Genomic DNA, 55,600 nt, shown 5'->3' with positions numbered 1-55,600 from the left:
GCTCGGCGCCGGCTGGTACGCCCGGATGATGCGCTCCTCCATGATCGAGGTGCTGCGCCAGGATTTCATCCGTACCGCCGAGGCCAAGGGCATCAAGCGCCACCAGGTGCTGCTGCGCCACGCCGTCCCGAACGCCATCCTGCCGATCCTCGCCATGATCGGCATCGATATCGGTATCTTCATGTCCGGCATCGTCGTGGTGGAAAGCGTCTTTAGCTGGCCCGGCATCGGCCAGCTCGCCTGGCAGGCGATCCAGCGCGTCGACATCCCCATCATCATGGGGGTGACGCTGGTTTCCGCCTGCGCCATCGTCATCGGCAATCTGCTCGCCGACCTCGCCGCCCCCTTCATCGATCCCCGCATCAAGCTGCGCTGAGCGAGGATCCAAATGTCCGTTCAAACAAACGCCGTTCAAGGGAGAAACCACAAGATGCGCAAATCACTGCTGGCGGGGGTCGCCTTCGCCGTCCTTCTCGCCGCCTCACCCACAATGGCGCAGGACGCCAAGCAGGGTGGCGCCATGATCGTCACCTATCAAAACGACGTGGCGACGCTCGATCCCGCCATCGGCTATGACTGGCAGAACTGGTCCATGATCAAGTCGCTCTTTGATGGCCTAATGGATTACGAGCCGGGCACTTCGACCCTGAGCCAGGGCCTCGCGGAAAGCTATGAGCTTTCCCCCGACCAGCTGACCTATACCTTCAAGCTGCGCCCCGGCGTCAAATTCCACAACGGCCGCGAGATGACCGCCGATGACGTGAAATACTCCTTCGAGCGCGTCACCGCTCCCGCCACCCAGAGCCCCGGAGCCGGCTTCTTTGCCTCCATCGAGGGCTTTGATGCGATGGCTGCGGGCGAAGCGACCGAGCTTTTGGGCGTTATGGTGGTTGATCCGCTCACGGTCTCGGTCAAGCTCACCCGCCCCGACGCGACCTTTCTCCATGTCATGGCACTCAACTTCGCGTCCATTGTCCCCAAGGAAGCGGTAGAGGAATGGGGCGCCGATTTCGCCACCCACCCCGTCGGCACCGGCGCCTTCAAGCTGGCGGAATGGACGCTGGGCCAGCGCCTTGTCTTCGAGCGCAACGCCGATTACTGGGAGCCGGGTCTGCCCAAACTCGACCAGATTACCTTCGAGGTCGGCGTCGAGCCCAGCGTGGCGCTTCTGCGCTTCCAGAACGGCGAGATCGACATGCCCGGCGACGGCATTCCGCCCGCCCAGTTCGTCCAGGTCAGCCAGAACCCGGATTATGAGGGCCTCATCGTTGAAGGCGGCCAGCTCCACACCGGCTACATCACCCTCAACGTCACCCAGCCGCCCTTTGACGACCTCAAGGTGCGCCAGGCCGTCAACATGGCGATCAACAAGGATCGCATTGTTCGTGTGATCAATGGCCGGGCCGTTCCCGCCAACCAGCCCCTGCCCCCGACCATGCCCGGCTATGCGCCGGACTATGAGGGCTATGCTTATGATCCGGAAGCGGCCAAGGCGCTGCTGGCCGAGGCCGGCCATCCCGATGGCTTTGCCACCGAGCTCTTTGTCTACAACACCGATCCCAATCCGCGCATCGCCCAGGCCATCCAGCAGGACCTAGCCGCCATCGGCATCACGGCCGAAATCAGCTCCCTCGCCCAGGCCAATGTTATCGAAGCCGGCGGCAATGGCTCGGCCCCGATGATCTGGTCGGGCGGCATGGCCTGGATTGCCGACTTCCCCGATCCCTCCAACTTCTATGGCCCGATCCTTGGCTGCGCCGGCGCGGTTGAAGGCGGCTGGAACTGGTCCAAATACTGCAACGAGGACCTCGACGTCCAGGCCGTTGCCGCCGACTCCGTGACCGACCCAGCCCGGCAGGCCGAGCGCGAGCAGATGTGGCGCGACGTATTCCTCGGCGTGATGGAGGACGCCCCCTGGGTGCCCGTCTTCAACGAGCAGCGCTTCACCCTTCGCTCCGAACGCCTCGGCGGCCCCGACGCCATCTTCGTCGACCCCGTCCACATCCCCGTCCACTACGATCACGTGTTTGCCAAAGATGTGCAGTAACTGCGACTACACCATTCACCGCGCGCATCATCATTTCGGGTGGGATCGTTCGATCCCGCCCGTGCAAACGGTGGCGCCCGGTTCAACTGTTCTGTTCGAGTGTCACGACAGCGGCTCGGGTCATTTTACCCCCGACAGCACCGTGGCCGATGTCCCCACGCTTGACTTCTCGAAGGTCAATCCCGTCACCGGCCCCATCCTGGTCGATGGCGCCCAGCCCGGCGATGCGCTCAAGATCACCATTGATGGCTTCCAGCCCTCGGGCTTTGGCTGGACGGCCAACATCCCCGGCTTCGGGCTCCTTGCCGATCAGTTCACCGATCCGGCGCTCCTGCTCTGGAAATATGATGCCGCCTCCATGAGCCCCACCTTGTATTCCGACAAGGGCAAGGTGCCGCTCAAGGCCTTCCCGGGCACGATCGGGGTGGCGCCCGCCGAGGCGGGCACTCATTCCGTGGTCCCGCCTCGCCGGATGGGTGGCAATCTGGACATCCGCGATCTCAGCACTGGCACCGTTCTCTACCTGCCGGTCGAGGTGGAAGGCGCGCTGTTCTCGGTGGGCGACACCCATGCCGCCCAAGGCGATGGCGAAGTCTGCGGCACCGCGATCGAGAGCCAGATGAACATCGCGCTCAAGTTCGAGCTGATCAAGGGCGCCAATCTTGCCTTCCCGCGCTTCACAACCCCGGGCCCGGTCACCAGCCATCTCGACACCGAGGGCTTTGAGGTCACCACCGGCATCGGACCCGACCTGATGACCGGGGCCCGCGCCGCCGTCGGCGACATGGTGGAGCTGCTGGGCAAGCTGCACGGCATCAGTGCCGAGGATGCTTACATGCTCTGCTCGGTTTGTGGCGATCTGCGCATTTCCGAGATCGTCGACATGCCCAACTGGGTCGTTTCCTTCTACTTCCCCAGGATCGTCTTTGAGTGACCCCCTGCCCAGCCATCGTGGCGACCAAGGCTTGCGCTCTCCCCTTCCGGGGGAGAGCCTAGCCATGGCGGCGCCGCTGCTTGCCCTGTCCAATCTGGTGATTGAAACCGCGGGGCCCCACCCGACGCGGCTGGTGGATGGGCTCTCGTTCACCCGCGAGCGCGGCAAGACCCTCTGCATTGCCGGGGAAAGCGGCTCGGGCAAATCGCTGACGGCATTGTCGCTGATGCGCCTGCTCGGCCCCGGCCTGCGGGTCAGCAGCGGCACCGCTCTCCTCGACGGCCAGGATCTGCTTAAACTAACACCTGAACAGATCCGCCAGGTCCGGGGCCGGCGCCTCGGCATGATCTTTCAGGAACCCATGACCTCTCTCAACCCGATCCAGACCGTCGGGCAGCAGCTGGGCGAGGCCATCAATGCCCATCAGCGCCTGAGCGCCGCCGACACCGCCCACCGGGCGCGCGAACTGCTCGACCAAGTGCAGATTCCCGAACCCGCCCGCCGGCTCAAGCAGCATCCGTTCGAGCTCTCCGGCGGCATGCGCCAGCGCGTGATGATCGCCATGGCGCTGGCCCAAAGCCCCGACCTCATCATCGCCGACGAGCCCACCACCGCCCTCGACGTCACTGTCCAGGCGCAAATCCTTGCCCTCTTGCGCAAGCTGCAGGCCGAGACCGGGACGGCTATCATCCTCATCACCCACGATATGGGCGTCGTCGCCGAAATGGCCGACGACGTGCTGGTGATGCGCAAGGGCGTGATGGTAGAAAGCGGCCCGGTGGGCCAGATCTTCTCGTCGCCCCAGGCGGACTATACCCGCGCCCTGCTTGCCGCCGTGCCGCGCCTTGGCGAGATGACCGGCACCACAACCCCCAAGCGCGCCTCGGCTCCGGCGCCAGCTGAGAAACTGATTCAACCCGCTGGCAGAGTCGTTGAGGTAAAGGACCTAACCGTCCGCTTTGACATTCATTCTGGCCTCTTTGGCCGCGCGGGGCAACGCGTCCACGCCGTCGAAGGCATCTCCTTCGGGCTCGATGCGGGGGAAACGCTGTCCCTTGTCGGCGAAAGCGGTTGCGGCAAGTCCACCACCGGCAAGGCCTTGGCCAATCTCGTGCCCTTCCGCGGCGACGTCGTCGTCAATGGCTCCAATCTCAAAGGGCTGTCTGCTCGCGAGATGAAGCCGGTGCGCCGCGACATCCAGATGATCTTCCAGGATCCCTATGCCTCGCTTGATCCGCGCATGCGGGTCGGTGACCTCGTAATTGAGCCGCTCCATATCCATGGGCTGGCGCAAGGCAGCGAACTCCAGGACCGCGCCGCCGAGCTTTTTGACCAGGTCGGCCTGCCGCGCGACGCCCTGCGCCGCTATCCGCATGAATTTTCGGGTGGCCAGCGCCAGCGCATCTGCATTGCCCGCGCCCTGTCGCTGCAGCCCAAGGTGATCATTGCCGACGAAAGCGTTTCAGCGCTTGATGTTTCGGTCCAGGCGCAGGTGCTCGATCTGCTGCAGGATCTGCAAAGCCGGTTCGGCATCGCCTATCTTTTCATCTCGCACGACATGGCCGTCGTCGAGCAGATCAGCCACCGCGTCGCCGTGATGTATCTGGGCCGCTTCGTCGAGATCGGCACGCGGGCGCAGATCTTCGAGAACCCCCAGCACGCCTATACCAGGCGCCTGCTGTCGGCGGTGCCGATCCCCGACCCGGCCCGCGAGCGGCGGCTGTATCTGCCCTTTGGCGATCTGCCCAGTCCTGTCCGCCCCCTTGGCTACGAGCCGCCGCCGGTCAACTGGCGCGATGTGGGGCACGGCCATCTCGTTGCCGAGGAAGCGGCGTGATCTGCCGGACTAGGCCAGCGCCTTGGACTTGATGCGGCTGAACTCGTCTTCCGATATAACGCCCGCTTCCCGCAGGGCATGCGCATCGGCGATTTCGGTGGCGGGAGAACGCCCGGCAACCGAGCGGATATAGTTCTCCGTTTCTTCGCTCATGCGCTGCAAGTCCTGATTGCGGCGGATCGTCATGCCGCTGCCGCGCACCACCAGGTAAACCAGCGCCGTTAGTACTGGAAAGATCAGCAGCGCGATGATCCAGACGGCCTTGGCAAAGCCGCTGAGGTCGCGGTCCCGAAAGATGTCGGCGATGATCTGGAACAGCACCATCAGGTACGAGATCAGGAAAAAGCTCCAGAGGATCAGCCACAGGAACTCCCAAAAGTCGGAAGACATTTGCTACCTCGCGAACACTCTCTTGGTGCTCTCACCATTCCATTGCCGGGCTCTTGCGTCTTGCTCCAAAGCTGATCGTGCCTATTGGCCGGTTAGTGGAAATAAGCAAAGAAGCCTCGATTTCTTCGGTGCTATTGCGCCGCCTGTTCCGGCTGCTCCTCTTGCTTTGGCAGGCAGAACGCTGCGAGGGAACGCTGCATGACGTTGCGATCCAGCCCCTCCCCGATCACGACAATCCGGGTCCGCCTGACACCATCGGGCCAGGCGGGTAGATGCAGCGGCTTGTGGATGAGGTGCTGCACGCCATGGACGACCACCGGCGTTTCCGCCCCCTCAATGTCGATCAGCCCCTTGAGCCGCAAGATCTTGCGCCCATGGCTATGGATCAACATGGAGAGCCATAGGGCAAAGCGTGGCCAGGCAATCGCCTGATCGGCCTCCAGCACAAAGGTGCCGATACTGCCGTGCTGACCCGCCTCGTGTCCGTGATCCTGACCTCCATCAACGCCGAGCCAGGGCGCTACAGTTGCCACCCGGCTGGCGGGGTCGTTGAGCGTATCGAGCAGCAAAGCTTGAGCTGGCTCCCCCATTTCGTCGAGCACCACGACATTGGCGGCCCCGTTGTTACGGGCGAGTTGCTGCCGCAGGTCCGTCAATGCCGCCGCGTCCGCCAGGTCACCCTTGCTGATGATGATATGGTCGGCGACCGCCACCTGGCGCCGGGACTCCGCAAAGCCCGCAAGATTCCCCATCCCATTGGGCACATCCACCACGGTTATGACATTGCCCAGCCGCAGATGATATTTCAGCATCAGGTCGGCGCTGAGTGTCGCGATGATCGGCGCGGGATCGGCCAGTCCCGTGGTCTCGATCACGAGCCGGCTGAACGGGCTGATCTCGCCCCGCCGCACCCGCTCGAACAGCGACAGGATGGTGTTCTTGAGGTCGACCCGGATAGTGCAACAGATGCAGCCGCTTTTGAGCAGCACCACACCATCATCAACCGGCTGCACCAGCAGATGATCGATCCCCACCGCGCCGAACTCGTTAATGATGACGGCGGTGTCGGCCAGCGCCGGTTGCGCCAGCAGCCGGTTGAGCAGCGACGTCTTCCCCGCCCCCAGAAAGCCGGTGATGAGATGGGCGACCACCGGCTCCCGAACGCCGCTCATCGCCCCTTCGCCTCCAGTTGTGCCAGCACCGCCGGGTCGAGCGGATCGCAGGGCCGCCCGATCAACTTCTCGGCCTCAACCCACACGGCGCCCAGATTGTCGACCACCGCCATCTTGCCGGTTCGGCTGCGCAGCGTATAGCGCCCCGCCCAGCTCTCGAGCTTGAGGCCGAACAGTGCCAGCACGTCGTTGGCCGCCACGGCCCGCAGGTGCCGATCCGCTGCGGGCCGGGTTGCACCCGAGGCTTCACCGGGCCCGCTGGTCCAGTGGTCGGCATGATTGAGCACGCCGCATAATCCGCACATGCCGCCTCTCCTTTTCCCCGCCGATCAGGATTGCGGCCGCGCCGTGCCGCTCTTGGGGTAGCGCTGGGCGAAATCGGCCGCAATCTCCTCCATGGGCACGAACTTTACGCCCTCAAAGCCCTTCATGTAGTTGAACAACCGCTCATGCATCTTGAGCACATGCGGCTTGCCCGACACATCGGGATGGATGGTCAGCGGAAACACCGCATAATCATAGTTCTCGTAGACCCAGTCGAACTGGTCGCGCCACATCTCCTCGATATCGCGCGGGTTCACAAAGCCATGGCTGTTGGGCGAAGCCTTGATGAACATCATCGGCGGCAGATCGTCGAGGTACCAGGAGGCCGGAATCTCGATGAGATCGGTCTCTTCGCCTTGCGTATAGGGCTTCATCCAGGTCGAGGGGTGCTGAGAATAGTCGATCTTGGTCCACTGGTCCCCCACCGTCACATAATAGGGGTGGTGGTCGTTGTGCATCAGGGAGTGGTCGTAAAGGATGCCCTTCTGTTTGAGCAGCTCGTTGGTTTTGGAGCCGAACTCCCACCACGGCGCCACATAGCCGCGGGGCGGCTTGCCCGTCAGTTCGGTGATGAGAGCCACGCATTTGTCGAAGATCGCTTCCTCCTGCTCGGGGGTCATGGCGATCGGGTTTTCGTGGCTATAGCCATGCATGCCCACTTCATGGCCCGCATCGGCCACGGCCTTCATTTCCGCCCGGAAGGACTCGATGGAGTGGCCCGGAATAAACCAGGTGGTCTTGATGCCCCATTTCTCGAACATGCGCAGCAGGCGGGGTGCCCCGACATGGCCGGCAAAGGCGCCGCGCGAAATATCGCAAGGGCTGTCTTCGCCGCCATACGAGCCGAGCCAACCTGCAACGGCATCCACGTCGATCCCATAGGAAACGAAGATTTCCTTAGCCATGTCCTATCCTTCCCAGATGCAGTTCCAAGTGCTTCAACGGTCCAGTTGGGATGGAGTATACAGGCCAGTCTTTCCGGGGAAACAGCAAGATCGCTATGAAATCCGGGCAAAGCGCGACAAAGTTTAGGCTTTGGCAGGCGGCAAACATTAATGCCCGGCCAGTGACATCGGTGTATATGTTGGCTCGGCTATTTGGTGCGGAGAAGTGTTTGCCCGATGAGTGCGGTTTGCTTGATCACCACGGGCGGCACGATTGCGTCGCGCCGGAACGCGGCAACAGGTGATGTGACAGCAAGCATCAATGCAGCCGATTTGCGCGCCACCCTGCGTGATCCGCTCGACGGCATAGATCTGCAGGTCGACGATTTTTGCAATGTCGGCAGCTACGCCTTTGATCTTCCGCTCGCCTTTGCGCTCGCCCAGCGCATCAATGAGCGCTTGGCCGACCCGGCCTGCGATGGCGTTGTCGTGACCCACGGCACCGACACGATGGAAGAAAGCGCTTACATGGCCGACCTGCTGCTCGCCTCGGACAAGCCGGTGGTGTTCACCGGCGCGCAGCGCGCGGCCGACCAGCCCGATACCGATGGTCCACGCAACATCGCCGACGCCGTCCGGCTTGCCGCCGCGCCCGCCGCCAGTGGTCTGGGCGCCACCATCTGCTTTGAGGGGGAATTCCACGCCGCGCGAGACGTCACCAAGACCCACACCTCACGCGTTGACACTTTCATGTCGGGCGAACATGGCAAGCTGGGCGAAGTCGATGGTCAGCACGTCGTGGTCCAGCGGCGGCCAACGCTGCGCCGCTCCTATGCGCCCACTTCGGTCGAGCCTGATATTGAGCTGATCAAGCTCACCATGGGCGCGACGGATCGATATATCCGCTATGTCGCCGATAATGGCTGCAAGGCCATCATCCTCGAAGGCTTTGGTGTCGGCAATGCGACCCCCGCCATCGCCCAGGCCGCCGCGCAGATCGTTGCAGGAGGAACACCGGTGATCCTTACCTCGCGCTGTCCCCGCGGACGGGTGAAGCCGGTTTACGGCAATGGCGGGGGCAAGGATTTGTTTGATGCCGGCGTGATCTTTGCAGGCGACCTCAACGGCGTCAAAGCCCGCATCCTCGCCTCGGTCCTGCTCGGCGCCGGAGCAGACGTCGATCTGCGCACCGAGATGGAGTTCCTCGGCGGCTAGCTGGGACGCACGGGTGCCGGACCGGTGTGATCCCGGGCGCTCGTGATCCGCTCCGCTTGACGCATCGCATCACCGGTACGAGCGCCGGCAGACTCGCCCGCCAATGCAACTAACTGATGGCGGGCACCGTAGCTCTGCAAGCCTCGTGTGATCTCAGGTCGGGGCTTTCCGTCCAGGTTGCGCCTGCCTAATTCGCCGCCGCAGAACGATGTGGTAACGCATTGGACTTCCAATATCAGTTGAGACCATAAATGGCTGCCCCGACCCCAGCAGACAAGCCTGATCGCAAGCGCCGCTGGTCCTGGTGGCAGGTGCTCCTCGTCGTCGCGGTGCTCGCAGTTGGCCTCTATGCGGCTCTCGCGCGTCCCTGGGAGCCAAAGCCCGCCCCAGTCGCGGTAGAAAACCTCGCCATGGGGCCGTTCTCCCAGGTGCTCGCCGTCAATGGGCGTGTCGTCGCGCGCGAAACGGTCACCGTGCGCTCGGCAGTGTCTGCCTTGGCGGTTGAGGTTCTGGCCAGTGAAGGCGATCTGGTGGCGGCCGGCGATGTCTTGGTGCAACTCGAGACCAGCCAGCCCCAAACCCTCGTGGGCCAGGCGCAGGCGGCGCTTGATGCGGGGATGGTCAGCCAGGCCCAAGCCAAAGCCAATGCAGATCGGGCGATTGCCTTGGGCGAAAATGCCACCCGCTCGGCCCGGGAGGACGCCGAACTGGCGCTTTCGGCCGCGACCAATGAGGTCGCCCGCCTGCAGGCCGCGCTGGAACAGGCGCAAAGTCAGCTCAAGCAATACACGATCGTGGCGCCGCTAACGGGCACGGTGCTGGATCGCAATGTGGATCGGGGCCAATTGGTTGATCCGCAAACCGAGCTGTTCATCATCGCCGATATCGCCGACTTGCAGGTCGAAACCGATATCGACGAGCTCTACTCCTCTCGGATCAGAAGCGGGCTCAAGGCACTGCTCAAACCCGTCGGCGATACCGTGCCCCAGCATGGCAGTGTCGTTTTTGCCTCCCCAACCGTTGACCCGGCGACCGGCGGCCGTCCAATCAAGCTCGCATTCGACCAACCGGTGGAGCTGCCGGTGGGCCTGACCATCAACGCCAATATCATCGTGTCGGAAACCGATGCCGCCCTGACCGTTCCCCGCGGCGCCATTGTGACCGAAGGCACCGACAGCCATGTGCTGGTGTTGGAAGATGGCGTCGCAATGGTGCGCCCGATCGAGTTTTCCGATTGGCCTGCCCAACGGGTCATCGTCACCGCCGGTCTCGATGAAGGGGATCAGGTGATCCTCGACCCCACTGCGGTGCAACCCGGTCAAAGCGTAGTCGCGGAGTAGTGCCATGCTTTATGGCCTCAAGATCGCCCTGCGCTACCTGACGGCCAGCAAGGCGCAAACCAGCCTCTTGATTGCCGGCGTTGCGGTGGGGGTCTTTGTCTTCATTTTCATGAGCGCCCTGATTGGCGGGCTCGCTGTCTTTCTGGTGCAGCGCACTGTCGGTGACATCGCCCATGTCACCATCGAAGCGCCCGACAGGAACCCGGCCGTGCTGGTTCCCGAGGTCGCCGGGCCATTGGTGGTGGAGCAGCGTGCCACCAGCCAGCGCGCGCAATTGCGCACCGCCGACGCGTTCCTGCCCACCATCGAGGCTATGACCGGCATCACCGCGACGTCCCAACAGATCGTAGGCAACGGCTTCCTTGTGCGCGGCCTCATCACCGCTCCTGTCAGCGTGGTCGGGGTCGAAGCCAACAAGGTTTCGGCAATTGCCGATATCGGGGGCGCGCTGATCGAGGGCAGCACCGATCTGACCAATACTGGCATCATCATCGGCAGCATGCTGGCCGATGATCTCGGCATCGGCATCGGCCAGGTGGTGCGGCTTGAATCCGAGCGCGGCGTCGAGCGGCCGCTGGTGATCAGCGGCATTTTCGAGCTGGGCGTTGAAAGCCTCGACCGCCGAACAGCAATTATTGGCCTTTCCACCGCCCGGACCCTCTTTGAGCTGCCGCAGGGGATATCGCGCATCGAAATCAAGCTCGACGATCTCAACCAGGCCAATGCCTATGCTGCCCGGATCGCCGCCGAGACGGGCCTAAAGGCGACCCCTTGGACGCAAGGCAATGCTCAATTGCTCGACGGGCTTCGGGCGCAAGCCAGTTCGGGCAATCTCATCAAGGCTTTCGCCTTGATCACCATCGTTATTGGCGTGGCCAGCGCACTGCTGCTCTCGACTTATCGGCGCCGGCCCGAGATCGGCATTATGCGGGCGATGGGTGCCAGCCGAGGTTTCGTCATCTTCGTCTTCGTCACCCAGGGCGCGCTGATCGGCATTCTAGGCGGGCTGATCGGCGCCGGCCTTGGCTATGCCGTGCTGTCGCCCTTCCCCGTGCCTGAACTCGCGCCTCCCGGCGGTTTGCCGGTGGATGTGCGCCAGGGTGCCTATGGCCTTGCGATTGCCCTCACCGCCATTGGCGCCATCGTCGCTTCGATCCTGCCAGCCCGCGCCGCCGCCCGGGTCGATCCCGTCTCGGTGATCGGCCAATGAGTGCGCTCCTGGAAGTTCGGGACCTGGTCAAGACCTATGGCGAAGGCGAGGCCGCAACCCGGGTGCTCAAGGGTGTCAATCTGCAACTGGAAACCGGCGAGTTGTCGGCGCTGCTCGGCCCATCCGGCTCCGGCAAGAGCACGCTCCTCACCATCCTTGGCACCCTGATGCAGCCCACTTCCGGGCAACACGAAATGCTCGGTGAGGATCTCACCAGCGCCAGCGATCGGGACCTCACCGAGTTCCGCAACCGCCATATCGGTTTTGTCTTCCAGTTCCACCACCTGCTGCCCGACTTCACCGCCCTCGAGAACGTCATCTTCCCCGCCGCGGTGCAGGCTGGACGAGAGACGGTCGCTGCCCGCCAGCGCGGCCGGGACCTGCTGGTTCGAGTGGGGCTCGAGAGCCGCATGGATTTCCTCGCGACCAAGCTCTCGGGCGGGCAAAAGCAGCGCGTCGCCATCGCCCGCGCCCTCATGAACCAGCCCGAACTGGTTCTGGCCGATGAACCCACCGGCAATCTCGACCGGGAGTCCGCCATGCAGGTCATGGAGTTGATCCGCGAAATCAACGAAAAGGAGCAGACCACCTTCCTGATTTCTACCCATGACGAAAACATCGCCGATCTCTGCAAGCGGCGCATCCGCGTATTGGACGGACGAGTGGAATAGCCGCCGGTTGGCTCAAACTTGAATCCAGTTTTTCGCCAATCACGCCGCCGATTACCCGCACGCCATAAGTGTCTATTGAGCCCACTGGGGTAGACTCCGTTCGATCTCGGCTGCCTGCTTGCCAACAAATAGACCCGGAGCATAATTAGCCCCACGACTGGCAGAACCGGATAACTGCTCGTGACCGGCGGCGCGTGCGAACCGGTATGGTGCCAACACCCCGGTTCACCATCGATCAACGGGTGGCTCCTTACCTGGATCGGCACCAATGCCATGGACCCGCTTGCCAAGCTGAAATTATATCTCGTTTCGTCGGATCCCGGGCATGTGGGACTTCGCATGGGCGTGCGCGTCATGCTGACCGTCGCTGCAGTCTGCCTCGCCCTTTTCGTTTTGGGTCGCTGGGTCCCCATGAACGCGCCATCCTATGTGCTTGGCATGATCACGGCGATCCAGGGGGCCGCCCAAATCAATGATCCCACGATCGGGGAACGTGCCGTAACCCGGGTCTATGCTGCGCTGGGCGGTTTCATCGCCATTGCCGGCATATCGCTGGTCGAGAGCTCCTTGGTTCTGGTCGACCTCTGGCTCCTGATCGTCATCTTCGTTGCCACCTATTCGCGCCGCTTTGGTCCCCGCTGGCAGGCGGTTGGCGTGTTCACCTTCATGTGCGGGGTGGTCGGCGCTTTCCTCAGGGCTCCGGAACGCGATCTGGTGGAAATCGCTCTCGCCCTGCTTGTTTCCGGCGTGGTTGCTCATCTCGTGCGCAACTATGTCGTGCCGGAAAGGCCATCGCGTGACTTCCGCCGCGTCGTTGCTGGTACCCTTTCACTATCCCAGCAGCTGCGGCAGCTAATCGGGGCGGTCAGCGCTACACAGAAGGACATGCGCTGGAACGATGCCCTGCTGATCGCGGGTTGGCTGCGCAGCGACATTCGCATGTGCCAGAACTACTTGCCCTTGAAGGTGGAAGGGCCCCACTCCGAGCGGAACTCGGACATCGTGCTGCGGCTGTTGGATTTGCAGCTGGCGACCGAGACGGCGCTGGACGCGTCCTCGGCCAGCGCCTTGCGCCGACCGGAGGCGGATCCGGGGAGTGTCAAGCGCGAGCTGGACGAGATGCAGGAGGCCGAGCAGCGGTTGCAGGACGCCGTTGCCCAGTTGCCGGCCTCCTTCCCCGAGGGCGCGAGTTCGGTTCCGCGCATGCCCCCGGCCAAACCGCTGCCGGCGCGGGGCGAATGGCTCAACGACCCGCAGTTTCGCCTCGCCATCCAGGTGACGCTAGCCTGTGCGATTGCCATGGTCGGCGGACGACTAATCTCCTCGGACCGCTGGTTCTGGGCAGTCATGGCCGCATTCCTGATCTTCATGAACACCCAATCGGCGGGCGCCGTGGCAGTCCGGGGCATCAGCCGCGCCATGGGCACTCTCGCCGGCATAGTTCTGGGTATCGGCCTCGCTACGCTCGTCCGTGGCGATCTCTACCTGACCATTCCCCTGGTCGGCATCTCCATATTCGGTGCGTTCTATCTGGCGCGGATCTCCTATGTGGGGATGAATATCTGCATCAACGTGGCGATTTCGCTCATCTATGGCCTGGTGGGCATCTTCAAGCCCGAACTCCTCGTTCTTCGTTTGGAAGAAACCGCGATCGGCGCGGCTGCGGGGATTTTTGCGGCGCTGGCTGTGCTGCCGGTCCGAACGGCCAGTACGGCGGATCGAGCGATGAACCGCCTTTATCTGTCCCTCAAGCAGCTCACGGCGGCGATCATCAACATAGGGGCGGACCAGCAAAATCAGTCCATGACCGCCGCCGCCGGCGCCGTCGACAAGGCCTTCGCCGATGTGGTGAAAGCCTATGATCCCATGCGCAGTTTCTGGGCCATGGGCACGGCTGAAGCCAAGACCCGCAATCCTCTGAGGCGCGCCTATCTTCTCGCGCATGCGGCGCATCTGCTCGAGCACAGCTTCCGCCAAACCCGACCCACTGACTCAGAACTCCAGGAGCTTGCGGCGATACAGGACCGCTTGGCGATCATTGCGGGCGAAGGCACCGCCGCCGATCTGCCCGCCTCGGCCGCTGACGACAGCCTCAAGGAGCACGAGACCGAACTCGCCATTGCTGACGAGCCAGTTAGGTATGCCCTTGAGATCATGTCCGAGATCCTGCGCCAGGTCGAAGCTGGCGAGTGATAAGGTCCGTCAAACAATCAACAGCCAAGCCGCGGCCATGGCCATGGTCAGCACGGTGACGATCGCACCCGCCTTGGAAAACTCGGCAAAGGAAATCGTGAAGCCATAATCCTTGGCGCGCTCCACCATGATGATGCCGGCGAGGCTCCCGAACACCACGAGATTGCTCGAGAAGTGCGTGCCCAACGACAGCGCGGCCCCGTATTGTGCGTTCCCCTCTGAATGCAGGTAAGGCACCAGCATCATGACGGCTGGGTTGTTTCCCACAATGTTGCTGACGATGCTGCTGACCCAGAACAGGGTGAAAGGCTGGTCAAGATCGATGCCGCCATGAGCCAGCTGCGCGAGCAATCTTTGGGGGAGCCCGGTGGCCGACACCGCGGCATTGACGACAAACAAGCCCATGATCAGCAAAAGCAGGTCGCCATCGACCTCCTTGAGCATGTCCCGGGAGGAAACGCGCCGGCTCAGCAGGAGCAAACCGGCAGCGGTTAGCGCGATAAGTTCGCGCGGCCAGGAACTGAAGATGAAGGCGATCACCACGGCCAGCGCTATCAACACAGCCTTCGCCGTTTCTCCCACCGAGAACGGCGTGCTGGCAAGCTCGTCCACCGGCCGCTTCTTGTCGGCGGACTGAGTGAGTTGCCAACGGCCGCGATAAAGCCAACTCACGACGATCCAGATGATCGGCAATGACAAGAGCGCAGGGACCGCAGTGATCTCAGACACGCCGGCGAATGACAGGTCCAGCTTTTGGGCGGCAATCATGTTCTGGGGGCTGCCAATGATCGTGCCGGACGCGCCGGCATTGGCCGCAAAACAGAAGCCCAGCAGAAAGGGTATCGGATTAAGCTTGCGGTTGAGGGTGATGGACATTAGCAGCGGTGTCATGGCGACGGCCACCACGTCATTGGTCAGGAATGCCGCCAACAGCCCACCTACCACGATGAGGATCGCCAGCAAGGCCCCCGGCGACACAGACGCGGCGGCAACTTTCCGGGCGGTCCAGCCGTAAAAGCCGGAGACCACGAAGGCGGCGGAAACCACCATGAGGCCAAAGAGCATGCCGATGCTGGAATAATCGATGGAGTCCCAAGCCGCCTTCGGGTCAATACTGCCCGCGGTCATCATGGCGAGCGCGCCGATGATAGCCGCGCCAGTGCGATCCACCTTGAGGCCCGGCAGGCCCCCTAGTGCCATGGCCAGGTAGACCAGAAGGAAGATCAGGATAGTGAGGTCCATGGCGGTCTGGGTCCATCTAACCGGAGTTGAGCTTGCTGCCGGAGCGACTGCCCGGCAGCGCTTGGCGCCGCCTAGTTGCCCGTGCCCGATTTGATGTTCCATAGGCTGTAAGCCTGCTCGCCGTAGAGCTGTTCATCCAGCCCTTGCCGTTGCACCTCTTCTGGCACACGCAGCTTGCCGAAGCGGTCGATCAGGCGGAGGATGATGCTGGTGACCACGGCCGCATAGATCACGACGATCAGGATGCCCAAGGCCTGAACCAGCAGTTGGCGCGGTCCGGCCGAAACGGCATTGATGTGAGGGCTCGCGAGCAGCCCGATCAGAAGCGAGCCGGTGATGCCGCCCACGCCATGCGCCTGGAAAACTTCCAGTGTGTCGTCGACCTTGAGCCAGGACTGGATATATTTGGCGTAGTAGCAGGCGGTGGCGCCTACGGCGCCGATCAGCAGGGCGGCCATGGGCTCCACATAGCCCGAGGCAGGCGTGATCGTTGCCAGACCGGTGACGGCACCAACGAGGAGGCCCGAGAAGGTCGGGTGCCCGGTTTCGCGCCATTCCCAGAACATCCACACCAGCATGGCGACTGAGCCGGCCAGCATGGTGTTGGTGAAAGCGTAGGCCGCCAGCGCATCGGCTGCGTAGGCGCCACCGGCATTGAAGCCGAACCAGCCGAACCACAGCAGACCTGCGCCTAGGGCAACCAGCGGCAGGCTGGCCGGGGCCGAGGCGCCTTCCGCCACGGCGCGCTTGCCGAGGTAGCGTGCGGTCACCAGCGCCGAAACGCCGGCCGAGGCATGGATCACGATGCCGCCGGCAAAGTCCACTACCCCGAGACGCGACAGGAACCCGCCGCCCCAGATCCAGTGCGCCACGGGCAGATAGACGATGATGGTCCAGAGGGCGACGAACCACAGATAGGCTGCGAACCGGATGCGTCCCACAAACGCCCCCGTCATCAGCGCCGGGGTGATGATGGCGAACATCATCTGGTAGCCGAACACGAGGATGAAGGGCACGTCGCCGGCATAGTTCGCATTGGGTTCAACGCCCACATGATACATGCCGAAGTATGTGCCGATATTGCCGATCATCCCGCCCAGCGATGGGCCGAACGCCAGGCTGAACCCGCCGAACACCCAGATGATGCCGACTACGCCGATGCAGACAAAATTCTGGATCATGATCGAAAGCACGTCTCGATCTCTCACCAGCCCCCCATAGAACAGCGCCAACGCAGGCGTCATCATCATGACGAGGGCCGTGCAGACCAGCACGAAGGCAGTATCACCGGCGTTGATGGCAGTCATCTTGTTGCGCCCTCTCCTGAATGTGTTTGATCTAGCATCCCCCTGCAGCTCATCACTTGTCATCCATCAAGAAGTTCGCGCCTACCGGGCTGTGCGGATGCGGCGTGGCACGGCTCTTGGGAGCGATGAACAGGTACAAGGTGAGCACATAGGGTGCCGTATAGGTGGGCAGTCCGGTCGGCGCCATGATCACATCGAGGGCGGATTGCATGAAGACCGTCGCGACAGTGGCGAAGGCGGCATAGATGAAGACATAGCCCGACGGCTTGAGAAACACCGTGCCCAAGGCAATAGCGGTCAAGACGGGGCTGAAGCCATAAAGGCCCTGCGACACTACCGAGGGATCGGCTCGCATGATGAGGACCGTCAGCAGGGCAATGATCGATCCACCGACAGCGGCCATGCCCGCGATGGGCGAGGCAATGAAGATCCCGACGAGAATGATAACCCCGCTGACCCAGTCGCCCAGCAGATACACCTGACCGATGTTGCGGAAAAGGATCTGCAGCAGTTCGAGTGGGTTGGGGATCGGCACGGTGCCGAGCGCATAGTCGGTCGCCAGCTTGGGTGCTTCACCCACGACATGCAGCGAGCCGAAACCATAGGCCCCCGCCAGAAGCAGCCAGGCCGTGAGCACAAACGGACCCGTCGAGCCGGGAATGCTCCAGCTATTGGTCAGCGTCGCGCTGAAGGCGCTGGTCACGATGGTGCTGATGGCCGCGCCCACGAAGATATAGATCCAGAGCTCGGGCGAGTTGGCGATGAAGGTGGGTAGTGCGATGCCGACCAGGATGCCGTTGAAGCCGAACAGCCCGGAAGTGTAGGACTGGGGATCGGCCTTGAGCGTCCTGGCGGTTCCCGTGCCAACGATCACGCCGAGCACCGCCCCGATCGCGGTGGCCCAGTTGCCGCTGGTAAAGGACGAATAAGCGATCGCTAGGAAGAACAGCGCCCCGGTCAGGGCATTTTCCATGAAGAAGACCTGACTTGCCCCCTTGAGGCAGACCAAGCCGAAGTTATTCCTGTCAATGCTCATGGTCCCAGACCTCCGGCGCTACCGCCATAGAAATTGCTCGGGTAAGGTGCGGCCGCGTGCTTCCTCGCGAACGACGCGCCAGAAGCGCCGGACCTCGGCGCGCACGTCATAGCTTTCCACCCCAACCGCCCGCAGCATGAGCCCGGCGCCATTGGGCAGCATGGAAACACCGGACATGGCCCTGGGCGCGTCAGGCGTGGCGTTCACCTCCACGCGTTCCCGGATCCGGGCTGCTGTTTCGGGGGGAGTAAGGCACACCACATTGGCAAGGGCGTCATAACCGCGGCTCACCGCCGGCAGATCGAAGGTGTCGTTGTCCTTGTCGATCAGCACCTTCTCGGTGAAGATCGCCTTGCCACCTGGCCGTCTGGCACTGACCTGCATGGACAGCAGATCAAGCCCGAAGCGCTCGGAGGCATGGTGATGCTTGCGCCCGCTCATCAGCATTTCGCCATAGAGCAGCGTCGCGCTCTCATCGATGACGATGTCGGTCCGGTTGATGTAGCGGGAATCCCGGTAGGGAATGGTGAAGTCGGGCAGGTATTCGAGATAGCTGCCCGCAGCGAGCGTGAGATGCTGGTGTTGCGAGGCATAGTTGGCGTCCATCCGGTGGATCCGGTTCGCCCCCTGGGAGGTGACATGGGCACAGGCGCCCTCCCCCACAGCGATGCTGATCCGGTAGCGATCGCCCTGCAGCACGCCACCGCCGATCGAAATGATCGAGCAGATCGGCAGCTCTGGCATGGCTTCATCCCAGTAAAGGGCCTGCTGCACGAGGAGCGGCGTCACGCGATAAAGGTCGTGCAGGATCGAGCGCCCGTTCCGGAGCGAAAAGCCCAGCCGCAACTCCCCGATCTTGCCGGGCCCCGCAGCGCGCATCTGCGCCGGCTCGGTGTGGAACCCGTTGAGCTCGCGCGCCGCATCCAGCCGCAACAATGACTCGTGCAGGCCCATAGCCCTACCCCGCCGCAGCCATTGGCGTCGGTTTGACGTCGAACAGGGCCATGTCCATGATCAGGTCCATCAGCCCGTCCACGCCTTCCCCGGTCTTGCAGTTGGTAAAGACAAAGGGCTTGCTGCCCCGCATGAGCTTGGAGTCGCGGTCCATGACCTCAAGGCTCGCGCCCACATAGGGGGCGAGATCGGTCTTGTTGATCACGAGGATATCGGACTGGCACACGCCGGCGCCGTTCTTGCGCGGGATCTTGTCGCCCGCGGCCACGTCGATCACATAGATGTAGAAGTCAGCCAGCGCCGGGCTGAAAGTCAGGGTCAGGTTGTCGCCGCCCGATTCAATCAGCACGACATCGCTGTCGGGATAACGCTGCTCGAGCTCCTCGACCGCGGCGATGTTCATCGATGGGTCTTCGCGCACCGCCGTATGGGGACAGGCGCCAGTCTCGACCCCGACAATCTTCTCCTCGACGAGGATGCCGTTGAGCGTGCGCCGGACCTGCTTGGCGTCTTCCGTCGTCACCACGTCGTTGGTGATGATGAGGGGCCGCACGCCCATCTCGATGAGCCGGGGTGTGATGGTTTCGATAACCGCCGTCTTGCCCGAACCGACCGGGCCGCCAATGCCGATGCGCGTGATCTTCTTCATATCCTGCTCCTTGGTCAGCCGTTTCAGTTCATGAACAGCCGCAGATGAGTTCTGGTGTGATGGGCCACGACGACGTCGTAGACCGGGGCAAAGCTCGACATTTCTTCGAGCTCGAGCGTGTGGATGGCCCGATAGTGCCGCTCCACCGATCCCTGGGCGGCAAAGAGAATGCTCTGCGTCGTCAGATGGTCGATCCGCATCAGCCGCAGCGCAGCGTTGAGGATCATCGAGGACAGCCCGTATTGATGCAGGGTGAAGGCCTCGGCCTCGTTGACGCCCATTCCGGCAAGGCCAATGGCCTGCGCGACGGGAAAGCAGCCTGGCGTTTGCTTGCTGTTGATATCGTCGAGCCAACGCTGCAGCAGGGGCACATGCGTGATCGCCAGCGCCAATTCGGCAAATTTCTTGCCCATGCGCGAGAGCATCAATTGCTGCTCTTCGCCGACCCGGCGGATCCATAGGGCGTCATCGGCCTCGAGGAGCCTGTCATAATCTCCGGCACTCGCCGCCCGATGCGCATGCAGCAGCGCGACCCCATCGCTATGGGCTGCCTGGCGCAAGATGACCTCCAGATAGTCCTTGAGGCTTTGGGGATCGGTGACGATCTCCAGCTGCACCGCCGATTCAAGCCCCTGCGAAAACGCAAAGGCCCCGACCGGCAGCGTGGAGTCGGCAAACTGCAGCAGTCGCGCCAGCCGACCCATATCCGAGGCAAACCACTTGGCCCCCGCGTTCATAGAAGCACGCCGTGGTCATGCCGGTGACCGTGGTGATGGTTGTGATCATGGTGGTGGTCATGGTCATGCCCGTGATCTTGGTCATGGCCGTTGGCCTCTTGGTCATAATGTTTGTGCGGTGACGCGTCCGCCCCAGCGAACAGCAGACGCGCTTCGCTGGGATCGAGGCGCTCGGCCACGACCTCGCCCGGCTCGAAATGCATGGTGGCGTGGCGGAAGGCATGGGTGCGCATCACCGAGGACATCACCTTCCGATCCACCGAAACCGGCACATAGATCGTCGTGCCCTTGATCACTGCGGGCCAATGCTGGTTGCCCAGCCCGTGGCCGAGTTCGAAGCCGATGCTGAGGATCTCGGCGGCCGACATGCCTTTGAAGTCCTCCATTTCGATGACCATCACCTCGCGCATGGCAATGGTCGCCACCACGATCCGGCGCGCGACGGGGTCGTGATAGAGCACGTCCCCGTCATGCAGATGTTCTGAGCGCGGCAAGGAGATCGCCAGTTCCAGCCCACTCTCAGTGCGCTTGCGCAGCCGGCTCTTGGGCGCTTCCCATTGTTCGAGCACCAGTTGCTCGACCTCGGCACCCTCCCAGTTCCGGTCCTTGATATTGCCAAGCGTTTTCTCGATCAGGATCATCGTTCCCTCCACTTCATCCCCAAACAACCCGTCGCTGCGTCAGCTGAAGAAGTGCAGCTGCGCCAGCGGCAGGCTCGTGGCCGGCTCGACGGTCGCGTGCACGCCATCCACCGTCACCGCATAGGTTTCCGGGTTCACCTCGATCACGGGCAAAGCACTGTTTCGCACCATGTGCGCCTTGCCGATGGTTCGGGTGGCGTAGACCGGCACAACGTTGGACTTGAGGTCGTAGCGATCCACGATCCCGTCGTTGAAAGCCGCGTTGGAGGTGAAGGTGACGCGGGATTTCGGCAGCGCCGATCCTTGCCCGCCAAACATCGGCCGGTAGCTCACCGGCTGGGGCGTGGGGAGCGAGGCATTGGGATCACCCATCAGCCCCCAGGAAATGAAGCCGCCCTTGATTACCATCTTGGGCTTGGCGCCAAAGAAGGCTGGCTCCCACAGCACCAGGTCCGCCATCTTGCCCACTTCAACCGAGCCGATCACCTTGCTGACGCCCTGGGCGATGGCGGGATTGATGGTCACCTTGGCGACGAACCGCAGCACGCGCTCGTTGTCATTGTTGGAGCTGTCGCCCGAATAAGGGCCACGCCGCTGCTTCATCAGATGGGCGGTTTGGACCGTGCGCATCCAGCACTCGCCAACGCGGCCCATGGCTTGGCTGTCGCTCGAGATGATGGAGATGGCGCCAAGATCATGCAGCACGTTTTCCGCCGCGATGGTCTCGGGCCGTACCCGGCTTTCGGCGAAGGCCACATCCGTCGGGATCTTCGCACTGAGATTGTGGCAGATCATCGTCATATCAAACAGTTCCGCCTGCGAGTTGATCCCGTATGGCAGGGTCGGATTGGTGGAACTGGGCAACACATTGGGCTGCCCGGCGACGCGGATGATGTCGGGGGCGTGGCCGCCGCCGGCGCCTTCGGTGTGATAGGTGTGGATCGTGCGCCCTTCGAACGCGGCGATCGTGTTCTCGACGAACCCGCCTTCGTTGAGCGTATCGGTATGGATGCAAACCTGCACGTCCATCCGGTCGGCAACCGTCAGCGCCATCCGGATCGCGGCGGCCGTACTGCCCCAGTCCTCGTGGATCTTGAAGCCCATGGCTCCGGCCCGGATCTGCTCTTCGAGCGGTGCCGGTGACGAGCAGTTGCCCTTGCCCAAGACCCCGGCATTGACCGGCCAGGCATCAAAAGAACGCAGCATCATCTCGATGTTCCAGGTGCCGGGCGTGATGGTGGTACCATTGGTGCCATCGGTCGGCCCGACGCCACCGCCAAAGAGCGTGGTGATGCCGTTGCTCAGCGCCGCTTGCGCCTGTTGGGGCGAAATGAAGTGCACATGCGCGTCAATGCCGCCGGCGGTGAGGATCAGGTGCTCGCCTGAAATGGCGTCGCATCCTGGCCCCAGCGCCAGGCCGGGCGTGACCCCGGACATGACGGAAGGGTTGCCCGCCTTGCCGATGCCGCAGACCACGCCGTTCTTGATGCCAACATCAGCTTTGATGATGCCCTGGATGGCATCAATGATGGTCACATTGGTGATGACCAGGTCCGGTGAGCCGGCGGCGCTTGTGAGCTCGTTGTCAAAACCCATGCCGTCGCGCAAGGTCTTGCCACCGCCATATACGGCTTCCTCGCCATATACCCGCAGGTCCTTCTCGACCTCGACGTAAAGGTCGGTGTCGCCGAGACGGATTTTATCGCCAGTGGTCGGACCATAAAGGTCCGAATATTGCCGCCTTGAGATCTTCGCCATGGTGTGACCCGTTCTTGAAGTAGCTGTTCAAATTATTGGGGGGTGTTCTTGAAGCCGTAGCGCTCGACCCGCTCCATCGCGTCAGCCAGGCGGGGCCGCTGGTCGTCATAGCTCTCATCACCAACCCAGCCATTGACGAGGCCATTGAAGCCGATGACGCGCTGCTTGCCCTGAAAAGGGATCAGCACCACTTCCTTTTCGTCGCCGGGCTCGAAGCGCAGCGCGGTCGTGGCCGGGATATTGAGGCGCTTGCCGAAGGCCTGTTCGCGGTCGAACTCCAGCGCGGAGTTCACTTCGAAGAAATGGAAGTGGGACCCGACCTGGACGGGCCGGTCGCCAGTATTGCGGACCTTGAGCGTATTGGTCGGGTAGCCGGCATTGATCTCGATCTCGCCATCCGCGAGCACCAGCCCGCCAACAGGAGTATTCGTGGTCTCGGTGGCCATTGAACCACTCCTTTGCTTATTGGATCGGGTCGTGAACGGTGACGAGGCGGCTGCCATCGGTGAACACCGCTTCGACTTGGACGTAGGGGATCATGTCCACGACACCCTCCATGACGTCCCCGCGGGTGATGGCTTTGCGCGCAATTTCCATGACTTCCTCGAGCGTCTTGCCGGCGCGGGCATTGTCGAGCGCGCTGGCGGCGATCAAGGAGACGGCCTCGGGATGATTGAGCTTGAGCCCATCATCCTTTCGGCGCTGCGCGACCATGGCCATCATGTAGATCATGAGCTTGTCGGTCTCTCGCGGCGTCAGGTGCATCTCTAACCTCCGACATGGGTGAATTCTGGCGACGTCGTCTCGTCTTAGGCTGCAACAGGCTGGCTGCCACGCCCCGATAAAGAACAACGCCCATAAACAAAGGGTATGCCTCGCCATCGTGTAAGTAAATCTGCAACCCGACTGCTTCGGGTGCGATACTGAACGCGTACTGAACACAGAACAACAGCAATATAAGAAGTTCTATTTTGTCTTTGTCGCCGTTTTGTTTGGCATTGTCTCGGTTGCGATACGAGCTTCATGCATGTTCATCCGCGATGGACACGGTGACATCGCACGACTTATATTCACGTCTTTCAGTTGGAGAAGAACTACGGACCCGCAGTCGCGGGAGTCAGGTGCCGCCGTCGCTTTGCCGGCTCAGCATCTCGCCAGCCCTCAACCCAAGCAGCACCGCGACAAAGCCAATGAGAAGGCTCAACACGGCGTAGAGCAGGCCCACGGAGAGCCCGATCGTTGAGGTCGTGAGCAGCACAAAGGTCGCGTAAACAAAGCTGGAAAAGGTGGACATGCCACCCGTCAGGCCCGTTCCGACAAAAAGGTTCGCTCGCGTCCCGATCGCGCCGTGCGAATGCAGGCCGTTCACCATCCCCAGGACAAAGGACGCCACGATGTTGGCCACGAAGATGGAATAAGGAAAGCCATCGCGCCCGGTCGGCACCCAGAGCATGAGCAGTTCCCGGATGGTCGCCCCAACGGCGCCGCCCAGGAATACCAGGATGACCGTCAGGACCAGGCCGCTGTCCTGTTTGCTTTGTTCGTTGGAAGCCATCAACCCAACTCCATCTGCGGACTTAGCCAGCAAGCCGCGCCAGCTGCGCGCCGGCACCTGCCGCGAGAATGCCCAGAACCACCGAGCCCAGCAGATAGCCGACAGTCTTGCCGGGGCTGCCGGAGTGATAAAGCTTGGCGGCATCGAGCTGCATGGTGCTGAACGTGGTGTAGCCACCCAGAATGCCCGTTAGGACGCCCGCGTTCAGCAGGCTCCCATAGCGGTCATGCCACTCCACCGAGAACAGCACTGAAAGAAGACCGATCACGAAGGCACCGGTGACATTGATCAACACCGTCGACCATGGAAACCCACTTGGCCCCTGCTCCTTGACGAGCTTGCCCACAAGCCACCGGAGCACCGATCCAATACCGCCACCACCGGCTACGAAAACAAGGTCAGAAAACTGCATTGTGTCGATCCGCTGGTGATATCGGCGTGGTTCGAGCGACCGAGGCGATCCGCTGGTTCGGCAACTCGATGCGTTTGATCACTATGCTCCGGAACACGCCGCGGGATTTGACCACCGTCAAAAGTGCTCCGCACGAAACGACTATAGCTTGCGCGGAGGGTCGGGCGGCTGCGGCTGGTGTGCAGCTGGCCCTGTTTGATCGAGGTCGAGTTGGGGTGATAATAATCGAGAGCACCCCGCTTAACGCCTCCAGATCATTGGAAAGAAGTGCGGAGTATCAAGATCAACACACCAGTCGATTTTACTTGTTGTGGACGGAAAATCAAAAGAACTCCCCCACACCCTCTGAATAGAAGTTGTCCCACTTAGATTCCCGGGCGGACCAAGAACAGGAGACACGTCCATGGCATTCAAATCAGCAATCCGGGTCGCGGTGGCGGCGGTTGCCTTGCTTCCAACGGCAGCGTTTGCCCACCCCGATATCGGGGAAAGCAGCGGCATCATGCACGGCCTCGCGCACCCGGTATCCGGGCTCGACCATATTCTGGCGATGGTGATGGTGGGCGTGCTGGCCTATCAACTTGGGGGCCGGGCCTTGTGGCTGGTGCCGGTCACTTTTGTTGCGGTGATGGCGCTGGGTGGCGGTTTGGGCATCGTCGGCATCCAGGTGCCAATGGTCGAGTTGGGCATCGCCCTTTCGGTAATCGTATTGGGTGCCTGTGTCCTGATGAACATCAAGGCGCCTGTTGCCCTGGCAATGGGGCTCGTGGGCTTCTTCGCCGTCTTCCACGGCTATGCCCACGGCGCAGAAATGCCGGCGGGATCGGGCGGCCTCACCTATGCATTTGGCTTCCTTGTCGCCACCGCGCTGCTGCATGTAGCGGGAATTGGCCTCGGCTTCCTCATCGGCAAGGCTGGCGACAACTACGGCTCCGCGGTGGTCCGCTCGTCCGGCGGTCTCGCAGCAGTCGCTGGCCTCGGCATCCTGACCGGCGTCTTGTGATCGCCTGACCGCGGCCAAGGGAGTTCATTATCTAGTCGTTGCAAGGCTTCCTCTCTCCCAGGGGAAGCCTTTTGCGTTTCAGGGTATCGCGAGCAGACATCCCGGGACCCGCGGTGACTTGATGGAAGTCAAAGCCGCCGACGCCGCGACAGGCATGATGGTGGTCCAACCCGACGCCCGCTAAGCCAAACCAGAGCTCCGCCGCTGCTATGGCTCCATCCTCGGCGTTTGGCTGCCCCGAGCGAGGAGCGAGCAAGATGATCATCTCCGCCGATAAGCTGGCTCTCGACCCGGCCCTGGAGCAGCCCGACGCGGTGGTGGATGCTCTCCGAAGCGATCCCGAGCGCGGTCTTGCGCAAGGGGAGGCGCAGCGGCGACTAGAGGCGAACGGCTCCAACGAACTGCGTGCGGTTGCACCTGTACCGAACTGGCGGCGCTTCTTGAGCCAGTTCGAGGACCCGTTGATTTACCTGCTGCTCCTGGCAGCCCTGGTTTCATTTGCCGCGTGGCTGCTCCAGGGGCATGAACCTCTCCCCATCGACGCCATCGTCATCGCCGCAATCGTGCTGCTGAACGCTGTGCTCGGCTATATCCAGGAGACTCGGGCAGCGGATGCGGTGGCGGCACTTGCCAGGATGACGGCCGTTACCTCTTCGGTCATTCGCGACGGGGAACGGCGGCGGATACCCAGCGCCGAGTTGGTGCCCGGCGATCTGCTCCTGCTCGAAGAAGGCGATGCTGTGGGCGCAGACGCCCGCCTGATCCAGGCGGCTGCGCTGCGCGCTCAGGAAGCCTCCCTCACCGGTGAAAGCGCTTCGGTCGCCAAGAACACCCGCCCCCTTGAGGCGCCGGCCCCTCTCGCTGAGCAGACCTGCATGGTTTTCAAGGGCACCGCGATCACCCAAGGCAGTGCCCTTGCCGTCGTAACGGCAACCGGCATGCAGACCCAGATGGGTCTCGTGGCCGGCATGCTCCACGCCACGCCTGAAGACCAAACTCCGCTAGAGCGAGAAGTCTCGCGGCTGGGGCGCACCCTTGGTCTGGCGGCGGTCGGCATTGCCCTGGTTGTGGTCGCCACCATCATCGCCATCTCCGACGTAAACAGCCCGGACGCTCTTGTCACGATCATGCTGTTTGGTGTGTCGCTCGCCGTGGCCGCAGTCCCCGAGGGCTTGCCGGCCATCTTGACGCTGGTGTTGGCCTTGGGAGTGCAGCGGATGGCCACGCACAAGGCTGTTGTCAAGAACCTCTCCTCAGTTGAGAGCCTGGGTTCGGCAACCGTGATCTGCTCAGACAAGACTGGCACGCTGACCCAGGGTGAGATGACCATCGAACGTGTGGCCACGGCTTCGGGCGTCACCCACATTACCGGGGTCGGTTATGAGCCGCGGGGACAGGTGCTCGGGCCGGGGAACATAGCGCCCGAAAGCCAGCTAAGGGCGGAGCAGATTGTGGTGATCGGCGGCGGCAGCCTTGTCAACAATGCCGCGCTCCGGCAGATCGATCAAGACCGCTGGGAGGTCGAAGGCGACCCCACCGAGGCAGCTTTCCTCGTGGCGGAAAGGAAGTTCGGCATCCACGAGCGCCGGCGACGGCGGTTTCGTCGCATCCGAGAGATCCCGTTCACCTCCGAGCGTAAGATGATGTCCACGATCGCCAGTGATCGCGAGTGGGGGGATCAACCGGTTCTCGTCACCAAGGGTGCGCCTGATGTGCTGATGGCGCGCTGCACGCAGATCCGCGTCGGTATGGACACATTTCCGTTTGAGGCAATGCGACGTCGGCGAGCCCAAGCCGATATCGAAAGGATGTCAGCCGACGCGCTCCGCACTCTCGCCGTGGCCTACAAGCCACTGGAGCGCAGCGAGCAACAGGAGGACCTCGAGGCGCTTGAACACGACCTGATCTATGTCGGCAGCGTGGGCATGATCGATCCGCCGCGCGAGGAAGCTGCTGCCGCCGTGGCCGAGGCCCACGGTGCTGGCATCCGGATCGTTATGATCACCGGCGATCATCCGAGCACGGCCCTGCGCATCGCCTCCCAGCTCGGCATCGTTGATGCCGACGCTCCCGTTCTGACTGGGGGCGAGCTTGACGGCATGGATGACGCTGCGCTGACTGCCGCCGTACGCAACACGTCGGTGTTCGCGCGCGTGGCCCCCATCCACAAGCTCAAGATCGTCGACGCCCTGCAGGCGGATGGCGAAGTGGTGGCGATGACGGGTGATGGGGTCAACGACGCCCCTGCCCTAAAATCCGCTGATATCGGCATTGCCATGGGCATCGCCGGCACCGAGGTGACCAAGGAGGCCGCTGAAATGATCCTGGCGGATGACAACTTCGCTACCATTGTGCGGGCCGTGCGCGAAGGCCGGGCAATCTTCGAGAACATCCGCAAGTTCCTGCGCTATATGCTATCCTCCAATATCGGCGAAGTGCTCACCGTGTTCCTGGGCGTAGTCGGCGCGAGCTTTATCGGGCTCGATGCTGCAGGCGAAGGTCTGGTGCTGCCGCTCCTCGCCACCCAGGTCCTGTGGATCAACCTGGTTACCGATTCGGGCCCAGCGCTGGCCATGGGGCTCGATCCCGAAACGGACGACGTCATGGCTCGTCCGCCACGCTCCCCAACCCAGCCCGTAATCGACCGGAGCATGTGGGCGGGCGTGCTTTATAGTGGCGTCATCATGGCCCTGGCGAGCCTGTTCGCCATCGACTTCTACTTACCCGGCGGCTTTGTTGAAGGAACCGCCTCCCTTGAGGAGGCACGCACCGCCGGGTTCACCGCCCTGGTACTGGCGCAACTCTTCAATTGCTTTAACACCCGTTCAGATACCGCCAGCGCATTCCATCACCTGTTTCTCAACCACTGGTTATGGGCTGCAGTGGCATTGTCGCTGCTGTTGCAGGTGGCGGTGATCCACGTACCGGCGCTGAACTACGCCTTCGGCACCGTCCCCCTGACCTTCGAGCAATGGCTCTTCTGCACGCTTATGGGCAGCATGGTCCTCTGGCTCGGGGAAGTGCGAAAATGGGTCAGCGCTCAGTTTGGGCAGACTGGAGATTCTCGTTTGCAGTAGATCTCACCGCAAGGCTGCAGAGGAGTGACCAGTTCTCAGCGCATCTCAGCCAAAGCGGCGCTGATGTCCCGCTCCAGCAGGTCCAGTTCGTTCAGCGCGATATCGATCCCTCGAGCCAGATCGTCGGACTTGGTCGGGACGAGCGCAGTAGCCTCAGCCAGAGAAGTCCGTTCCGACCGGATCGCGTCAAGGGTCCGCGTGGCAGCAGCGATCTGGTCAGCATCATGGGTGCCCACCTGCCGACTCTCGCTGCCAGCGCCTACGAAGTGAACGGCATCGGCGGACCATGTCCCTATGGACTGCCGCACAAGTTCAAACTGCATCTTGAGATCGTCTTCAGTCATCGCCACTCCGTGGGTTGCTCCCCCTGAACGGCTGCAGCCCGGATGAGTTCACCAGGTGCTTTGATGATGCTGTCAGTTCCTGCTGACGCATCGCCCGCGAGGACAACGCAAGGCTACTCCCATGTCCTGCAGGCGAGCGGTGGTCGCCAAACGCTAGAGGGAGCCTGCGAGAAGGGGAATGGTGGGCGATGACGGACTGCACTTGTGCAGCCATTTCAACACGTTAGAACGTTTTAGCACCCCTAAAAGGACCTATGTGGCCCATTGAAACTTAAGGGGTTTTTCGCAAAGTTTCTAACTTTTGAGCGCCCTTGCCGCCCCATCATGTGCCGAGATACCGTGCGAGGGTCAGTGGTGGATTCCACAGCCAATCCGTCGACATTCTCATGATCGGAAAGACTATGCTTGAACGTGCCATAGCGGTTGCCACGGAGGCTCATGCCGGGCAGCTCGACAAGGCCGGCCAGCCTTACATCCTCCACCCCATTCGGTTAATGCTCAGCATGACCACTGACACCGAGCGGGTGGTTGCCCTTCTCCATGATGTTGCCGAGGACTGCGACGACTGGGATGTAGATCGGATAAGATCTGAGTTTGGGGACGATGTCGGCGCTGCCGTTGACGCTTTGACGAAGCGAGCCGGTGAAGACTACGACACCTATCTCGGACGCGTGGAGGGAAACCCTGTTGCCGTGAAGGTTAAGCTCGCCGATCTAGGCGACAATAGCGACACGTCCCGGCTGGAGCATACAACCGACCAAGACAAGGAGCGCCTGCGGAAATACCAGCTCGCGATCTCGAGGTTGATGAAGGCCCACTAAGCAAATGCGAGAAGGATGCGGTTTGGGGTGTTTCGCCGTGCCCGACCGCTATAGCGTAAGCCCATGAGCCTCAACATCACCATAGACCTAAACGAACCCAACCGCCTGCTCGACTGCCAGGTGCGCGTGATCTCCGTAGAGGAGCACCACCTCGGTATTCTAGAGCTGGACACGGACCAGGGTTTTCTCCCGATCTCGGTCAACCGGAGCGCAGCGGCCACGCTGATCGCAGCACTGGCCGAGTTCATGGCGGCCACAGAGGTGGACGAAGAAATCCCGATCGCCAACGACGATGACCCGGTGGACTGATGAAGCGCTCCTCGACACTATTCGGTGCGGCGCTGCTGCTGGCCGCCTTGCCCGCCTACGCCCAGCCGCAGCTGCAGATGTGCGGAAACCAGCGAAACACCCCTACCAAGACATGCCTGGTGGACGGCGACACCCTATGGCTCCAAGGCGAGAACATCCGGCTCAAGGACTTCGATACGCCCGAGCCCCAGAGCAGCATCTGCGGCGGTCAGCGCGAAGTCGCCCTGGCGCATCAGGCAAGCGCCCGCATGCTTGAGCTTCTCAACAATAACGAATGGACCATCGAGCGCTTCGGCCTCGACAGCACCCGCAGCAAGCGCCGGCTCGCCACGATCAGGATAGGCGACCGGGATGTTGGGGACATCCTGATTGAGGAACGTCTAGCCCGACAATGGCCTGATGGAGAAGAATGGTGGTGCGACTGATGGCGCGAGTGCCGAGCATATCGAGGATCAGAGCAGGTCGGGCCACTTCCTAAGCGAACTTGATCGCAACTCGTGAACTCAGCAAAGGCGAAGGCAAATGACTTGGCAGAGGCTTAGCGCCTGAGAGGCCATCCTTCTTCACCTGTTCGCGTCAATACCTCGTCGTTCCGTGCCCACCTGGCGCCATAGGAACGCTTTACCTACCCATCTTTACCGTCTTCGTTCTTTGTCTCTAACAGCGGTACCGCATATGCGATTTAGTACGCTGGTGAAACGTAGGCGGAGGGGTGCGGCAGTATGAGCAGAGTGCATATGTTCTTAAGGGTGGCCGCATCTGCCGCCCTGTTGACTACTGTGGCTTTGGCCCAGGAGTCACCATTCGTCCGTCCGAATAGCGTCAGCACCGATGAGCTTATTTTCACAAGTGTCGGGTTCTGGATCAACGCCCAACGTATTTGCGGTATTGATTACGACCCAGAAGGCCTAAACGCCCAGATCCAACTGTCCGCGCAACTTGTCGACATGTCAGTACCATCCCTCATGCAGCGGGCTCAGGAATTCGCTGACTACGCTGCTCCACACGTAACCAACGCCACTTGCAGAGAGGCTACCAAACAGGCCAAGCGCATGGGGATTTTGGCCGGTTACAAGCCGCCGAAGCTTCAAACGCCCGCTCCTGGCTCGTTGTCTGAATAGCGGTGCGGCATCAATGAGCGCGTGAATAACCCCACTAGGCTGAGCGCAAGAAATGGAGCTTCACTTGAGAGACCCAAGCATACCGAAGCGCAAGCCCGATCTGCTGGACGAGGTGGAGAAGCTTGTTGGCCCGGCCGTCGTGGCCGAGCTCGAGGACCAGGCGTGGTCGCGTCACTTCCTCGATGAGCTTGACCGAATAGCCGATAAGATTGCAAACCAGCCGAAGGTCTAGACTTCGAGCACTAGGTCAATCACCATCCGAATTCGGGACGTTCCTGACAAAACTGAGTTGTCCCCACCCTTTCGACGTTTTGACCGCTGGATTTTGCTTTAGTTTTCCTTGTATTGGAGAGATCATGTGCGCAACGATCATCTCCTTTAAGCCTGGTGTACACCGAGATCAGGCCCTTGCCGACCTGCAGCGGGTCCAGGACCTATTACAACGCTCCGGTCTGAACTTGGACACCGAGATCGGCCGCACCGAGGATGGTGATCCCTGGGTCACATTCTGCGACCCTGAGACAAACGACGTGATCGTAAACGTCGTGCTCGAAGAAGGGAACGTGGTCGCTCAAGGGCCGGCGTTCATTAGTCGGGTAAAACTACAGGAGATCGAGGCAGCACTGCGCGGCTTGCTACGGTTGATGAAGATTGACCCCGGTATAAGCGACATCAGCCGCTTGATCCTGCCGATATTCTTCGCGCTGACCGCGCTGCACCTGTCTGATGCCGACGCCAGTGGTTACTGGCCGGAGCTCGGCGTCATGAACATACTCCATACGCCGGCAGTTTCCCTGATCACCGCTGCTGCGCTTATCGAGCGCGTCGTTGAGGCGGCCAGCGTTGTTCTGCAGGACACCTTAGGCATCGGCCCGGAGGAGCAACCAGCCGCGGAGCCACAGGTGCTCGAATTGTCCTCGGGCAACCTGACCGAAGCAGAGTTGGCGCAGATGCTTGCGGCAGATCAGGACCCTATGTTCATGCCGGCTGATGACTTGTTAGTCCAAGTTGAGGACGCAACGGTGGTAACGGCCGAGATACCACCTCTGCTGGAATGGGAACGGGCCCACATCATACTCTTCTCGCCGGTCGACCCCTCGCCTGCCCTGGTTTCCTCCATCCTCTTGCGAGACGTACGCCCATTGAAACTCCCTGAGCCTATCAGTTTGGACATCGAGGGCCTGATAATAATTGACGAACTGTCACCAGAGGAGAGGACGGCGGTCATCGATCAGTTTTACGCGGAGGCCACGTCGAAGGTATATCTTGAAACCCGGACCCAGTGGGTCGTTTATGCTGAAGGAGTCGACGAGAGCTACTTGTTCAACCGGGAGGATGGCTCACAGTTAGTTCTAGTGGGGTTGACGCCTCAGGTCGCTGCCTCAGCGGATATGTTGTCCCCCTAAGAAGGCGCTCGGTGACGTACTGATGTGTGGCCGCTTCACCAACGAGATGACATGGGCAGATCTCCACGCCCTCTACAAGCTCAGCGACGAGCTTTACCCCGTGGCGCGCTCCAATATGCAGCCGCGCTATAACATCGCCCCCACGCAGGTCGTGCAATTCGTTCATCTGGACAAAGCCAAGAACCGCGAGCTCAACAAAGGTCGTTGGTGGCTGGTGCCGTTCTGGGCCCAGGAAGTGCCCAAGGCCACGATGTTCAATGCCCGCATAGAGACCATCGACACTTCCCCAGCCTTTCGCGAGCCCTTCAAGAACCGCCGCTGTCTGATCCCGGCGGATGCCTACATTGAGTGGACGAAGAACGTCGACGACGGGGGCAAGGACCCTTGGCTCCTCTACTTGCCGGAGCATCGCGGCTTTAGCTTTGCCGGCCTTTGGGCGCACAATGACAACCTGGGCGTTACTAGCTGCACCATCATCACAGCACCGGCTGTTGAGCACATAGCCCACATCCATGGCCGGATGCCGGTGATCTTGGAAGAGAACGCCTACGACGCCTGGCTAACGGGCGATGCTCAAGGCGACGATGCGAAAGCACTGCTGCTCGACAATCAGCTGGATAGCGAGCTGCAGTTCCACCGGATCGGACGTGCTGTGAACAACAGCCGGTATGAGGGTAGCGACGTAAAGAAGCCGGTAGTCAATCCGTTGTAGCTACCCGCCGCCGGCATAACTTAAGCCGGTAAATTCACCAGCAATGACCCCATTGGCGCGTCGGACCAGATGCCCGCGCTTTGCTTCCCTGGCGCGGTCGTCTTCTCGCAATCGCGCGTAGTCGCTGCGGTTTTCCGCAGAATGGATGGTCGTCCCCGTTGTTCGCGGGCGTGACAACACCCGCAAGAGGATGGCGCAGGCGTCAAAGAAATGAGCGTAGTTTCTGTTCGATTGGCTAGTTTCTATCGCTCACTACCAACACATTTCCACGGTGTACCCAATTTTATTCTGTATTGATTCCATCCGGCACTTTTCTTTCCGAATTCATTACAAGGAACTCATAGACACACCCCCGAGTTCCTCTGGGATGCATCCTCATCAGTCCTTCTCGGGTTGAATACTTCGACTTCTAAGCGCCGCACAGGGGTTTCGAGTGGCTGCAGAATAGACTTGCGGATAGTGCGGTGCCCCCTTCGTTGCGGACCGCAATTCACCGGAGGCTCTGGTGGCTGAAGAACGTAGAACCGGGCCTGACTTGCTTGGCCTAACAGGCGAGATTGTTGCTGCCTATGTGCAGCACAATTCGATTAGCACCACGTCACTTCCGCAGCTGATCCAGGAGGTGCATCAGACACTGAGCGGACTGGAAACTGGAGCGACCCCGCAGGCTCGACCTCCGCCTGAGCATCTGACTCCGGCGGTTCCGATCAAAAAATCTTACACCGCCGATTCTGTTACCTGCCTGGAATGTGGACGGAAGTTCACGTCGCTCAAACGGCATATACGCGAAGCTCACGGCTTAGGGCCGGAGGAATATCTATCGAAATGGAACTTGCCGCGCAATTACCCGATGGTGGCCCCAGCCTACGGGCAGCTACGCTCCGAGTTGGCAAAAACCGGCGGATTCGGCCGACGGCTGGTGAGTCAAAACAGTAGCCGCAAATCAAACCGATAAGGTTGCGGGCTCGGCGGAAGAGTTGGCACTTACACATGATGAACATGCCGGACGGGCCCTGCACGCGCCTGGTCATTGTAGACTCCGGCTAGTGACCGCAGGCGATGCAGAACAGCGCCGAACTTTAGCGTGTCCGATCTCTTCACCACGCCTCGTCACGGTAGTGTGAATGGAGTAGTGCCTGCGCGTACCAAAAGGTACGAATAATCCTACTATTAAGCTTGGTATAATTGCGTCAAATTACTTATGGCCAACGTAGGGGACGCTATGGAGATCAAGCAATTTGTGGAGGAGATGTTTTCGAACCGCTACATTCCGCTAGTGCACGTGGTGAACTCCGACCCGCTTTTGTCTGATCAGATCTCTGCAGTACTATTGATCACCGAACTGCGCGTGGAGATGTTCGAAACTGCCGCAGAATTCGTGATGAATGTGTCCAGCAATCTGCCTGATGCAGTAATTATGAACATGCAGTTGGACGACAGAGATGGCATCCTCCTTCTTGACTGGTTCTTAGGCGTACAATCCGCAGCGAAGATCCCTGTGATTATGGTGGGCGATAATCCTGACGCGGTTAAGGTGGTTCAAGCTTTTAAGATGGGTGCGGCAGACGTTCTGACCACTCCAATTAGCGCATCAATGCTGCTGCACGGCCTGCGAGAACTCATAATGTTGCCGCGGACCCCGGCCGTGCCGCTGCGGAGCCCGACACTGGTCCCGAGTCTTGACGATTTCCCCGCATTGAAGGGCTTAACGCCGAGAGAGCTTGAGGTCCTAAGGCTGATTGCCGAGGCGTTGACCACCAAGGAGATCGGGCGAAAGCTACTGATCTCGCCGCGCACCGTCGAAGTTTATCGTGGACGGATATTAGAGAAGCTGCAGGCCCGCAACGCTGTGGATCTGATGCGGATCATCGTCAACCGGAAGCTCCCGGAATAGCAGGATGTGGTGGCCGAACCACCTTAGTATCACGTGAGTGCCGCGGCCCTGCCCTGCAGCACCGGCAGCGATACCAAAATACCAGCTCACTGCCATTTTTCCGGCTAGGCTTCCGTGCTCGCCTACGTCGCTCGGCCATCCGGGGACCGGCGAACTGGCTATTCCGAGGAGAGGCGCAACGCGGCTTAGATCGGACGGGCTAGCAGAACCTCATTGTTCCAATCCAGGTGATCGACAGGGGTAAACGGCTCTGGTTTGTTCAGGTGAGCCTAGGGCGAATCGTGCCTATCAGCCGCTTGGCTTACATGCTGCATGAGCAGCGTAAGCCGGACCTTAGGGGAACATGATGTCCGTGCTAAGCGATCCGACCCCACCAATATCCGTCTTTGTCTTCGGCAATTACCATGTCCAATCGTCCGGCAGGTTGACCGCTCCCCCGCTCCACTTGCTGCGAGTGCTGATTTTTGTGTTGCTGGAGGGGCAAGGCAAGCCTGTATTGAGGCGGCATATCCGCGACCTGATCTGGTCCGACAGCGGCTCCGAGCAGGCCAACGCCGACATTCGCCAAACTATGGGTCGCATCCGCAAGTTCCAGCAAGATCACAACTTTGAGTTGCTCTCGGCTGACCCCCAAACGGTCTGGCTCAACCCCGACCAGGACATCTATATCGATCTGGCTGAGTTCATAGGTCTCGCCGCAAGCCCCAGCCCAAAGGCCTGCGTGCGGATGTGCGAAATCTACAGGGGTGACCTGCTGGGTTCGTCTGGCTCGGCGGGAAATGGGTTCGAGGACTGGCTTGCATTCCAGCGCACCGCCTTGCTCCGTCAATTTAACAGCGCGATGTCACAGGCCCTGGAGTTCGGGACCGAACTGACCCCGCAGGAACGCTATCTTTGTGCGTCCCGTTTGCTGCAGCTGGATCCCTGTCATGAAGGCGCCCACCGGGCTCTGATGTCCGACGCGGCTGCGAAGGGGCAGTTCTCGCTCGTTAAGCAGCTCTTCAACGCTTGCAGCAAGCAGCTGCACGAGGAATTGGGAGTTGGACCCGACGACCACACCATCCGGCTTTATCAAGAACTGACCGGCAGGAGCCCGACCAGCTAGCGGCAGCTTCAGGAGGCAATCACGATGGACGACACTGGTATCGTGATCATCGTGGGGTGCATCGAAGACCTCTTGTCGATCTTCAGATCAGCAACCGGCCTTTCGCCCCAGACCGGGGAGCGGGCTAAGCACGCGTTGGATCGCATTCAGGACACCCTGGAGCCCATAGTTCAAGGTTATGTTTCGGCGCTAGCAAAGGCTGAGCGCGATGCGATCCAGGGAGTGGACGTTTCGTTACTTGTTGCCGACATGACGTTTGCGAGGACGCAATTTTCGGTCGGCGCGGATGAAATTGATGCGCAGATCGCGGTAGCGAGTAAGTCAGGGCTACCAGCCAACGTGATGTCGTACTTCGAGTCCCTGAAATCTGTATTTCAGCCCGACGCCACACTCACTCAGCGCACCACTATGTTCTCAAGCTTCCTCGAGGCGATGAGCGTTCTCGAAGGCAGTAATTCCTTCCCTGATGCGGAGTTTGCTGCCCGTACTCTTCGTGAAGCCATGCAAGGGAACTGGAGAGAGCAAATCAAGCGGTATCACGCCCTTCTCGCGGTGATCGAGACTGAGAAGTTTGGCTGAAGCCTCGTCGGCGCCGAGAGTGCGGACCAAGCCCTTGGCTGTCCCCAATCGGTGGCGTGGAAGGCAGGGGCGTGCAGGCCTCAACATGTGGCGTACGACATAAAAGCCGCAGCATATTTAGCTTGCGCAGCTGGTGGTGATGGCTTCATTACGCCGCCAAATCACCGGGAGAATTTAGTGTCTGATCAGAATAATGGACCGAGCCTAGTCGGTCTGACGAGCGAGATTGTTGCAGCGTATGTAGCGCATAATTCCCTTGGTATGACGCATCTGCCTTCGCTAATCCAGCAAGTGCACCAAAGCCTGATTGTACTGGCAAAAGGTGTGGCCGACGAGGCTCCGCCTGAGGTCCAGACACCGGCCGTCCCCATCAAGAAGTCCTACACGGCGGACGCAATTACGTGCCTGGATTGTGGGAATAAGTTCAAATCCCTGAAACGCCACATCAACAGTGATCACGACCTGACGCCGGATCAATACCGAGCCAAGTGGAAGTTGCCCAACGACTACCCAATGGTGTCTCCAGCTTACAGCCAGAGAAGATCTGAACTGGCCAAGACGCATGGATTGGGTCGGCTGGCCGGGGAAAAGAGGGCTTAAATAAGCGTACTTCTCCGTTCCAAGCGTGACCGCCAAGGACACCCGCAGGCCGTCCATTTGGCTCCCGCGCCAAAGCCCATCAACCTTTATCCGGAGCGCGCTTTGAAGCACCGCCACTCAGGGGCTGCTGCGCGTGGTGGCGACTGTAGGAAAGCAAAAGCCGCGCAGCTTGCTTCAGCTACGCGGCGAGTCCGGAATGGTGCTGAGAGGCTAGTTGCTTGTGGTCGTACGCGTGTTCGTAGTGTCATGACGACGCCCGCGTAGGCCGAGAAGACCAGCAAGTCCAAGCAGGCCCAGCCAGCCCATGTCAAAGCCATCGTCATCATTTTCGTCGACTTCCACCACAGCAGGCGCGGTAGGCGATGGCGTGGCCTGAGCGAAGGCAGCTACGGTGCTGGCGGAAAGCAAAGCGACGGTAAGAACAACTGCGAGGGGGCGAGTTTTGATCATGTTTAGCTCCAAGGTTAGCTGGACCTCGTTGGCCAGGAGCAATTCAAACTCACGGCTCTGTGAATCGTTGCTTGCCTCATGTGCATGTCCCTGACGTGCTTTGTTGCGGAACTCCGAACGCCCGGCGCCGTTGACGCCGTGCAGATTAGAGCCTGCACGTTCCAAGGACTCCTTTGGCGAGGGCCCCAGCTCTGGGAAGGGCTGGGGTCGTCCTTACACCCCGTCCCCATTGAACCACCACATCCCACCGATGCCATGGCCCTGCCCCGTCGCAGGGTAAGCATTTCCAAAATACCACGAGCCGTCCGCGGATCTTGCTAGGCTACCATTGGCAGGGCTCGGCGCATGTCGGGCAGTACATCACTGCGCAGACGCCGCGCTGATAACCTCCACATCCTCTGTCTCGAGCAGAAGCGTCTTGGTGATCTGGCTGGTTTGCTCGGTCATGGTGAAGGTCAGCCGCAGGCGGTATCTGCCGATCGGCCAGTCGCAATCATCGAGCCCCGCCAGCGTTGAAACCTCGGTACTCACGCTCACCGGAATGCCAGCGGGATAGAGCACCGTCGCCCCGCCTCCACTGCACAGCACATTGCCATTGTCGGCGTTGCGTGAGGAAACGGCCACGCGCACCAGCATGTCATGTGTTGGCGTGCCGACGAAGTGGATGCGCGGCTCAGCGGGATAGACAGCCTCGCGTGCGGCGAAGCCCTCAATCATCAGCCATTCGCTGGGGGCTTGCTGCTGAATGGAGGCGAAACGGCTTGCAGCTTGGAGGTCGCGAATAAAGTCGGCCGTGAAGATAACAGCGCCGGCAAGAGCAACACCGCAGACGGCGGAAATGATGGTGCGCCTCATTTTCCGATCAGGCCCCTCACCCACTCTTCGATGCCCGCTCGAAACGTCAGGTAGAAAGCCAACGCCCCACCAAAGAAGAGGATAACCTGCTTGGCGCTGGCTCCCCACCTTCCCAGGGTCTTCCAGGCCATCATGAATTTCGCCCATTCCTTAAGCACCTCGGCTTCGTCGCGGGTGAACACAACGACATCATCGGGTTTCTCCTCACGAAGGGCGTCGGCCAGATGCTGCATTACGCGGCGCTCGGCATCGGACATTGGTTCTTTGGTCACTGATCGAAGCCCTTCGTAGGGTGAGCATGGCTACCTACCGCGGACCATGTCGATGATGGTGCGCGAGCGCGGCACCGGAGCAGCCTTGGCAATAGCCTCTACCTTGGCTGCAGCCACGCTCTCCTTGGGCAGCATGATCTGCTGCGCGTCGGCGGTGACCACCTGCGGGCGGACAGTGGAGTGCCAAGACTTCCACTGGCTCCAGAGATAGAGGGCAATGGTTGCCACCGCCCCGAGCGACACGTTCTGCCAGCCACCGGCGAAGATCTGATTGATGGCCTCCTTCCCCTCGGGCGGAAGCGACAGGTAGAGGAACGCCAGGGTGCCACCGAGGCCGCCCAGTTCCTGAGCCCGGCGCCAGAGCCAGCCCAGAACGATGTTGTTGCCGATCATGATGATGCGCTCCTTGCGCTTAGAACCGAGCGAAAAGGCCGACGATGGCCAGAAGGGCCAGAACGGCGATGACCCACAGCCAGGCTGGAAACTTGCCGCCCTCCGGTGGGTCGGGAAGGTCAATGACCGGCACATTAGGCGGGACGGGATGGTGGGGAATGTCGTCGTTGGGCACGGTGGACACTGGCGCGCGCCAGAGTGCCGCCTCGGCAGCACGGCGCTTGGTAAGCCCCGCCATCACAGCGCCGTCGTTCTTGTTCCACCGGGCAAGCTCGGATGGCACAGCGGCATAGTCGCCGGCATTGAGCTTGCGCAGCAGCGTCGAGTTCTTGAAGGCCTCTGACCCGATGTTGAAGACAAAGCTCGCCAGAGCGCCGAATTGGTTATCATTCAGCGGCACCTTGACCAGCCGGGCTACCGCGTTCTCGGCGTGGGTGAGATCAATCACCAGACGCCGTTCGGATTCCGCTTCAGTGATCGTGTCGCCCTTGCGAACGCCGGCCGTCGAGCCGTAGCCAATGGTCCATGGATCGCCATTGCGCGAGCCCGGGTCGGGGTAGGCATTGAGGCGCAGCCCCTCTGACGCTTTGATGTGCGCGAGAGTTGCCGCGTTGACTTTACGCGTCATGGTTCACCTGTGATGTTGGGGGCAAAGAAAAGCCCGCCGAAGCGGGTTGGGATAGGCTATACTGGTGTGGCCTCGGGACCGCACTCCTTGGGGCGGGCGCTTGCCGTTGCCGAGGGGAAATGGCAAGCGCCGCACCCAATCGCTTATGTAAGGTCGCGTTCACTAATGTGTGGCAAGGTTCAGGTGCGTGGCATGTACTGATTACGCGCGAACCTGGTACAAACCTTGCGCCCGCCCTCACCATAGGGCGGGCGCTTTTGTCTGCCCCTGCAGTTGTCTGCGTTAATCAGCGGAACTCTGGTTTGCCAACGGTTGTCTTGTCGCAGATTGTCCCCTGCACCTTCCTCCTCTAGCCTTGGCGACCTCCCTCGCTAGGCCTCTTTCTCTGCCAAGCCTTCGCCTTGCGGGTGGATGGCGCTATGCTGGTTACGCCTCGTGGCCCAACCTCCATTAGAGGCAGGGCGCCTGCCGTTGAATCGGGGGAAATGGCAGGCGCTTTTACCTGCCGTTCTTCGAGGTTTTATTTCTGGCCAGCAATTCGCCATAACCGGCTGAGCTCAGAGCCGGAACAACGCCCTCGAAAGCGCCACCAACCCGAAACCAGCTCCGATAACTACGGCCCAGGAACTGGACATGAAAAAGCCCGATGCGAACACCGGGCTTTCTAGCCGCCATTCAGGAGGCGGTGTTAGTGGGGGCTTGCGCCCTGGTGGTTATACGGCGTCGACGTCGAACACGACGGTGCTTGAGCCGATAATGGCGGTATCGCCTTTCTCGTAGAGCGCAAGTTTCACGGTGTAGTCGCCGTCGCCAACGGGGGCCGCGTCACCGAACAACTTGCCGTCAGTGTCTGGCAACATCCATGACAACACTTCGACGTTCTGAGACACGCTCGCGTTGCCAGCATCATCGGAGATGGTCCGCGGGCCGTTAATATCGGAGAATGCCCAATCGATTGTTCCAGTAATCGCGTCCAGCACAGCGGTGAAGGTTGTCACGCCGGGCGTTGCGGGGTCTCCGTCAGTATCCACCAGCAGCTTGACGTCGAAGTCCTCCAGGATCTGGGCAAGCGTCTTGCCATCGGAGCTTTCAACCGACCACTTCAGCGCTGGCGTGATGCCACCATCCACGACCATTTTGCCGTTTACCTCAGGGGTGAAGATGGCCGGGCCGTTGCGTTGCTGACCGCCGAGCCCAAGAATGATGTCTGCCTGGCCGTTCATGTCAACGTCGATATCTACAATAGCGAAATCGGTGGCAGGGCTGCTGCCGGCATACATGGTATCATCGCCTTCCGCAGCTACAGTGCCGATGCGCTGCGGGCTTACAACATACTCAGGATCCGGGTCATCCCCGGGCTGGGTCGGCGGCGTTGGTGGTGTCGGCGGTGTAGGCGGCGCAGGGTCTACACCCGTCTCCACGTGCTCGACGGTGTCTTCGATTTCTTCCTGGGTCGGAATGGTCGCCGGATCGGCGGTGACGCCCTGGATCAATTCACGCGCGATGTCCGCCGCGGCATCACCGACATACGCGGCGATTTCTTCGGGCGTATCGAGGCTAGCCGTGAAGATATTGGCAACTTCGACCCTGTTCTCAACTACGACCGCGTCTGACCCCTGCGAGCCAGCCAAGATGTCGATAGCGATGGTCTCGATCCCGCTCCCGCCATCCTCGAGCAGAGAACGGTAGAACTCCAAGCCCTCCGCATCCGGCTGCCGGCCGAATAGCGATTGATAGATGGAGCTGATTACTTCCTCCGGCGACAGATTCTCAATCCGAGCCTTATACTCCGGCGAGTCAGTAAGTCGTCCAATCAAAGAAGAAAGATCAGTTCCACCGTTCGTCTGCTGCGTCCAATACTCCAACCCACCCGGGTCCGCTGGACGACCAAACAAAGCAATATAGATAGATTGAATACTAATCAAAATGTACCTCCTCGCACCATGAATGAGCGCCATGAACTGGCGCGCATATCAACCGCGCCTCAATGAAAGTACTTAGTTACTCACATGGCAACCCTTGGCGGCCCGCAATATCAGGCAGTGTGGAAAACTCTACTGTGACGCCCGCTCTCGCTGGGGTCTCCGGCAGTTAGACAAAAGCATCAACGAGGCTCGCCACTGCGGATGCGGGCTTCTCCCTCGTTTCACTTGGAAGTCTGATCTAGTGATGAGTCGGGGGGATGCCCTGCTGCCGAAGATGATAGCCCCCATGACTGAGGAGCTCCGGCTGTACGGGGAATAATCGTAGACTCGACGGCGGGACACAAATAGCTTGCACAGCACCAGAACTTAGGAGCGCTGAGCTAATGACCTCATGGATGTTCGGACCTGACGTTCTTTACATCGCCCTCTTCGGCCGTCCCGTGGATCCCGCCGGAGCGGAATGGCTCCGAGGTCCCGATGATTACACCTGGATTAACCCGGAGGCCGTCCAAAACATAACGTCATCGGACGAATACCAGCAGTTCTTCGGCGAGCATCTCGGCCCTGCCGATTACATCAACCAGATGTATATGAACCTGTTCAACCGCCCAGCGGATCCCGAGGGGCTCGCATTCTATACCGGGCGATATGAAGCCGGCGTAGACATGGCTGATCTGGCACTGGAGATCTTTTCCGGCGCCCAATCCGCTGGGCCAGACCGCGATACAATGTTTTTCAAGTACGACGCCTCAGTCCGTTTCACCAGAGCTTTGGACACGCCGCTGGAGATCCTTCTCTATCAAGGCGACAACGCTGCAGATATTGGCCGTGAGTACCTGAGGGCTGCTGATCCTAATGAAGTCGGACGTGAGGAACTCGCTGCCTTGGCGGAAAGCTATGTTGAGCTACTCGGCACCGGTGACCCCACACCTTCCCTCTTTTAGTGAGGCGTAGCGTGACCATCCTTGATCGGAGTTCGTATCGCCCACTTACAGCGAGAGGCTGGCAGTCGCAGGCTCTCGATCGTCCTTACCTGCACCGCTCTCTGGTTGCTTGAGCTCGAGAGAGGTCGTGGACCCACCGCCGCGATCCGCTTTATGTGTCACGCCTGCAATTCGGTAGGACCCGTCAACGCCGGGCCGAGCACCTGAGAGCATGAAGGTCCCTTCGGCTTGGGCGGTGACCTCGAGGTCCAGTTCTACTGTCCCCTCCCCACCTTCGCGCTTGCTGTCGCTCTTGCGACCTTCGGCAATGCCTTGAGCCTGGGCCTCGTCTGCTGCGAGCGAGCGGACTTCATTGATCGCGTCGGCGCCATCGATCTCAGTATCGGCGCTCACGGCTTTGAATGAAGCGGATGGGCGGTCGAAATACCGACTTAACCCCGACTTGAACGTGCGCCGAGTGGTCAGCGGAGCGATGTCCCAGCTGATGACGTTGCCGGGCACCCGCCCGACAACGATCGGCATTGTGCCGCCACCTGCGCTTTCACCGCTGCCGCGCTTGGCCAGCACCGCTTTGTCGCCGCGGATCTTGAACGTAGCGCCCAGTTCGCGCGCCAGCTTCTGGCCCATGTGCAGGAAGCTCGACGCATCAGCTGACCAGTAGTCGCGCGTTATCTCGGCAAAGGCCGGGTCAATGACCATGGAGAGCCCCGCCCTACCAGCCGCTTTGTCCAGGAACTGCTGCAGAGTTGCGTCGTCCATATGGTGCGACTGGGGCTCCTTGACCTTGCCCTTTGCATCAAAGCCCTTGGCCGTGACCTTCAAGATGCGTCCACTACCCCGGGATCCAGATGACCGCACGGAATCCACAGTGCCTGAGAAAACCACGGCACCCTGCAGATAGACCTGCACCTTGGCGCCGTCTTTAGGGAGCTTCAGCTGGCCGCCGCTATCGTCAAAATCCAATGAGCATGTATCGCTGGCGGTGCCGTCCTTGTCGGACACGGTGATGCCAGTGAGAAACGGGCGCATGCCGTCGGTCATATCCTGACCATCGACAAACACCTTCCACGAGACTGTCCAAGCCATAGGTCATCCAAATAGTGAAACGACGGGGCGAGCGCGGAACGGATCGCTCGCCGGCCTGTCCGGAATTGTAACCGTAGTGCCGAGCGGGATCATTGGGCCCAAGTCCGCAAGGCCCGGATTGAGCACCAGCGCACTCTCCAGCAGAGCTTGTCCTGCGGGCCCATAGGCCTGGAACAACAGCAGATCGACGGTCATGTTCGGGCGAGTAATGGTGAAGCTCTGCATCTCAGCGCCCCATCGCGCCGAACAAGGACAGGATCGATCCGATGATATTCGGCGAGGCCCCTTCCGGTCCGACCTTCACCAGGCTGATCGTGTGCTTAACGACGAAGCCAACGCCGTCGCGCATCAGGTCGCTGTGGTTCTCCTGAATGCTCTCGATGGCGAACCACCCGAACATTTTGCCATCGCCACGCATCACCGGAAGCCTCTGCCCAGATCGACGGAAGCCATGCGCTACCTCGAGCTCCGTCAACCCACCGGTTTTGAACGGCAGCAGTTGGCCGGAGAGGGTGATCTTGTCATCCCCCTCCCCCATGAACTCGCGGCCCGGCAGAGAGCCCATCAACGGCTTGGTGGCGAAGTCAGCCGCCGCCGAGCGAGCGACGTCATCAACGCTGAACGGCCGGGTGTCGAGCGTGAGTGAACCAATGGAATAGAGCACTACGCCACTCCCCATTCCGTGTCGGTTTGGATGCCGCTGAAGGCCTCCCGGATCTGCCGGCCGAACTCTTGGGCGATGTCCTGGGCACTGGCGTTCGCCCCGCCTTGGATGATGATGTTGCCGAAGCTGATGGTGGCGCCGCGACCACCACCCAACATGGCTTGCGTTTGCGGTGCAGTGTGCACAAACCCGGAGCGGTTCGGAGTAATCAGCTCCGGCCCTTCCTCACCGACGAGGTAGGTTGTGCCACCGACGATTGGACCACCAGCAGCGAACCCACCGCCGTAAGTTCCCGGCTGCCCAGTAGCGCCCGCTGGCGGCGTTGCGGGACCACTCAGCGCTGTGTTGCCCTGCCCTCCGCCAAACAGCCCGCCGACCATGCCGGGCACGCCCGAAAAGACAGCGCCGATCTGTCCCGGCAGACCTCTCAGCCAAGCCATGAACTCTTCCCACTTCGCGGCGATCCCATCCCAAAGGGACTGGATGATTTGAGCACCGATCGCTGAGAGATTGATGCTGGAGAAGACGGCCGATATCTGGCTCCCGAGTTGCCCAAGACGCGCAGGGACCGATTGAGCCGCCAATACAAGCCGATTGAAGTTGGCAATGGCAGTGGCCACGAATGCGCCAACAGCTAACCCGGCTTGAGCGCCCCATTGCGTCCAGGCTGCACCGTTCATCTCACCCGTTAGCCCGGCGAACTGGGCGCTGAGTGTTCCAACCGCGTCAATGATGGGCTGCAACACTGGGGCGAGTGGCCCGACCGCAGCCATGAAGGCGGCGCCGAATGCCGTGAACATTTCCGCCAGGCCAAACCAGTTGTTGTAGATCCAGGTGCCAGCCATCGCTACTCCGACCAGGAGCGCACCAATTCCGGTGCTGATCACCGCGAAGCGCAGCGCAAGCAGAGCGTTCTTGACCAGGTTGAGCGGGTTCAGCAGTGCCAACACACCTGCCCCCGCCTTTACAGCCACAAGCCCAAGGCTCAAGACCCCACCTTTCATCCAAAGCAGAGCGAACTGAGCTGCGATGGCCGCTACCCGCAATCCGACCAGTGCGGCTGTGGTGCCAACCAGGGCAGCAGTGAGGATGGGGTTTGCCTCAGCGAACGCGATCACTCGATCTACGATGGGGATAAGAGCGTCAGCGATCCGGGTCATGGCCGGCAGCAAGGCCTCGCCCACTACGGTGGCCAGCAAATCCAATGAGGATTTCAGGCGCTCCACTGTACCCCAGAACCCCTTCATGCGGGCCGCGGCTTGTTCCTGGGCACTGGTGTTCTTGATGATGGCTTGAAGGTCTTCAAACTCCTTGGAACCCACCTCTGCTAGGGCAATAGCGGTGCGAATGGCGTCCGTCCCAAAGATGTCTTGCAGATACTCGTTCTTAGCCTGGTCACTGAGGCCTTCCAGCCCGTCCTTGAGCTCCTGCGAGATCTCAGCCATCGACTTCATGTTGCCGTTGGCGTCGAAAAACTCGAGACCCATTTTCCGCATGGCTCTCGCCGCGGGCTTGGAAGCTGGAACAAGGCGCTGCAGGAATGTCTTGAAGCTGGTTCCTGCATCCGAACCGCTGGCAAAGTACGAGGACGTTGCTGCGATGCTGGTGTTGAAGTCATCGAGTGTGACGCCAAACCCACCAGCGACACCGCCAGCCTGAGCCAGGGCGAGCCGATAGTCATCAATACCGAACTTGCTCTGGATCAAGACGCCCGCGATGCCATTGGCGGCTTCCGACATCTGGTCGGCGCGGAGCTTGAAGTTCGCCATGATGTCAGTGGTGATATCGGCCGCAGTGGATAGGTCCGTGCCGCTCGATGCAGCCACATCCATGGAAACCTTGAGCGCGCCACCGAGGATTGACGCAGCATCGAGGCCGTTCTTCGCCAACATCTCGATTGCAAGCGCGGACTCATTGACCGAGTACTGGGTAGTCCGACCCATGTCCTTGGCCAGCTGCCCTAACGCTGCGAACTCAGCGTTGGTGGGGCTGAGGGCGGCCTCGACCCGGTTCATGGATGCTTCGAAGTCGGCAGCAGCCGTGATCGGAGCAGACAGCCCTCTGTACAGAGCATAGCCAGCGGCGGCCGCCCCGAAGAGCTGCCCCTGCATCGCAGCCATTCGCTGATTGTTTGCGGCGATCTGCCCTTGCAGACCATTCATCGCAGCCGAAATGCCACGCGCCGGTGCTGTCACCCGATCTATAAGCGACAAGATCAGGCTAGACTGTAGAGTGGCCATACTGGCTCCTAAACGGGGGCGTAGGCTTAGGGCTGCTGCTTTGGTCGTGACCGCTTGAGCGCCTTTGCAGCCGTCCTGGAGTAGTCCACCAGCTTGTCGACATCCCACTCCTCGACGGCGTCGATGGATGTGTTACTCCGCTCCGCCATAGCGAAGATCAGGTCGCGCCACTGGATGGACCTGCTGCCCTCTTCCGCTCTTCCAGTGCGACCGCTGCGGACTTTCCCATCAGGGGTGTGATCGCCTCCCCGATCTTCTCCAGATCTTCGATGTCGAGCTCCATGATCAGCTCGACGTCGACACCAGCCAGTGCCGCGAAAAGCAGATATCCCGCCTTGGCTTGGTTGTTCTCTCCTTCCGCGACCAGAGCATCCTTGGCCTTCATGCGGCGGAATGAGAGGGTTTTGACCTCTCGCCCCTCATGCTCGAGGGGATAGTCCAGATCGACGGTGACGGACGTTTTCTTGATTTCAGCCATGGCCTATGCCCCCAGCGCCGTGCGCGTGCCGGCAAACAAGTCCTTGCCGCCAAACCGGATGATCCGCTCCCAGGCGTCCCAGTAGAACAGCTCGGTTCCATCCATGACGAGCTCGTAGTGGGTGATCTCGTTGAAGGTGTGGGTCGACCCAGCGAACTCAGCCGGATCACTTTCATCAGGCTCCCAGGTCGTGATCGCACCTTCGATGATAGCGCGAGCGGGAACGTCGCGACCGCCGCCGGGGCCGCGCTTCTTGTAGGCACCGGCGAATACCCACCGGTCCACTTCGCCGAAGCCCGTAAAGATGTCGGTGTCGATGCCCTTGGCGCTGAAGGCTGGTTCAGGAGCCTCAATGCGGGGCATGGAGAAGTTGATGGCACCGACCCCGCCGCCCGGATTGTGCTCGGCCGTGGAAAGGGTGAGCGACGGCATGGTCAGCGTGGCGATCGTGATTGCACGCGAACTGTCGGTCTGCGACAGCCGACGCACATCAACGGCCGTGAGAAGGTAGAGAGCAGATTGTGCCATTGGTGCGGTTCCTTACGCGACAGCGTTGAGACGGGCGATGATGTCCGCGACCAGCCCTTCGACCGCGGGGCGGTAGCGGCGCACTTCATGGTTTGCAACCTTGAAGGCTGGCGCCGGCTCGATGCCGAGATTCACCGTGAGATGACCGAGGCGGATGATTTCGGGGCTGTTCTTGTCGGCCCGGAACTGCACGTCATAGCCAAGAATGTCGTTGTTGGCCTTGTGGTCGCGCAGTTTGAATTTGATCGACTGGATCCAAGCTTCGGCCAGATCGGCACTGACCTTCTTGCCCAGATACTGGCGGGTGATCTGCATCAGCTCAACGGTGATGTAGTCGGCTCCACGTACCTGGTGGATCTGCTTCCACAACTCACCCGTCGTTGTGTTGTCCGTGCCGATGAATGAGAACCCGCCATCGGCGATCGATCCATCAACGCCACTCTCGCCGGCAACGACAATCGACACCTCGCTCTCCAGCATCTGCTGTCCTTCGGTGGAGCCATCCAGCAGCGAGAACGGGATCTTCCTGGAGAGGCCGGCCAAGCCGTAGACGGCGCGATTGGCAATCGGGTCGAATGGATCACCGCCGGTTTCATTGTCCGCGCGCATGAAGAGGCCAAGAATGCGCGGCCCCATAGGGCGGGTGACGATCGTCTCGCCCTCATAGACACGAGCGGCCACACCCACCGGAATGATCCGTTCGGAACTCATGGTCTCGCGCGCATCAATGGCGTTCGCCGCGGAGGTGTCATCCACATCCACCACAGCAATGGCGAGGAGGCTGTTGAGAGCAGCAGGAAGTGCGGCAATCACCGGATTGACGGCGTCCGCATCGGGCCGCCAGGCAGTGCGACCGGCCCACACCAGGCGAGGTGTCGCGTTCACTACGGAGGCAATGCTGGCGACATCAGCCAAGACGGCCACGATGTTCGCGGCGGTGGCTGCCACCGATCCGCCTTCCGCCACGCGGACAACGGTGACATCGGCACCGATGTTGAACGGGCCCAGCTGGGCGTTGATGCCCTTGACCGCATCCGCCAGAGCGCCCGTCCCCAGCTTGGACGTGAACGTCGCGTCGGTACTCGAGAAGCGAACTGGCTGCCCCAAGGGGAATACGATCGCGTCGGCGTCTGCAGAGGTTTCGATCAGAAGGGCTTTGGAGAAATCCGCGCCGAGGATCGGGACGGGTTCGTCATCGGGGCGAGCGAAAGTCATCCCGAACACGGGTGTGCTCATGGCGGTATCCTTTAAGGGTGGTGGGAATAAAGAAAGCCCCGCCGATCAGGGCAGGCAGATGTCCGCCACTGGGGCGGGACGGGAACCTGAACATGAAAAAGCCCGGTGCGAACACCGGGCTTTCTGGCCGCCATTCAGGGAGCGGATTAGGGGGCGCTAGGCGCCGGGTGGGTTAGATGACGGCGTCCGGGTACGTCGTTGTCGAAACTACGAGGTTGCGTACTTCGTAGCTTTCGTCAACGTCGCCGAAGTTCGATGCAAACCACGACAGGCTCTGAAGCCCATCGGTCGTGTAAGGTTGATCGATATTGAACACGATCGTCTCATTTCCTGATGTGATCGTCCACGTCTGCGCGTCATCCCCGAGGTCCAGACGAATGTCTACCCAACCATCAGCCTCAAACGCTTTGAAGTCCCAAGTTTTCGTGTCCGAATTGTAGAGCCGGAACCCTGCGCCCGTTGCAGGGTCAGAACCTTCGAACTCCGCAGTCATGACTTCGGCAGCATCGGCGTCTACATACTCCAGGATCGGATAGTAGACAATGTCAGCACCTTCCTGAGACCCGGCGACGAAAGGCCAGAAGCTGGTAGCTTGCTCCTGCCCGTCGTCTTCCCACTCGCTGTCAACGTGAAACTCCAAAGACACCGAAACGGACGAGTCCGCATCAACCGGGAGTGCCCCGTCAAAATCAAGGCTGTAGCCCTGATAGCTGTTGTACGGCACGGCACGGTCAGGATCTTCAGGACCAGTCACGACAACACCAGCAGCGTTCGTCGTGAGAACGATGGAGCCATCGCCAGACGTAATGGACGTGGGGGCGCCACGATCCCCAGGGCCAAATTCCTGCGCATCGGCCTCGTCGTCACCGGTAAGCGTGATAACGCTCTCGGTTACTGGCTGCGGCTCTGGCTCTGGCTCTGGATCGCTTGGGCCAGTTGGGGGCGTGTCGGGATCTGCCGGTGGCGTTAGCTCGCCGCTTTCCACCTGCTTTACCTTTTCATCGACCTCGGCCTGGGTCGGGATGGTGGCAGGATCAGCGGTCACGCCCTGAAGCAATTCGCGGGCGATGTCCGCTGCGTTGTCACCAACGTAGGCGTCGATTTCTTCTGGTGTGTCGAGGCTGGCCGTGAACAGGTCGGCCGTTTCGATCTTGTTTTCGGCAACCGCCAGGTCAGTACCCCGAGCGCCATCGAGAATGTTGATGGCAATAGTCTCAAGCGACTGAGCGCCCGATTCAAGCTGTGCGATGTAGAATGCAAGGCCTGCTGCATCAGGTGCACGACCAAAGATGGATTGGTAGATCAGCCGCACAACAGCTTCGCTGTCAAGATTATCGAACCGCGCCAGAGCCTCGGGCTCCGCAGTCAAACGCCCGACCAGTTCAGTAAGGTCACTGCCGTTGTCGGTCAGACCCGACCAAAACTGAAGACCCTCTGGGTCTGCAGGGCGCCCGAAAAGCGCTACATAGATACCCTGAATTGTTGCCATTTATCCCGTCCGTAAGTGAGTCGGGTACATGGGCCGCACAACTGCAGTCCTCTCCTCCCGATGGCTGCATTAGGGCACGACCACTACGCATTAATCAATACTTAACTGTCACTTACCGTCAACTTAGTTAAACCGTGATCTCCCACCCGAACATTCTTAGATTAGCTGGCATGACCGATACGCTTACTAAAGCTCAAGTCTTCCAAGCCGCAGCCACGGTTGCGAGCGGCTACCTGGCAGGCAACAAGACCCCTTTGGAGGACGTCTCCGCCGTCTTTGCGAAGATACTGGAGATCGTGGCCGCAGCTGGTGGGCCTGGAGGCAACATCACCGGTCTGGAGCCGGCAGCCAAATTCGATGAGTCTGTCGGGCGTGATTTCATCGTGTGCCTGGTGTGCGGTAAAAAGTTACGAAGCCTGAAGCACCACCTGCGCTCACTGCACAGCCTCACCCCTGAGCACTACCGCTCAATGTGGAACTTGCCCGACAACTACCCCATGGTGGCCGAGGAACTGGCGGAAGTCCGCTCCACCGTATCCCGCAAGACCCAGGCTGACTTCAAGGCTGCCCACGGCATTTCACTGCCGCAAGCCAAGCCGCCGAAGCAGCCAAAGCCGCGCAAGGAAACATAGAGCAGCAAAGCCGGAGCGCCTCCTTCTAGGAAGGCGTGGCACATGTCGTCATGAAAAAGCCCGGCACCAAAAGGCACCGGGCTCCATGGCCGCCCATTCAGGAGGCGGTTTCTTGCAAGCTCACCTTATAAGGTAGAGCTCTATGTTCGTGCTAAGCTTCAGGCTTGGCCTCGAGCTTGCCATCAAGCTTTTCTTCGAGCTTGGCTTCAATCTTGGCTTCGAGCCTCGCCTCCAACTTCGCCAACCTCTTGGCGATCTGATGAATTTGCGGGTCCTTAACCTCGGTGGCGCGCGAAAACTTCTTCGGATCCCCACCAAACAACATGGCGTGAGTTATGGGATCGTAGAAGCGAAGCATGGTCTTGGCGAAGTCATGCGGCTCGATCTTCAGGGCCTTCGACATGGCCTCGTACTGATCGGGTGGAACGCGCCCTCTACCTGACTCAATTTGTGAGATAAAGGTGTAGTAATCCAAATCGAGGTGCCGCGAGAGATCACGCTGGCTCAAACCAGCAGCCTCACGCAAGCTCTTCAGCCACAACCCGGCTTCCTGCCGTAGCTTAGCCACTTCCTCTACCTTCTGCCTCTTCTGAGGATTACCATACATCTCGTTCTCACTTCGCTGCACTGCATGCAGAGTTTACACTACGCGGACAACCGCAACTTAGCGGGCCCGTCATACAAAATTCACTGTCCGCACTATATGGCCCGGCCAAGGTAGAGTCTACTGTTTTCAATGACGAAGATGTACAGTGATGCTGTAACTTTGACACTTGACGACTCTACAGTGAAAGACATAGCTTGCACCTCGACGGGGTTGGAGGACCGGGGGAGATAAATTCCCTAGTTGCGCCTATCCCACCGTCGCTACCTCTTTGGCCACGTCGGTCACAGAAAAGGAAATACAAAACTATGGCTACCATCCAGGAAGTCTACATTGCCCTCTTCGGCCGTCCTGCCGATCCTGCGGGTTATGAGTTCTACGTTGCAGCAACCAACGACGGCGAAGACCTGAGCGCTGTTGGCGCCCTGTCGGGCTCGCCAGAGTACATCGCCCGCTTTGAAGGCATGGGCGATGCCGACATGGTCAACCAGATTTTCATCGATCTCTTTGGTCGTGCCGCTGATCCCACTGGTCTGCTGTTCTATGTTGAGATGCTGCGCTCGGGCAATGCTTCGCTCCAGGACATCGCTATCCGCATCATCGACGGCGCTACCGGCGTTGATCAGGAAGTGATCGAAAATAAGGTTGCGGCCGCTCAGTCGTTCACCGATTCGCTCGACACAGCTGAGGAACGCGCTGCTTACTCCGGTTCGGACGCAGCTGCCCAGGGCCGTCTCTTCCTGTCGGTCGTGACCGAAGACGATGCGACCATCCCATCTCAGGCTCAGGTCGACGGCTTTATCGCTTCGATCGGCACTGGTGAAAACTTCGACGTTACCGTCGCTCTCAACACGCTGGCTGGTGCAAACCAGGCTGAAGTTGACTTCCTGGCCTCGCTTGATCTGGATAACGATCCGACCACCGACACAACGGAACAGGACGTTCTTGACAACCTGAGCGATGCTAACGCTGCTCTCAACGCAGATATCACTGCTGACGGCTCTGACCGTGTTCTGAACGCTCTCCTGGACGACGCTGAAGCCGCTCAGGACGCTGTTGAAGCAGAGATCGCTGAAGTTGACGGCCTTGCTGAAGCGATTGCTGAGTACGAAGCCGCTGTTGAAGCTGAAGCCGAAGCCGAAGCTGCCGCTGATCTTGCTGCTGCAGACCAGGCTGGTGAAGAAGCTCGCTTCCGCGTGCTGAACACTGGCACGCTGGCTGTTAGCGCTGCTACTGGTGCTGCAACCTACGACGCTGACGGTGCAGGCCTCGGTGCCCCTACTGACCTCATCGTGGTCAACGCAGACGGCGACCTTGAGCTTGCTGACGGCGTAAGCGAGGAGACCAATCCGGGCGTCACCGATCTGCTCGCTGCCATTCAGGCACGTGTAGACGCTGATGAAGCCGAGGCGGATGCTGAAGATCTGGTTTCTGACGAAACCGCTGACTTGGCTGCTATCGATCCGACCGATCTTTACGGCGATCTCGTGGATGCTCGTGATGACGTGGAAGCTGCTCAGGCTGAAGTCGACGAACGTGCGGAACTCCGCGCCGACGCCGAAGAAGCTCAGGAGCTGGTTGATCGTCTCGATGCAATCAACGCTGACATCGCTGCAGCTGAAGATGCGTTTGCTGATCTCGGCTACGAAGAGCCAGTGACCGTCAGCGGCGCTGCAGAAATTGCTACTGCTGACAACGACATCTTCCTCGCTTCTGATGATAACGGCTCGATCACGGGCTTCGGCGCTGCTGGCGACGATCTCCTCTATGTTGGCCAGGGCTTCCGCCTTGTCGAACTTGATGACGAGAACATTGGCACCGACGCTGTTGGCGCCATCGGCGTCCAGGAGATCTTCATCCAGCAGCAGGGCGCGAACACCGTGCTGTACATCGAAGACGCAACCTTCAATGGTAGCGAAACCGATGGCACCTTCGATGGCACCACCATCACCCTGACCGGCGTCAGCGCTGAAGACGTGTCGTTCGCGAACGGCTACTTCTCGATCGCCTAAATCTTGGACTGTGAGGGAGGTAACTCCCTCGCCTTCTATGAGCCTCGCCCTCTCCGGATGGCGGGGTTTTTGTTTTCACCAATAGTTCCTTTCCACCCACGCAGCCGCAGCGTTCACCCGGCGCTTGCGCGCCGATCGCCAGTAGACGCTAGTAAAGCTGGCTTGTGGCGAACGGCTGATACGCCGGGCAAAATTCGGCTTGGATGAGATCGTGAAGGACGGGAGCCTTCGCTAGCTGCGCGTCAGCCGGGTTGACCACGATCCGCGCGATCGGAAGGATCGCGCCGAGGTCGGTAACAAACCCGGCCGGCGCGGTGATCGTGAAGCCACCGCAAAGCCCCCGCTTCACAGCAAGCGGCTCTGCCAACGCCCAGGCCCAGGCGCCCGTATCCGCCGCGCGGAAGGGGTAAATCATGCCGCCTTGGGTGAATGCGCTCATTCGGGCCAGCGGACCTCGATCTCGGCCTCGACGGCGTCCATAGCCGCGGGGGTTGACGCCGCCTGAATAGCCTCGCTGATCACGCGGGCTCGTGCGGCGCAAGCTTTGACGTGCTGCGCCACGACGACGCCGAGGGCGCACATAGTAGGTTCATCCAGGTCCAGCCAAACACCCGGTGTCAACTCGTAAGGGACCGACCCGAGCGTCGGGTCGTTGGTGAAGGCCACGATGCCGCCCGTGATCTTGGCCTGGCCTTCGGCATCCGTGCGCACCGTCCAGCCCAAGGCAGACGTGCCGCCTTTCTCTTCGGCGTCCCACCGCTGGCCGAGGCGCGGAATCAACTGCTCGCTGCGCTCCGCGAGGGTGAGCGTCCGCGGGCTTGGCTTTGAGAACTGCCCCTTGCTGTAGAGATCGTCGATGCCGAAGCTGGCCGGGATCTCCGGCCAGCCCATGCCCGCCGCGAGCTCAGGATCGGCCTCGGCAACGTTGGTGACCTTACCGTTTGCAATAATCGCAACGCGCATGGCTTACCTCTTGAACCGAGTGACGCGGACCTCGCCACGGGCACCGTTGCCGGCGGTGCCTCCGGTGCCGGAACTATTGCCCCCGCAGCCCCCGCCACCCCCCGGAGCCATGCCGTCCCCGCCGTTGCCGCCGCCGGCGCCACCAGCGCCGCCACCACCACCAGGGACGTTGGCATGAGCACCAGCGAAGCCAGGCGCACCACCTGGTGCACCGCCCCCTATCACTATACCGGGCAGGCCGCCCGATCTTCCCGTAGCCGAGGCCCCGCTCGGGGAACCACCGCCGCTGGCCGTGTATCTTCCCCCTCTGCCATCCTGACCCTCATAGAAGGGAACCATTCCTAGCACGGACGCCTGAACCATACTGCTAAGGCTATTCGTGTTGTATGTGCCGCTAAGGTTAGCGAAAGTGTTCCCTCCAAGCGCCAGAAGGAGCGACCCGAAAGAGCTATTGCCGCCTTCGCCCCACATCGGGGCGCCGCCCGCACCAACAACAACGGGGGTGCTTGCCGCGAGATCGGACGGCAGGAAAAACGCCTCAGTCCACCCACCGCCCGCTCCGCCAGCCCGAGCGGAACTTGTGGAGCCGGTTTGGCCGTTGTATCCGCCCTGCCCTCCCCCGATAACTAGCACGTGGTAGCCGATATCATCAGCTTCCTTGAGGAAGTTGCTGGAAGTGGTAAAAACCTGCCGCACTACCTTTGAAGATCGAACGGCAAGAG

General features: G+C 60.8%; 61 protein-coding genes (2 of these 61 running past the window's edge). 26 read left to right on the top strand and 35 right to left on the bottom strand.

Annotation, left to right across the window (positions count from 1 at the left end; all coding sequences use genetic code 11):
- The 4 genes from HRU92_RS05465 to HRU92_RS20485 all read left to right on the top strand — a co-directional run.
- A protein-coding gene (locus tag HRU92_RS05465) for an ABC transporter permease (protein WP_172123269.1) crosses the window boundary here: on the top strand, positions 1 to 376 show its 3' portion. 545 nt of this gene lie to the left of the window's left edge; the window shows 376 of its 921 coding nt (coding positions 546-921); its start codon lies beyond the left edge, outside the window; its stop codon occupies positions 374 to 376.
- Between the two features lie 54 nt (positions 377 to 430).
- Complete coding sequence (locus tag HRU92_RS05460) at positions 431 to 2,047, top strand: ABC transporter substrate-binding protein (RefSeq protein WP_172123268.1); 1,617 nt, start codon at positions 431 to 433, stop codon at positions 2,045 to 2,047.
- Entirely contained in the window at positions 2,037 to 2,981 is a 945-nt protein-coding gene (locus HRU92_RS05455) for an acetamidase/formamidase family protein (RefSeq protein WP_172123267.1), read from the top strand. Before HRU92_RS05460 ends, HRU92_RS05455 begins: the two co-directional genes overlap by 11 nt.
- Before the next feature lie 64 nt (positions 2,982 to 3,045).
- The gene (locus HRU92_RS20485) at positions 3,046 to 4,818 is read left to right on the top strand and encodes an ABC transporter ATP-binding protein (RefSeq protein ID WP_248306962.1); all 1,773 of its coding nucleotides are present in this window, start codon (positions 3,046 to 3,048) and stop codon (positions 4,816 to 4,818) included.
- Between the two features lie 9 nt (positions 4,819 to 4,827).
- Here HRU92_RS20485 and HRU92_RS05445 read toward each other — a convergent pair whose 3' ends face one another.
- The 4 genes from HRU92_RS05445 to HRU92_RS05430 form a co-directional block, all read right to left on the bottom strand.
- The gene (locus tag HRU92_RS05445) at positions 4,828 to 5,208 is read right to left on the bottom strand and encodes a PLDc N-terminal domain-containing protein (RefSeq protein ID WP_172123266.1); all 381 of its coding nucleotides are present in this window, start codon (positions 5,206 to 5,208) and stop codon (positions 4,828 to 4,830) included.
- Positions 5,209 to 5,339: 131 nt separating this feature from the next.
- Positions 5,340 to 6,380 carry a GTP-binding protein gene (locus HRU92_RS05440; RefSeq protein WP_172123265.1) on the bottom strand — a complete coding sequence of 347 codons (1,041 nt, stop codon included), beginning with the start codon at positions 6,378 to 6,380 and terminating at the stop codon, positions 5,340 to 5,342.
- Entirely contained in the window at positions 6,377 to 6,685 is a 309-nt protein-coding gene (locus HRU92_RS05435) for a hypothetical protein (protein WP_172123264.1), read from the bottom strand. Before HRU92_RS05435 ends, HRU92_RS05440 begins: the two co-directional genes overlap by 4 nt.
- Before the next feature lie 24 nt (positions 6,686 to 6,709).
- Positions 6,710 to 7,609, bottom strand: a complete 900-nt coding sequence (locus tag HRU92_RS05430) for a polysaccharide deacetylase (RefSeq protein ID WP_127752991.1) — start codon at positions 7,607 to 7,609, stop codon at positions 6,710 to 6,712.
- A gap of 216 nt (positions 7,610 to 7,825) precedes the next feature.
- Here HRU92_RS05430 and HRU92_RS05425 point away from each other — a divergent pair, with 216 nt between their 5' ends.
- From HRU92_RS05425 to HRU92_RS05405, 5 genes are all read left to right on the top strand, one after another.
- Positions 7,826 to 8,803, top strand: a complete 978-nt coding sequence (locus HRU92_RS05425; RefSeq protein WP_172123263.1) for an asparaginase — start codon at positions 7,826 to 7,828, stop codon at positions 8,801 to 8,803.
- A gap of 251 nt (positions 8,804 to 9,054) precedes the next feature.
- Positions 9,055 to 10,143 (top strand): efflux RND transporter periplasmic adaptor subunit, encoded by a 1,089-nt coding sequence (locus tag HRU92_RS05420; protein WP_127752989.1) that lies wholly within the window; start codon positions 9,055 to 9,057, stop codon positions 10,141 to 10,143.
- Between the two features lie 4 nt (positions 10,144 to 10,147).
- Entirely contained in the window at positions 10,148 to 11,353 is a 1,206-nt protein-coding gene (locus HRU92_RS05415) for an FtsX-like permease family protein (protein WP_172123262.1), read from the top strand.
- Complete coding sequence (locus HRU92_RS05410) at positions 11,350 to 12,024, top strand: ABC transporter ATP-binding protein (RefSeq protein WP_173087782.1); 675 nt, start codon at positions 11,350 to 11,352, stop codon at positions 12,022 to 12,024. Before HRU92_RS05415 ends, HRU92_RS05410 begins: the two co-directional genes overlap by 4 nt.
- Positions 12,025 to 12,297: 273 nt before the next feature.
- Entirely contained in the window at positions 12,298 to 14,217 is a 1,920-nt protein-coding gene (locus HRU92_RS05405; RefSeq protein ID WP_173087780.1) for an FUSC family protein, read from the top strand.
- 9 nt (positions 14,218 to 14,226) lie between these two features.
- Here HRU92_RS05405 and HRU92_RS05400 read toward each other — a convergent pair whose 3' ends face one another.
- The 12 genes from HRU92_RS05400 to HRU92_RS05345 form a co-directional block, all read right to left on the bottom strand.
- Complete coding sequence (locus HRU92_RS05400) at positions 14,227 to 15,459, bottom strand: SLC13 family permease (protein ID WP_173087778.1); 1,233 nt, start codon at positions 15,457 to 15,459, stop codon at positions 14,227 to 14,229.
- A 71-nt stretch (positions 15,460 to 15,530) separates the two neighbouring features.
- Positions 15,531 to 16,766: an ammonium transporter gene (locus HRU92_RS05395; RefSeq protein ID WP_173087776.1), complete on the bottom strand. Its 1,236-nt coding sequence runs from the start codon at positions 16,764 to 16,766 to the stop codon at positions 15,531 to 15,533.
- 52 nt (positions 16,767 to 16,818) lie between these two features.
- Complete coding sequence (gene yut / locus HRU92_RS05390) at positions 16,819 to 17,802, bottom strand: urea transporter (RefSeq protein WP_173087774.1); 984 nt, start codon at positions 17,800 to 17,802, stop codon at positions 16,819 to 16,821.
- Positions 17,803 to 17,820: 18 nt separating this feature from the next.
- Entirely contained in the window at positions 17,821 to 18,756 is a 936-nt protein-coding gene (locus tag HRU92_RS05385; protein ID WP_127752982.1) for an urease accessory protein UreD, read from the bottom strand.
- 4 nt (positions 18,757 to 18,760) lie between these two features.
- Positions 18,761 to 19,405 (bottom strand): urease accessory protein UreG, encoded by a 645-nt coding sequence (ureG, locus tag HRU92_RS05380; protein ID WP_173087772.1) that lies wholly within the window; start codon positions 19,403 to 19,405, stop codon positions 18,761 to 18,763.
- Between the two features lie 23 nt (positions 19,406 to 19,428).
- On the bottom strand, positions 19,429 to 20,142 hold the full coding sequence (locus HRU92_RS05375) for an urease accessory UreF family protein (RefSeq protein ID WP_248306961.1): 714 nt from the start codon (positions 20,140 to 20,142) through the stop codon (positions 19,429 to 19,431).
- Positions 20,139 to 20,783, bottom strand: coding sequence for an urease accessory protein UreE (gene ureE, locus HRU92_RS05370; protein WP_172123254.1), 645 nt, complete (start codon positions 20,781 to 20,783; stop codon positions 20,139 to 20,141). The genes HRU92_RS05375 and ureE overlap by 4 nt, the downstream gene beginning before the upstream one ends.
- Positions 20,784 to 20,822: 39 nt before the next feature.
- Entirely contained in the window at positions 20,823 to 22,541 is a 1,719-nt protein-coding gene (locus HRU92_RS05365) for an urease subunit alpha (protein WP_127752979.1), read from the bottom strand.
- A 32-nt stretch (positions 22,542 to 22,573) separates the two neighbouring features.
- Positions 22,574 to 22,987, bottom strand: a complete 414-nt coding sequence (locus HRU92_RS05360) for an urease subunit beta (RefSeq protein ID WP_172123253.1) — start codon at positions 22,985 to 22,987, stop codon at positions 22,574 to 22,576.
- Positions 22,988 to 23,003: 16 nt separating this feature from the next.
- On the bottom strand, positions 23,004 to 23,306 hold the full coding sequence (locus tag HRU92_RS05355) for an urease subunit gamma (protein WP_127752977.1): 303 nt from the start codon (positions 23,304 to 23,306) through the stop codon (positions 23,004 to 23,006).
- Between the two features lie 352 nt (positions 23,307 to 23,658).
- On the bottom strand, positions 23,659 to 24,096 hold the full coding sequence (locus HRU92_RS05350; RefSeq protein WP_248305282.1) for a CrcB family protein: 438 nt from the start codon (positions 24,094 to 24,096) through the stop codon (positions 23,659 to 23,661).
- Positions 24,097 to 24,118: 22 nt separating this feature from the next.
- On the bottom strand, positions 24,119 to 24,508 hold the full coding sequence (locus tag HRU92_RS05345; RefSeq protein WP_173087770.1) for a CrcB family protein: 390 nt from the start codon (positions 24,506 to 24,508) through the stop codon (positions 24,119 to 24,121).
- 403 nt (positions 24,509 to 24,911) lie between these two features.
- Here HRU92_RS05345 and HRU92_RS05340 point away from each other — a divergent pair, with 403 nt between their 5' ends.
- On the top strand, positions 24,912 to 25,511 hold the full coding sequence (locus HRU92_RS05340; protein WP_172123251.1) for a HupE/UreJ family protein: 600 nt from the start codon (positions 24,912 to 24,914) through the stop codon (positions 25,509 to 25,511).
- A gap of 257 nt (positions 25,512 to 25,768) precedes the next feature.
- A complete protein-coding gene (locus tag HRU92_RS05335; protein ID WP_172123250.1) occupies positions 25,769 to 28,588 on the top strand; it encodes a cation-translocating P-type ATPase in 2,820 nt (939 codons plus the stop codon).
- A gap of 35 nt (positions 28,589 to 28,623) precedes the next feature.
- On the opposite strand, the gene HRU92_RS05330 is transcribed toward HRU92_RS05335, so the two are convergent.
- On the bottom strand, positions 28,624 to 28,932 hold the full coding sequence (locus tag HRU92_RS05330) for a hypothetical protein (RefSeq protein WP_127752973.1): 309 nt from the start codon (positions 28,930 to 28,932) through the stop codon (positions 28,624 to 28,626).
- Between the two features lie 386 nt (positions 28,933 to 29,318).
- Here HRU92_RS05330 and HRU92_RS05325 point away from each other — a divergent pair, with 386 nt between their 5' ends.
- The 12 genes from HRU92_RS05325 to HRU92_RS05270 all read left to right on the top strand — a co-directional run bounded on the left by HRU92_RS05325 (position 29,319) and on the right by HRU92_RS05270 (position 37,479).
- Positions 29,319 to 29,753, top strand: coding sequence for an HD domain-containing protein (locus HRU92_RS05325; protein ID WP_248306960.1), 435 nt, complete (start codon positions 29,319 to 29,321; stop codon positions 29,751 to 29,753).
- A gap of 63 nt (positions 29,754 to 29,816) precedes the next feature.
- A complete protein-coding gene (locus tag HRU92_RS05320) occupies positions 29,817 to 30,062 on the top strand; it encodes a hypothetical protein (RefSeq protein ID WP_173087768.1) in 246 nt (81 codons plus the stop codon).
- Entirely contained in the window at positions 30,062 to 30,487 is a 426-nt protein-coding gene (locus tag HRU92_RS05315; RefSeq protein WP_173087766.1) for a thermonuclease family protein, read from the top strand. Before HRU92_RS05320 ends, HRU92_RS05315 begins: the two co-directional genes overlap by 1 nt.
- Positions 30,488 to 30,784: 297 nt before the next feature.
- Positions 30,785 to 31,183: a hypothetical protein gene (locus HRU92_RS05310; protein ID WP_173087765.1), complete on the top strand. Its 399-nt coding sequence runs from the start codon at positions 30,785 to 30,787 to the stop codon at positions 31,181 to 31,183.
- A gap of 64 nt (positions 31,184 to 31,247) precedes the next feature.
- A complete protein-coding gene (locus HRU92_RS05305) occupies positions 31,248 to 31,415 on the top strand; it encodes a hypothetical protein (protein WP_173087763.1) in 168 nt (55 codons plus the stop codon).
- Positions 31,416 to 31,539: 124 nt separating this feature from the next.
- Entirely contained in the window at positions 31,540 to 32,589 is a 1,050-nt protein-coding gene (locus HRU92_RS05300; protein WP_173087761.1) for a hypothetical protein, read from the top strand.
- Between the two features lie 22 nt (positions 32,590 to 32,611).
- Complete coding sequence (locus HRU92_RS05295) at positions 32,612 to 33,301, top strand: SOS response-associated peptidase (RefSeq protein WP_173087759.1); 690 nt, start codon at positions 32,612 to 32,614, stop codon at positions 33,299 to 33,301.
- A 505-nt stretch (positions 33,302 to 33,806) separates the two neighbouring features.
- Positions 33,807 to 34,256: a MucR family transcriptional regulator gene (locus tag HRU92_RS05290; RefSeq protein ID WP_349236861.1), complete on the top strand. Its 450-nt coding sequence runs from the start codon at positions 33,807 to 33,809 to the stop codon at positions 34,254 to 34,256.
- Positions 34,257 to 34,523: 267 nt separating this feature from the next.
- Entirely contained in the window at positions 34,524 to 35,195 is a 672-nt protein-coding gene (locus tag HRU92_RS05285; protein WP_173087757.1) for a LuxR C-terminal-related transcriptional regulator, read from the top strand.
- 343 nt (positions 35,196 to 35,538) lie between these two features.
- A complete protein-coding gene (locus HRU92_RS05280; protein WP_173087755.1) occupies positions 35,539 to 36,300 on the top strand; it encodes a BTAD domain-containing putative transcriptional regulator in 762 nt (253 codons plus the stop codon).
- A 24-nt stretch (positions 36,301 to 36,324) separates the two neighbouring features.
- A complete protein-coding gene (locus HRU92_RS05275; protein WP_173087753.1) occupies positions 36,325 to 36,879 on the top strand; it encodes a hypothetical protein in 555 nt (184 codons plus the stop codon).
- A gap of 177 nt (positions 36,880 to 37,056) precedes the next feature.
- Positions 37,057 to 37,479 (top strand): MucR family transcriptional regulator, encoded by a 423-nt coding sequence (locus HRU92_RS05270; protein WP_173087751.1) that lies wholly within the window; start codon positions 37,057 to 37,059, stop codon positions 37,477 to 37,479.
- Positions 37,480 to 37,689: 210 nt separating this feature from the next.
- Here the strand turns inward: HRU92_RS05270 and HRU92_RS20480 are convergent, their stop codons facing one another.
- The 6 genes from HRU92_RS20480 to HRU92_RS05240 form a co-directional block, all read right to left on the bottom strand.
- Complete coding sequence (locus HRU92_RS20480) at positions 37,690 to 38,094, bottom strand: WGxxGxxG family protein (RefSeq protein ID WP_248306959.1); 405 nt, start codon at positions 38,092 to 38,094, stop codon at positions 37,690 to 37,692.
- A gap of 195 nt (positions 38,095 to 38,289) precedes the next feature.
- Positions 38,290 to 38,784 (bottom strand): hypothetical protein, encoded by a 495-nt coding sequence (locus HRU92_RS05260; protein ID WP_173087749.1) that lies wholly within the window; start codon positions 38,782 to 38,784, stop codon positions 38,290 to 38,292.
- A complete protein-coding gene (locus tag HRU92_RS05255; protein ID WP_173087747.1) occupies positions 38,781 to 39,056 on the bottom strand; it encodes a hypothetical protein in 276 nt (91 codons plus the stop codon). Before HRU92_RS05255 ends, HRU92_RS05260 begins: the two co-directional genes overlap by 4 nt.
- A 30-nt stretch (positions 39,057 to 39,086) precedes the next feature.
- Positions 39,087 to 39,449, bottom strand: a complete 363-nt coding sequence (locus HRU92_RS05250; RefSeq protein ID WP_173087745.1) for a hypothetical protein — start codon at positions 39,447 to 39,449, stop codon at positions 39,087 to 39,089.
- A gap of 19 nt (positions 39,450 to 39,468) precedes the next feature.
- Entirely contained in the window at positions 39,469 to 40,077 is a 609-nt protein-coding gene (locus HRU92_RS05245; RefSeq protein ID WP_173087743.1) for a lysozyme, read from the bottom strand.
- A 713-nt stretch (positions 40,078 to 40,790) separates the two neighbouring features.
- On the bottom strand, positions 40,791 to 42,002 hold the full coding sequence (locus HRU92_RS05240; RefSeq protein WP_173087741.1) for a DUF4214 domain-containing protein: 1,212 nt from the start codon (positions 42,000 to 42,002) through the stop codon (positions 40,791 to 40,793).
- 383 nt (positions 42,003 to 42,385) lie between these two features.
- Between HRU92_RS05240 and HRU92_RS05235 the strand changes: the two genes are divergently transcribed.
- Positions 42,386 to 42,946, top strand: a complete 561-nt coding sequence (locus HRU92_RS05235; RefSeq protein WP_173087739.1) for a DUF4214 domain-containing protein — start codon at positions 42,386 to 42,388, stop codon at positions 42,944 to 42,946.
- A 45-nt stretch (positions 42,947 to 42,991) separates the two neighbouring features.
- Here HRU92_RS05235 and HRU92_RS05230 read toward each other — a convergent pair whose 3' ends face one another.
- From HRU92_RS05230 to HRU92_RS05195, 8 genes are all read right to left on the bottom strand, one after another.
- Positions 42,992 to 43,987, bottom strand: coding sequence for a late control D family protein (locus tag HRU92_RS05230; RefSeq protein ID WP_248306958.1), 996 nt, complete (start codon positions 43,985 to 43,987; stop codon positions 42,992 to 42,994).
- Between the two features lie 48 nt (positions 43,988 to 44,035).
- Positions 44,036 to 44,257 (bottom strand): tail protein X, encoded by a 222-nt coding sequence (locus tag HRU92_RS05225; RefSeq protein ID WP_173087735.1) that lies wholly within the window; start codon positions 44,255 to 44,257, stop codon positions 44,036 to 44,038.
- 1 nt (position 44,258) lies between these two features.
- The gene (locus HRU92_RS05220) at positions 44,259 to 44,696 is read right to left on the bottom strand and encodes a phage tail protein (protein ID WP_173087733.1); all 438 of its coding nucleotides are present in this window, start codon (positions 44,694 to 44,696) and stop codon (positions 44,259 to 44,261) included.
- Positions 44,696 to 46,936 (bottom strand): phage tail tape measure protein, encoded by a 2,241-nt coding sequence (locus tag HRU92_RS05215; RefSeq protein ID WP_173087731.1) that lies wholly within the window; start codon positions 46,934 to 46,936, stop codon positions 44,696 to 44,698. The genes HRU92_RS05220 and HRU92_RS05215 overlap by 1 nt, the downstream gene beginning before the upstream one ends.
- A 157-nt stretch (positions 46,937 to 47,093) precedes the next feature.
- On the bottom strand, positions 47,094 to 47,414 hold the full coding sequence (locus HRU92_RS05210; protein ID WP_173087729.1) for a phage tail assembly protein: 321 nt from the start codon (positions 47,412 to 47,414) through the stop codon (positions 47,094 to 47,096).
- 3 nt (positions 47,415 to 47,417) lie between these two features.
- Positions 47,418 to 47,942 (bottom strand): phage major tail tube protein, encoded by a 525-nt coding sequence (locus tag HRU92_RS05205; RefSeq protein WP_173087727.1) that lies wholly within the window; start codon positions 47,940 to 47,942, stop codon positions 47,418 to 47,420.
- A 12-nt stretch (positions 47,943 to 47,954) separates the two neighbouring features.
- Positions 47,955 to 49,178 carry a phage tail protein gene (locus tag HRU92_RS05200; protein ID WP_173087725.1) on the bottom strand — a complete coding sequence of 408 codons (1,224 nt, stop codon included), beginning with the start codon at positions 49,176 to 49,178 and terminating at the stop codon, positions 47,955 to 47,957.
- A gap of 172 nt (positions 49,179 to 49,350) precedes the next feature.
- On the bottom strand, positions 49,351 to 50,667 hold the full coding sequence (locus HRU92_RS05195) for a DUF4214 domain-containing protein (RefSeq protein ID WP_173087723.1): 1,317 nt from the start codon (positions 50,665 to 50,667) through the stop codon (positions 49,351 to 49,353).
- 170 nt (positions 50,668 to 50,837) lie between these two features.
- On the opposite strand from HRU92_RS05195, the gene HRU92_RS05190 reads away from it, so the two are divergent.
- Complete coding sequence (locus HRU92_RS05190) at positions 50,838 to 51,299, top strand: MucR family transcriptional regulator (RefSeq protein ID WP_173087721.1); 462 nt, start codon at positions 50,838 to 50,840, stop codon at positions 51,297 to 51,299.
- Positions 51,300 to 51,450: 151 nt separating this feature from the next.
- Here HRU92_RS05190 and HRU92_RS20835 read toward each other — a convergent pair whose 3' ends face one another.
- Positions 51,451 to 51,906: a helix-turn-helix transcriptional regulator gene (locus HRU92_RS20835; protein ID WP_172123228.1), complete on the bottom strand. Its 456-nt coding sequence runs from the start codon at positions 51,904 to 51,906 to the stop codon at positions 51,451 to 51,453.
- A 305-nt stretch (positions 51,907 to 52,211) separates the two neighbouring features.
- Here HRU92_RS20835 and HRU92_RS05180 point away from each other — a divergent pair, with 305 nt between their 5' ends.
- Positions 52,212 to 53,915, top strand: a complete 1,704-nt coding sequence (locus HRU92_RS05180; protein ID WP_173087719.1) for a DUF4214 domain-containing protein — start codon at positions 52,212 to 52,214, stop codon at positions 53,913 to 53,915.
- Between the two features lie 148 nt (positions 53,916 to 54,063).
- Here the strand turns inward: HRU92_RS05180 and HRU92_RS05175 are convergent, their stop codons facing one another.
- The 3 genes in view from HRU92_RS05175 to HRU92_RS05165 are tightly spaced (at most 3 nt apart) and all read right to left on the bottom strand, a layout consistent with a single transcriptional unit that may run on beyond the window.
- Positions 54,064 to 54,354: a DUF1353 domain-containing protein gene (locus HRU92_RS05175; RefSeq protein ID WP_173087718.1), complete on the bottom strand. Its 291-nt coding sequence runs from the start codon at positions 54,352 to 54,354 to the stop codon at positions 54,064 to 54,066.
- A complete protein-coding gene (locus tag HRU92_RS05170) occupies positions 54,351 to 54,878 on the bottom strand; it encodes a DUF4376 domain-containing protein (protein ID WP_173087716.1) in 528 nt (175 codons plus the stop codon). The genes HRU92_RS05175 and HRU92_RS05170 overlap by 4 nt, the downstream gene beginning before the upstream one ends.
- A gap of 3 nt (positions 54,879 to 54,881) precedes the next feature.
- A protein-coding gene (locus HRU92_RS05165) for a hypothetical protein (protein WP_173087714.1) crosses the window boundary here: on the bottom strand, positions 54,882 to 55,600 show its 3' portion. Its footprint extends 496 nt past the window's final position; only the last 719 of its 1,215 coding nucleotides appear in the window; its start codon lies beyond the right edge, outside the window; it ends in the stop codon at positions 54,882 to 54,884.

This window comes from Devosia sp. 1635 (genome assembly GCF_013185955.1).
GTDB lineage: Bacteria > Pseudomonadota > Alphaproteobacteria > Rhizobiales > Devosiaceae > Devosia.
Note: the sequence above shows the minus strand (reverse complement) of the source record. Positions and strands in the feature narration are given on the sequence as shown.

Coding starts and splice junctions, on each gene's coding strand:
- HRU92_RS05460 (WP_172123268.1), top strand. CDS start 431: ATGCGCAAATCACTGCTGGCGGGGGTCGCCTTCGCCGTCCTTCTCGCC.
- HRU92_RS05455 (WP_172123267.1), top strand. CDS start 2,037: ATGTGCAGTAACTGCGACTACACCATTCACCGCGCGCATCATCATTTC.
- HRU92_RS20485 (WP_248306962.1), top strand. CDS start 3,046: ATGGCGGCGCCGCTGCTTGCCCTGTCCAATCTGGTGATTGAAACCGCG.
- HRU92_RS05445 (WP_172123266.1), bottom strand. CDS start 5,208: ATGTCTTCCGACTTTTGGGAGTTCCTGTGGCTGATCCTCTGGAGCTTT.
- HRU92_RS05440 (WP_172123265.1), bottom strand. CDS start 6,380: ATGAGCGGCGTTCGGGAGCCGGTGGTCGCCCATCTCATCACCGGCTTT.
- HRU92_RS05435 (WP_172123264.1), bottom strand. CDS start 6,685: ATGTGCGGATTATGCGGCGTGCTCAATCATGCCGACCACTGGACCAGC.
- HRU92_RS05430 (WP_127752991.1), bottom strand. CDS start 7,609: ATGGCTAAGGAAATCTTCGTTTCCTATGGGATCGACGTGGATGCCGTT.
- HRU92_RS05425 (WP_172123263.1), top strand. CDS start 7,826: ATGAGTGCGGTTTGCTTGATCACCACGGGCGGCACGATTGCGTCGCGC.
- HRU92_RS05420 (WP_127752989.1), top strand. CDS start 9,055: ATGGCTGCCCCGACCCCAGCAGACAAGCCTGATCGCAAGCGCCGCTGG.
- HRU92_RS05415 (WP_172123262.1), top strand. CDS start 10,148: ATGCTTTATGGCCTCAAGATCGCCCTGCGCTACCTGACGGCCAGCAAG.
- HRU92_RS05410 (WP_173087782.1), top strand. CDS start 11,350: ATGAGTGCGCTCCTGGAAGTTCGGGACCTGGTCAAGACCTATGGCGAA.
- HRU92_RS05405 (WP_173087780.1), top strand. CDS start 12,298: ATGGACCCGCTTGCCAAGCTGAAATTATATCTCGTTTCGTCGGATCCC.
- HRU92_RS05400 (WP_173087778.1), bottom strand. CDS start 15,459: ATGGACCTCACTATCCTGATCTTCCTTCTGGTCTACCTGGCCATGGCA.
- HRU92_RS05395 (WP_173087776.1), bottom strand. CDS start 16,766: ATGACTGCCATCAACGCCGGTGATACTGCCTTCGTGCTGGTCTGCACG.
- yut (WP_173087774.1), bottom strand. CDS start 17,802: ATGAGCATTGACAGGAATAACTTCGGCTTGGTCTGCCTCAAGGGGGCA.
- HRU92_RS05385 (WP_127752982.1), bottom strand. CDS start 18,756: ATGGGCCTGCACGAGTCATTGTTGCGGCTGGATGCGGCGCGCGAGCTC.
- ureG (WP_173087772.1), bottom strand. CDS start 19,405: ATGAAGAAGATCACGCGCATCGGCATTGGCGGCCCGGTCGGTTCGGGC.
- HRU92_RS05375 (WP_248306961.1), bottom strand. CDS start 20,142: ATGAACGCGGGGGCCAAGTGGTTTGCCTCGGATATGGGTCGGCTGGCG.
- ureE (WP_172123254.1), bottom strand. CDS start 20,783: ATGATCCTGATCGAGAAAACGCTTGGCAATATCAAGGACCGGAACTGG.
- HRU92_RS05365 (WP_127752979.1), bottom strand. CDS start 22,541: ATGGCGAAGATCTCAAGGCGGCAATATTCGGACCTTTATGGTCCGACC.
- HRU92_RS05360 (WP_172123253.1), bottom strand. CDS start 22,987: ATGGCCACCGAGACCACGAATACTCCTGTTGGCGGGCTGGTGCTCGCG.
- HRU92_RS05355 (WP_127752977.1), bottom strand. CDS start 23,306: ATGCACCTGACGCCGCGAGAGACCGACAAGCTCATGATCTACATGATG.
- HRU92_RS05350 (WP_248305282.1), bottom strand. CDS start 24,096: ATGGCTTCCAACGAACAAAGCAAACAGGACAGCGGCCTGGTCCTGACG.
- HRU92_RS05345 (WP_173087770.1), bottom strand. CDS start 24,508: ATGCAGTTTTCTGACCTTGTTTTCGTAGCCGGTGGTGGCGGTATTGGA.
- HRU92_RS05340 (WP_172123251.1), top strand. CDS start 24,912: ATGGCATTCAAATCAGCAATCCGGGTCGCGGTGGCGGCGGTTGCCTTG.
- HRU92_RS05335 (WP_172123250.1), top strand. CDS start 25,769: ATGATCATCTCCGCCGATAAGCTGGCTCTCGACCCGGCCCTGGAGCAG.
- HRU92_RS05330 (WP_127752973.1), bottom strand. CDS start 28,932: ATGACTGAAGACGATCTCAAGATGCAGTTTGAACTTGTGCGGCAGTCC.
- HRU92_RS05325 (WP_248306960.1), top strand. CDS start 29,319: ATGATCGGAAAGACTATGCTTGAACGTGCCATAGCGGTTGCCACGGAG.
- HRU92_RS05320 (WP_173087768.1), top strand. CDS start 29,817: ATGAGCCTCAACATCACCATAGACCTAAACGAACCCAACCGCCTGCTC.
- HRU92_RS05315 (WP_173087766.1), top strand. CDS start 30,062: ATGAAGCGCTCCTCGACACTATTCGGTGCGGCGCTGCTGCTGGCCGCC.
- HRU92_RS05310 (WP_173087765.1), top strand. CDS start 30,785: ATGAGCAGAGTGCATATGTTCTTAAGGGTGGCCGCATCTGCCGCCCTG.
- HRU92_RS05300 (WP_173087761.1), top strand. CDS start 31,540: ATGTGCGCAACGATCATCTCCTTTAAGCCTGGTGTACACCGAGATCAG.
- HRU92_RS05295 (WP_173087759.1), top strand. CDS start 32,612: ATGTGTGGCCGCTTCACCAACGAGATGACATGGGCAGATCTCCACGCC.
- HRU92_RS05285 (WP_173087757.1), top strand. CDS start 34,524: ATGGAGATCAAGCAATTTGTGGAGGAGATGTTTTCGAACCGCTACATT.
- HRU92_RS05280 (WP_173087755.1), top strand. CDS start 35,539: ATGATGTCCGTGCTAAGCGATCCGACCCCACCAATATCCGTCTTTGTC.
- HRU92_RS05275 (WP_173087753.1), top strand. CDS start 36,325: ATGGACGACACTGGTATCGTGATCATCGTGGGGTGCATCGAAGACCTC.
- HRU92_RS05260 (WP_173087749.1), bottom strand. CDS start 38,784: ATGAGGCGCACCATCATTTCCGCCGTCTGCGGTGTTGCTCTTGCCGGC.
- HRU92_RS05250 (WP_173087745.1), bottom strand. CDS start 39,449: ATGATCGGCAACAACATCGTTCTGGGCTGGCTCTGGCGCCGGGCTCAG.
- HRU92_RS05245 (WP_173087743.1), bottom strand. CDS start 40,077: ATGACGCGTAAAGTCAACGCGGCAACTCTCGCGCACATCAAAGCGTCA.
- HRU92_RS05235 (WP_173087739.1), top strand. CDS start 42,386: ATGACCTCATGGATGTTCGGACCTGACGTTCTTTACATCGCCCTCTTC.
- HRU92_RS05230 (WP_248306958.1), bottom strand. CDS start 43,987: ATGACCGACGGCATGCGCCCGTTTCTCACTGGCATCACCGTGTCCGAC.
- HRU92_RS05225 (WP_173087735.1), bottom strand. CDS start 44,257: ATGCAGAGCTTCACCATTACTCGCCCGAACATGACCGTCGATCTGCTG.
- HRU92_RS05215 (WP_173087731.1), bottom strand. CDS start 46,936: ATGGCCACTCTACAGTCTAGCCTGATCTTGTCGCTTATAGATCGGGTG.
- HRU92_RS05210 (WP_173087729.1), bottom strand. CDS start 47,414: ATGGCTGAAATCAAGAAAACGTCCGTCACCGTCGATCTGGACTATCCC.
- HRU92_RS05205 (WP_173087727.1), bottom strand. CDS start 47,942: ATGGCACAATCTGCTCTCTACCTTCTCACGGCCGTTGATGTGCGTCGG.
- HRU92_RS05200 (WP_173087725.1), bottom strand. CDS start 49,178: ATGAGCACACCCGTGTTCGGGATGACTTTCGCTCGCCCCGATGACGAA.
- HRU92_RS05195 (WP_173087723.1), bottom strand. CDS start 50,667: ATGGCAACAATTCAGGGTATCTATGTAGCGCTTTTCGGGCGCCCTGCA.
- HRU92_RS05190 (WP_173087721.1), top strand. CDS start 50,838: ATGACCGATACGCTTACTAAAGCTCAAGTCTTCCAAGCCGCAGCCACG.
- HRU92_RS20835 (WP_172123228.1), bottom strand. CDS start 51,906: ATGTATGGTAATCCTCAGAAGAGGCAGAAGGTAGAGGAAGTGGCTAAG.
- HRU92_RS05180 (WP_173087719.1), top strand. CDS start 52,212: ATGGCTACCATCCAGGAAGTCTACATTGCCCTCTTCGGCCGTCCTGCC.
- HRU92_RS05175 (WP_173087718.1), bottom strand. CDS start 54,354: ATGAGCGCATTCACCCAAGGCGGCATGATTTACCCCTTCCGCGCGGCG.
- HRU92_RS05170 (WP_173087716.1), bottom strand. CDS start 54,878: ATGCGCGTTGCGATTATTGCAAACGGTAAGGTCACCAACGTTGCCGAG.